This is a genomic window from Streptomyces sp. ISL-12, from assembly GCF_018614415.1.
In the GTDB taxonomy this organism is placed as follows: Bacteria; Actinomycetota; Actinomycetes; order Streptomycetales; family Streptomycetaceae; genus Streptomyces.
In genome coordinates this window covers 1-56,952 of sequence record NZ_JAGGOO010000144.1, presented here as the reverse complement: position 1 = coordinate 56,952, position 56,952 = coordinate 1, and the positions used below count along the sequence as shown (strand labels likewise).

Genomic DNA, 56,952 nt, shown 5'->3' with positions numbered 1-56,952 from the left:
CTCGAAGCCGGCCGCCGACAAAGGCGGCCAGAGGGCGCAGTGAGGCCCATCGGCCTTGCTGGGGGTGCTGATGTGCATAGCGTGGAGGGCGGTCCGTTCGGTTGACCCACCAGGGGGAACCATGCGGCCTGTGGGCGTGAGCGGTGGCTGGAAAACAGCGATGGTGAGCAGACTGGGAGCGACGTCTGCGCTCGTCGCCCGAGAACGGGGTACCCCGGCGGCGCGCAAGCCCGCCCTCGGCCTCAGGAGGCACCGCCCATGACGTTCAATCCGCTGGAGCAGCGGGGTATCCCGTTGGACCGTCAGTTGCGCAGCTGGCGTGAGCTGAACGTGGATCCGATCGATCCGGACCACTGCGACCCGTACACCCGCTGCCGGATCATCACGATGAACGGGATCGAGGTGGAGGCGATCCTGTTCAGCCACCAGCTTGCCCGGAACACGGTCGATCCGGAGATCAAGCGGCAGCTGGCGCGGGTGCGCTACATCGAGGCGCAGCAGCAGAAGGTCGTGAACTGGTTGCTCCCGGGTGTGTCGTCGGTGCTGGAGACGACGATCGCGTACGAGCAGGTCGCGGTGGACCTGACGGCGTGGGTGGCGCGGATGGAGCCGGACCCGTACCTGAAGCAGGCGTACCAGTTCGGTGTGCTGGAGGACTTCGACCACCTGTACCGGTACGCGAACCTGTACGAGATGATCGAGCACCGCAAGGCGGAGTCGATCGTCGACGGCCTGACCGAGGTCATGCCCGGACGGCCCACCCGGTTCCACCACCGCGATCCGGTCGACAACGTCCGCGACCCGTACGCCAAGGACCAGACCGACCCGCTGTCGAAGCTGCACGCGCTGACGATCATGTCGGCGGAGCAGCAGACCATGAACTTCTACATGAACACCGGCCCCACCTACATGGAGCCGATCGCCCGCCAGCTGTACCAGGAGATCGGACTGATCGAGGAGGAGCACGTCACCCACTACGAGTCCCTCGTGGACCCGGGTGAGACGTGGTGGGAGCAGCTGGTCAACCACGAGTACAACGAGTGCTACCTGTACCACTCCTTCATGGAGCAGGAGAGCGACCCCAAGGTCAAGGCGATCTGGGAGCTGCACCTGAACATGGAGCTGGAGCACCTGCACGCCGCCTGCGACCTGATGCGCCGGCACGACGGCCGCGACCCCGCCTCGGTGCTGGCCCCCGAGCTGCCCAACGTGCTCACGTTCGAGCCGAACAAGGGGTACCTGCGCGAATTGCTCGACACCCAGATGGACCTGACCACGCTCGGAGCCGGCTACGTGCGTGAGGCGCACGAGCGGTTCGAGCGGATGCAGGAGCAGATCCACGGCGGCGAGGCACCGCCGAGTGACCGGGTCATGACCGAGCACGATGGGATGTTCGGCCGTGAGTACCGCGTCCAGTCCGAGGGTGAACACCCTGACCCGACGCAGCGCGAGAAGTAGGGAAGGGCCGACATGTCCGAGCTGCAGACCCCGCACGCGGGGGACGACAAGGCCAAGGACGACGACGTCGTTGCGTTGCTGATGCGTCAGCACGGTGACATCCGCAACCTCTTCGACGAGGTCGAAGCCGCCACGGGCGAGGAACGCCGTGACGCCTTCCGCCGTCTGGTGCGCCTGCTGGCCGTGCACGAGACCGCCGAGGAGGAGGTCGTCCACCCCTTCGCCCGCAAGGGTTTCCCCGGTGGCGAGCAGGTGGTGAAGGACCGTCTCGCCGAGGAGAAGGTGGCCAAGGAGACCCTGGCCGCCCTGGACGAGCTGGACACCGACGACCCGAAATTCATGCCCCAGCTGCTGAAGCTGCGCAGGGACGTCCAGGCGCACGCGCGGGCCGAGGAACGCTACGAGTTCACCCACATCCGCCGCAGCACCGACGCCACCAACCTCGCGGCGATGGCCAAAGCCATCAAGGCAGCCGAGGCGATGGCACCCACCCGACCCCACCCGGGCGTCGAGTCCGGAGCGAAGAACATGGCCCTCGGCCCGGTCGCCGCCCTCATGGACCGCACCAAGGACACCGTCCGCAAAGCCATGGGCAAGTAGGTCCGGAACAGCGGCGTCCCGGGCCGGGCCCATGGGCCCGGGGGCCAGCGGTCCGCAGACGGCACCGTGTAGGAGAGAGCGTATGAAGATCGACGAGTCACTGATCCGGGAGCTCCTTGGTGCCCCGTCGGACGACTCCGTCCTGGTGCTCCTGGAGGGCCGGGCTCAGGTAGTCGAGCAGGCTGCCCTCAACAGTGGGCAATACCACGGAGCAGCCGTACTGATTTCCCGCGCAGAGCTTGTGGAGCGGCTTGGCACACCGTCGCCCGCCGAGGAGGACGTGACGCGCCTGTCGGCGTCTTTGCAGGACGCCGTTGACAAACTCGGCGCCTGAGACCATCCCGCGCCACCGCGGCATACGGGCACCAGCCTCCAGCTGAACGTGATGCTCCCGCAGCCCGACGACGTCAGTCGCTGAGCGCCTGGCGGAGTGTTTCGCGGCAATCGATCACGGCGTCGACACCGACGAGGCTCAGCGTGCGCATCACCGCCTTGCCGGGTGCGGCCAGACGCAGCCAACCGCCGGCCTCACTGACCGTACGGTGAGCGGCAATGAAGACGTTGATGCCGCTGGAATCCATGAAGGTGACCTGTCGCAGATCGACCACGATCCGGGGGCGGCGCGTATCGCGGGTGTCCAGCGCCCGGCGGAGTGTGTCGCCGGAGTCGTGATCGATCTCCCCTGCCAGTGACACCACGCGGATGCCGCCGGTGGCCGTAGCCACGACCGACAACCGGCCAGTCTGCTCGGCACGTTCGACGCCCGTCTTCTTCCCCTCCGCCATGCCGGCGATCCTGGCACACCCAGACCCCGCCGGGGTCACCCGGCGCGATAGAAGCCGCTTCGCGGCGTGGCGAAGATGACCGGACTCGTGTGGCATGGCATGCGGCAACCCGGGTATGCGGGGAGCACTGTGAACGGGGGAGCAAATGGGGGCAGCCGTAGCAGGACCACGTTCGGCGGAGGAAGACGAGACGGCGCTGGACGGCCGACCGGCACATGTCACCGTGACGCTGGCCGGCGACGGACCGTGCATCGCCCAAGCCCGTCACAAGGCTGCGGCCTTCCTTGCCCAGGCGCAGGCCGAGCACGGTCTGCCGGTGTCGCAGCGGGCCACGGACCTCACGCAGTTGGTGGTCAGCGAGCTGGTCACCAACGCCCGTAAGTACGCACCGGGCCCGATACTGATGTCCCTGCGCATCACGGGGGAGACGGTGGAGGTCTCGGTGTGGGACTCCGATCCGGTGCTGCCGGTGGCCCGCGCCGCGGATGCCGGCCGGGTGGGACAACACGGTCTGGAGATCGTCATGGCCGTCGCCCAGAGTTTCGAGGTGCGGCGCGAGCCGGTCGGCAAACGCATCAGCTTCGGGGTAGCGCTGCTGGACGCACCCGGCCTCGGAAGCGCTGCCGCCTGACACTGCCCTCGTACGGGAAGCAGTCGGCCACCTGCACCTGCACTCAGGGGTCGGCGCGTGGGCCGGCGTGGCGGGCCAGGGCCGCGTGCAGCTCTCCGAGCAGAACGCCCGGCAAAGCCGCACCCTGCGCGTGTTTGAGGAGGTACTCAGCCACGACGGAGAGTCTGACGTTGGTGTGCTGGGAGATTTCCCGCAGGACCGTGAACCCGTCACTGGGGCTGATCTGGCCCAGGACGGTCAGGACACCGATGGCCCGGTCGACCAAGGCGTGGGAGGCGAGAGCCTGCTTGAGCTGTCTGTTCTCCGCCCTCACCCGCTGCAGTTCCTTCACCAGCTCATCGGTCGTTGTCGGCAGCGACTGAGGGCTGGGATGCGTGAAAGACGTCATGGCGCTCACCAGTGTGTGCAGCGGGCAGAGGCATCCTTACGCCTGCCCCCGTTCCGTACCAGCATCCAGCCGACCGGAGTACGTCACAAGCTGTGACCACGCATCCCCGTGTCCCAGGGAGGCGGATCACCGCTCCGTCGGGCCGGCGTGCCGCTGTCAGCACGGTGAGGTCAGGGCCGAGGCAAGCGTTACGGCGGGGGGCTTCAGGGAACCCACGCCCACAGCCACCGAATGCGACCGTCCGCTGACACGGTGGTTAGGGACGGCCGACGACCACAGGGAGTGGATCTGATGACGAAGGCACGGGACATCATGACGGGCGGGGCCGAGTGCATCGGTGCTGAGGAGACGGTGCTGGACGCGGCCCGCAAGATGAAGGATCTCGGCGTCGGTGCCCTGCCGATCTGCGGCAGGGACAACAAGCTCAAGGGCGTGCTGACCGACCGAGACGTCGTCGTGAAGGTTTTGGGGGCGGGCAAGGACCCCGCGGCCTGCCCCGCCGGCGACCTGGCCCAGGGCGAGGCCGTGACCATCGGCGCCGACGACGACGTTGAGGAGATCCTGCGCACCATGACGGAACACAAGGTGCGCCGCCTGCCGGTGATCGACGGGCACGACCTGGTCGGCATGGTCGCCCAGGCCGACGTCGCCCGCTCCCTGCCCGACCCCAAGGTCGGCGACCTGCTCCAGGCCCTGTCCACCGACTGAGCTCAACACTGGCCCCCGGATCTTCTGGCCGCCGAGTGCGGGAACACACCGGATTGGCGGCCTGGGCCCGGGGCACACGGGTCGGTGTATGACCCACGTGAGCGATGGTGACGAGGGAGGCTCCCGATGCTCTTGGCACACCCCGTCGTGCTGAAGAACCTCATCGAGCAGTACGAGACGCTGCGCGCCCTGCACGCCGAAGACGGCACCGAGCAGGCGCGTCGGCGTATGGAAGATGTCGCTTACACGCTGTGCGTGTCGACCGGGACCCGCGACGTTGACGCCGCCCTCGTCGCCGCCCGCCACCGGCTGCCCGGAGCGCGTACCGAAGACGACTCCCTTCTGACCACCTGACTGACGTTCTCGGTATCGCCCCACCACACCATGACCAAGACCATCGACCTGCCGACGTTCAGCAGCCTCGATGAGCTCATCCGGCTCATCACCCGCCGCCACGGTCTCTACGTGCGCTGGTCCCGCGGGCCGCAACGCGACCTGCCGAAGACGAGCAGTACGGACGATCTGACCGGGATCAAGCTGCCGGGCCTGTCGGCCAGCCCGCTGGATCTCGAGGACTGGTGGGGTGAGCGGCTCGTGCGGGTCTGGGTCGCCCGGCGGCTGTACGACTACTGCCACCTGCCGCACGTCAAGGACGCCCGCACCCGCCCCTGGGTCCTGCACGGCTCCGAGACGGCCCGCGGCCCGGACAACGAACCACTCGTGACGGAGATCGAACCCCTCGGCTGGATCGCCGACCAGGTGATCACGGACGCCTGCCGCATCGTCACCGAACAGCCCGGGCGCTGGGGACCGCTCGACCGGGATGAACCTTCTGAAGAACTCCCCTCCTCCCTCGGGCCGTCGCCGAGGCGGCACGACCGCCAGTAGCCTCGGGTGCGGCCATCGCCTGCGGGGCTTGCCGCAAGGCGCGGGCCGCAACCTTCCTCCAAGCTCATGACGGCGTGAACAAGGGGGCCACGAGACAGAAGGCGAGCGATGTGGGCCTTGAGGCGTCGGTCGTGCGGGAGGCTGATGCAGGTCGGTAGAACCCTTGGCGGCGTGCGTCAGGCTCGTGCGCGCAACGCCCACAGCGCACACAATGCACGGGACCGATTTGCCCTAATTCTGTCGCGCAGGTTGCTGACCAGTGGATTTCTTCACCTGTTTTTGTTCCACATGTTTCGCGATGACGCATCATGTGGAATGCGTGGCGATTCTGGAGCCTGCCGCGAAGGGCCTCTGACCTGCCGTTTTGCATTTCAGGTGGTCAGCTCGACCTGTTTCGCTCGCGGAATGCGTCGACTGAGGTTCGCTTGTGCAGAACGCTCTGAGCTGCAGGTTCAAGGGCCGGCGTGGGTCTCGCGGTGACGTGGCGATGCGCAATGCAGAATTTTTGACGCTCGGATGACGCTCGAATATCGGAAGCCTCGACCTCGGACCTCTCCGGCCCTGGGCCTCGCCAGTGGCGGCGCGTGCTGCTACCTCGTCGCACGCACCTCGGAACCGAGACCGCGGCCCGACCGGGCCACGAAGGACGGCGTCGTGGTCCGAGGCCTTGAGCCGGCTGGTATCACCTAGCACCCAGATACCAGTCCGGTATCATTCCTGTATGGCGATGACACTCCGACTCCCCGAAGACCTCGACGCGAAGCTCACCGAGCGGGCTCGTCGGGAGGGTCGCAGCAAGCAGGAACTTGCCATCGAGGCCATCCGGGACGCCCAGAACCGGGCCGAGCTGAAGGTCGATGACGTCCTGGCCGAGCTGATGGACAGCGATGCGGAGATCCTGGACTACCTGAAGTGACCCAAGTGCGCTACATCCGTATCGACGAGATCCTGACCATCGCGCGCACGGTCAACGATACCGAGCACAGCGTGCGTGACATGGGACTTTTGGTGTCAGCGATCGAACGGCCCCGGACGAACGTGTTCGGGGCCGAGCTGTATCCCACGCTGCACGACAAGGCGGCGGCACTGCTGCACTCCGTCGCTCGCAATCACGCGCTGATCGACGGCAACAAGCGCACCGCCTGGCTTGCCATGCGTGTCTTCCTGCGGTTCAACGGCGTCAGCGCCAGTACCGCCCCGCCACCCGTGTCCGTGGCTGGCCCGTTCGTCGAGGAAGTCGCGCAGGACAACATCGATGTACCGGCTATTGCCAAGCGCCTGTCGGCCTGGTTCCCCGTTTCCTGACATTCGACGTCGTGGGTACGGGACGGAATCAGGTTCTGGGAGCGGTGCTGGCTTCTGGCAGTCCGCCGGGGGACTGACCCGTTCGTTCAGCGGGTGGATTCGTCTGCTTTCGCGAGATGGGGCAGCGGGTCCGCTCGGCGCGAGAATGGCGTCCCACGCGCCTTCCCGTTCGGGCGGCAGGCAAGGTCCGCATTGGCTACGGCGGTCTCTTCCCAACCAACACCCGCCCCTGCTTTCCCAGCGGTCACGGAACGCGCTGTCCGTGCCCCTCGCGCGCCCTCCGTGCGCACTGAGCCGGTCCTCTCGCCTCCAACAAGCTGTGTCTGCGGTACCCACCGCCCACGTCCACAGCTTGGAGGGGGACAAGGTGCCGGAGGAATGGATACGGGCTCTCGTGGCGGACTCTGGATCCGAGTGCAGGGAGCGTCTGCGGGGCAGCGACACGGAGGCGTCCATCAGCCTGCCGGTGGCGAAGCTGGTGGAGACATTCGGGGCGCGCTGGAAGCTGAGTCCTCGCCTTCATCCTGAGCATCCCTTGCCCGAGGCCCGGGTGCGTCCGGACTACGCGGTGGAGACATCGGGGCGCATCACCGGCTTCCTGGAACTGAAGGCGCCAGGGCACGACGTCACGCCTGACGGCTTCACGAAGCGGGACCGGGAGCAGTGGGAGCTGATGCGCGGACCGCGGTGGCCCGGTAGCAGTCCGGTTCCTGCGGGCACAACTCGGGCGCGCAGGTGCGCCCGGACGAGGGCTCGTGCGGCGGTGACGCGGTCGGGGTTCTCGTCGGTGGCCTCGGCAGCGTCGAAGGCCGGGATGCCGCCCAGCCCGTGCTCCGCGTCGTCGAAGTTGTCCAACCTGGTCTTCGGTGCGGGAGACGCCGTGTAGGCGTCGCTTCCCCAGTCCTGCCGGTCGGAGAAGATTGGGTGGGTGCCAGCCCTTCGTGCCCACGACGACGAGGACCTTCGGGGGCATCCCCTCGAAGGCGGTCGTGGCGAGCGGTGTGTAGGGCTGGGCCGCCGGGCCGTTCAGATCCGCGCCCCGGCCGGGCGCGGCGATCATGACGCGGGCGCCGAAGCGTGCGTCGACGGCTCACCGGCAGGCTCGGGGTTGACGGGCGTGCTCGCCGTAGCTCGGGTCGGTGATCGCCGGCGGGGTCACGAACTGGCCGACGCGCGCGGGCTGTCGGCCACCGAACCGCTCGGCGAAGAAGGAGGGCATCCCTTCGCCCTCCGATTGCCGAGCAGCCGTGGAGAACCGTGCGGCGCACGTCGGCGGCGAACGGCCCGTCGTAGGAGGCAGGGCCGTGCGGCTCCGTGGCCGATGCCACGGAGCCGCACGGTGGTTACCGTCAGAAGCCGACGCTCGGATCGTCCGTGTCCTCTTCCGGGTCCACGCTGTACAGCGGGCGGTCCTCGATCCCCAGGGTGCGCATCAGCTCGTTGGTCGGAATCCTGTACCTACGTCCGATGCGGAGGACGGGGCAGGGGAACTCGTGCTCGCGAATCAGCCGGTACGCGGTCGTCGAGCCGATTCCGAGTGCTCGGGCCGCCGTGCGCAGGTCCACTGCGACGGGCAGGTCGAACATCTCCGTGAAACTGAGGCGGCCCTCTGCCGGGTCCTTCACCCTCGCCTCCCCGCAGGGCGGACCGGCCGGGTGTCCGCGCGGCGCCCGGGCCGTCGCCTCTTGCCGGGGCTGTGACCCGCCGAACGGTCCTGCGACCCGTCGTCGGTGTCGATGAAGATTCCCTGTCGGCGCAGATGCTCCGGGCGCACCTGGAAACGCAGCGGTGCGCACAGCCCGTCCGGACCGTCCGGACGGTCGACCCGTACGTCCAGGCTCTCCGCCGCCGGAGCGTTCGCCTCCTCGCCGGACGCAGTGAGAGCGTGCTCCTCGGTGATGCGTTCGATCTGGGTGGAGGGAAGCTCCCGCAGCCCTTCCCGGGCGAGATGCCACGCCCTGGCGCGCGCCGCGTGCAGCAGGGAGGAGTCGGTGAGACAGCTCGCGCCGTCCCGATCCGCCAGCTTCTCCAGGAGAGCCAGGACCATCTCGGCCTCCACGTCCGACCGGTCGGCCCGCAGGCGCGTGCAGACCCGGTGGACCGTCCCGGTCAACCGGGGCAGGGCCAGCCAGATTGCCAGGAGTTTCCCCGTGCTGTCTGGAGTCAGGTCGCTCTGCGCCGTGCGGATGACCTCCTTCCAGACCGCGGTGGCGAACTGCGGGTCGGAGCCGGGGCCGTACAAGGCCTCGTGCGTCTCGGCGGCGGTCAGCCGGACCGGATCAGCCTCGTCGGCGTCCGTGGGGACGAGCACGAAGACCGCGTCACTGGTCCGGGGATCGTCGAAGTGCCGCCTCACCGAGGCGAACGCACTGCTGTGCGATGGATACATCAGGAAATGTCCTCTCTTCGGACTGCGGAAACCTGAGTCCGGAGGTGCTGGAGATACCGAGATGCTGGACGAGGTGGGTCCTGTGGTGGGGACGTACCGGCTCATATCCGCGTCAAGCGGAGATGAGCCCCACCAGCCTCACTTTGATGCGTGAGCATGCGGTAGTGGTCTTCTCGACCAGGTAACGCCGCCTTTGGCCACGAGCGTGTAACAAGCGCGGCAGCCAGGCCGCGAGCTCGCCGGTGACGAAGTTCGCGAGGCTGGTGGGTGCCCGTACAGAACGGGCACCCACGAACTGTTGCGCTCAGGCGGTCTCGGAGGACGAGGTGTCCGGCGCCTCGGTGGGCGGGGTCGCCGGGGTGGTGTCCTCGGTCCGGACGGCCGCCCGCCGGCGGCGGCTCGGCGGCCAGTCGGGGGACTGGCGCAGACGGGCTGCCCGGCGGTTGCGCTGACGGCTGTTCATCGGGTTCGCGGTTCCTCTCTGATGAGTCGATGGATGACTAAGCCGCCGTTTCGTGCTTCTGCGAGCGGCTGGTGCCATCGTGCCCGGGGGTGAAGCGGGGCCGCAGAGCGAAAACTGAGGGATAACTGAGTCCCCGGGGGGCGTGAAGAAGCAAGCGCGTGTGAAGCGGCACAGCGCGGCGCACAGATGAAGGAGCGCCGGCGAGGGGGCCGGATCACTGACTGCGGCGCGGTGAGGGGGAGGGCGATGGAGGGGTACGTGCTGGGCCCGGTGCGAGCCGAAGGGGACGGTGGCAGGAGGGTGGTCGAAGGGTCGAAGGTGGCGGCCCTGTTCGCGCTCCTGGTGACCTCGCCAGACTGCCGATGTAAGAGGAAGGACATAGCCGAAGTCCTCTGGGAGGGCGTCGAGGACGTCGGCGATCTGGTTAACCGCGTCGTCGCCGACCTGCGGAAGCGGTTGGGCCAGGAGTCCGTGCCCCATAGCGGCAAGTCGGGTTACTGCACGCTCCGCGTGCCGGTGGGAGACGTCGACCTGCTCCGTTTTCGCGAAAAGGTGAAGCAGGCTGAGGGACTGACCTGCAAAGCGCAGTTCGAGCTGCTCGGCGCGGCCTTGGAGGAGTGGGACGGCGAGGACGAACCGCTGCACGGACTGTCCGAGACCGGCTTCCACTTGCGTCGGGAGGAGCTACGGGCCGAGTTGATGGCCGCCGTGTACGCGCGGCTGGACGCAGCCTACAAGTCCAGGGAGGCCAAATGGCTGCGCGAGGAGACGGAGAAATGGTTCGAGCGCGCGCCGGAATTGCCCCAGATCTTCCGGTTTTACCTGCTCGCCCACGCAGACCTGCCGGAGTCCCAACGTGAGCGGCTCATCAAGAAGTGGGAGAAGCGTAACGGAAAAGCGGATGTCGATGTACAGAGCGCCATTGACCAGGTCCGGGGAGAGAGCCGCCGTCCGGGCGGGGTGCTCCTGCCCCCCGTTCCCGACCAGTTGCCCGGCGGCAGGCGCAAGCCGATCGGGCAGGACGAGCTGATCGGCGACCTCTTCGAGGCCGTGTGCGAGGAACAGGATGCCGGCAAGCTGGCGCTGGTCCTGATCAGCGGCATGGCGGGTGTCGGGAAGACCACGGTGGCCGAGAACCTAGCCGGTCGGCTGCGGGAGCGGTTTCCCGACGGGGTGCTGCGCGGCGAACTGAACGGATTCGCCGACGGAGACGTGCGGCCCGCCGAACCGGACGAGGTCCTGGACGGCTTTCTGGCCGCGCTGCCGCCCTACGCCACGGTGACCGGAACGGAGAGCAAGAGCAACGCGCTGCGGTCGGCGCTGGCCCACCGGTCGGTGCTCATCGTCCTCGACGACGCGCTCAGCGCCCAGCAGGTGCTGCCGCTGCTTCCCGGAGACGGTACCTGCGCCGTGATCGTCACCAGTCGTAACGACCTCTTGCGGCTACAGTCCGAGAGAAAGGTGTTGTTCCGCAAGATGGAGCCGCTGCACGAGGCGGACGCCCTGGAGGTACTCCACGAGAAAGTGTCGGCCGAGGACCGGGCCAAGCACGCCGTGCCCTTCAGCAAGCTGGTCCACCTCTGCGGTCGGCTGCCGTTGGCCCTCGTGGTGGTGGCCCGGCTCTTGGAGGTCGGTGCGCGTCCGCTGCACACCCTCCCTGCCCTGGTGCGGGAGATGGAGAAGGAGCTGGAGCGGGCGAAGCTGGACACCCTGGACCTGCCCGAGCACGAACTGTCGGTCCGCGCAGCACTCAACTGCTCCGTGCGCGTGCTGAATGAGGAAGCCCGGCTGCTGCTGTGGCAGCTCGCCGTCCACCCCGGGCCCAGCGCTTCCTGGGAGGCGGTGATGGATCTGGGACGGGCAGTGGACGAAGGGACGCGTACCGACCGGGCCCTGGTGGACCTCGTGGTGGCGAACCTGGTGGAACATCACGGCGACCGCTATGGGCTGCACGACCTCGTGCGGGCCTTCGCCCTTCGGCACGTGCGGCCGGTGCCGGACGGAGAGAACGCGGAGATCGAGCGGGCGACCGTACGGCAGGTGCTGGAACACCAGCTGCACAACGTCCGCGCCTGCGACCGGGTGCTCGACCGCGAACGCACCCTGCCCACCGGCGAGCCCGGAGCGGTCAGGGTCACCGACCCCGCGGACCTCGCGGAGGCGATGGCGTTCCTGGACGAGGAGTACCCCGCCGTCCAGCGAGGCATTCGCTTAGCGATCAATCGGCGTATCGACCGGTACGTGTGGCTGCTTCCGATGGCCCTGGTCATCTACCAGTGGCGCCGTCGCCTGCTCGATGATGCGCGGCAGAACCTCCGGTACGCCGCCGAGGCGGCGGAAACCGTCGCCGGCCCGGTCGATTGCGCCATGGTCTACCGGTCGCTGGCAGGGACCCACTGGCGGCTCGGTGAGTACGACTTGGCTGTGGGCAACCTGCGCAGGGCCGTCCGGCTCAGCGAGGAGGACCGCAGCACGGAAGGCCGGCTGAGTCTGGCCCGTACGCTGCACCGGCTCGGACTCACCCTGCGCAAGCAGGGCGACCGGACGGGAGCGGAGGAAGCGCTCGGCCGCGCACTGGCGTTGTGCCGGGAGGTGTCCGACCGGGTCGGGGAAGCGGCTGTGCTGAACGTCCTCGGCGCGATCCACCTCGACCGGGGCGAGCACGAGCGGGCGCTCCGTCGGTGCGTCGACGCCCTGGGCGTGGTGGAGCGCACGACGGAGCGCAGCGGCCTGGCCGATGTGCTGTTCACCCTGGCCAAGGTGCACCTGGCCCGTTCCGAACGGGACGAGGCCATCACCCTGTACCGGCAGGCCTCCGACATCTACCGCGAACAGGAGAACTGGCCCAACGAGGAGAAGGTACGGATGCTCTTCGCTGATGTCCTGGTGTCCGCCGGCGACACCGACGCGGCGGTGCGGGAGCTGGAGAGAGTCATCGTGCTGCGCGAGCTGATGGACGGTGAGGGGGTGCGGGAGGTCCGAGAGCGGCTGGAAGGGCTGAGGTGACCCGACCGGTCGGTGGCCGTCGGCTCACCGTCATAGCCGGGGCAGATGCGTGCGGTAGTACTCGGTCGGGTCCGGGCGTAGGCGTTTCGGCGGCCGTCGCGAGCCAAGCTGGGGCAGATACGGTCGGAGCCGGTCGAACACCTCACGGACGTCCGCCGGGCGCTCCGCCGCCTCCCACCGGACCATCCACAGCGCCAGGGAGGCGAACTCCGGGGGTAGCTCGGCGAGTTTGTCGGCCGGCAGTACCGGGGTGCCCTCTTCCGCCCGCTCGTCCTGTCCGCCGTAGGGCAGCCGCATCACGGTCATCTCCAGCAGGATGCAGCCGAGTGCGAAGATGTCCGCTTGCCGCGTCAGACCTGACGGGCACGCGTCGGACTGCTCAGGGGAGGCCCAGCCGCGCGTGCCGCGTGCGTATTCCGTCTTTCGATTCGCTACGACCGCGTGGCCCATGTCAATGAGCCGGAGGCTGCCGTCCGGTTGCACGATGACGTTCTCGGGCTTGAGGTCGCAGTGCACCAGATTCCGGTCGTGGACTTCCGCCAGAATTTCGCACAGTTGGCCGATGACGGCCGCAACGGTTACAGGATCCTTGACGGGCAGGGCCGCCGACAGGACCTTCCGCAGGTGGTGCCCTTCGACGAACTCCATGACTAGGCACCGGCGTCGCCGGTGTGTCCCCGTGGCGATGACTTCGGGAATTTCCTGGATTCCCGTCAGCATCATCATGCGTGACCCTTCTTCGAGGAGTTCATCACCGGCCCAGTGGAAATCGCTTTCGGGGCCGAGGTCCCGGGCCTTCTGCAGCTTCAACGCCACCTTCTGCCCGTTGCTGCGGTCACGCCCGAGGAAAAGGTCGCCCTGGCCGCCGTCGCCGACCATGTCCAGCACTTCGTAGCGCTTCTCCACATCGCCGATCTCCTCGATCTCCCTCATGGCCATCCACCTTTCTTCCGTACGGAAATGGAGCATGAAATGTCACAGCCATGGCTGCCCCCCGACGGGGTGACCCGCACCTCCGAAGTCATCACGGTATCCGCCGGAATGTTCAGGGGGGGAGAGTTCCGGTGCCCCGCCGCTGACGCTCTCAAGACCCGCGGTTACCACACCGCCGACCCCGTACCGCGCCGCCGTGAGCGGCTGGAGCACTTCACCCTGGGTCCCTTCATGGCTGCCTGCGACATCCGTTCGGGGCCTGCCGGCCGCCCGCCCCGGACACGTACCGGGCCTCTGCACGACGGTCTGCGGACCTGGTCGGAGCACGGCGTGAAGATGTACGAGGCGGTCTTCCCCCTCGACCCGGAACGCCCCCTGCACGAGGTGCCCGAGCCGTGGACGTACCGCTACCGGCCGTCCGGTCCCGACTCGCGCGACGCCCAGGAGTACCGCCTCACCGTGTGGGGCCGCTGCGTGGCCTCCCCGGACGGTGCCTACCGCGAACTTCGTCTGCCCGTGCACCGCCTGCGGGACCTGCCGCCCGAGGGGTTCACCGCGGCCGTCGCCCTGGTGCTGGCCGAGGGCGCCCCCGGACCACCGCCGGAGCACGTACGGATCGTGGAGTTCGCGCTCTTCGACGGCCGTACGCGGGAACTCTTCGCGGGAAGCCGGGAAGAGGCGCGCGTCCGGTACCGCGAACACGGCCCCGCTGCCCTGGCCGGCGTACTGGACGGACGGGAATACCGCCCGGGATCCGCCTGTGGCGGATGCCCCTACCTGTCGGTGTGCCCGGCCCTGCGCACAGCGCCCGGACTGCTGGGCATCGAGGCGCACGACCGGCCCCGCCGCACCTGGTCGGTCACCAACGGGCGGGCCTACCGAGCCTGCCCGGCGCGTGACCATATGCGCCGGCTGCACCTGCCCACGGCGGATTCCGTCGAACGCGAGGTGACGGCCGAGCGCGGCCGGGCGCTGCACGCCTACCTCGCCGAACGGCACGCCCACGGATCGCCTCGGCCCTGCACGGTCGAGGTCCCCGAGGAGTGGGTACCGGAGGGATTCGACCTGCCCGCACACGAACGCGCACTCGGCGCCCTGCTGTTGCGGCGGCACGCCGCGGTCTGTCCGCTGCGGTACGTCGGGGACGGTACGGATGTGCGGACCGAGCCCCGGGTGGTGCGGCACGACACAGCCGCCGACGTGGTGGTCCTGGCCGCGCCCGACCTGCTCTACCGGGATGCCGGGTCATGGGTGTGGCGCGAGACCAAGACCTCCGTCACCGATCGGCGGTCCGACCGCCCCCTGCTGGAGTGTTATCCGCAGTTGGCCCTGGCCGTCGTGCTGATCGCCCGCGGTGACCTGGGCGGTGATCCGTTCCGCGCGCGGGTCGAGCTGGAGGTGCTGCGCCCCGGCGGCGCCGACCTGGAGATCATCGATCCCTTCGCCCCGGCCAATCGGGTCACCGCCGAGAAGGTACTGCGGGCGATGGTGGCCGACTGGCACGGGGACGACCAGTACGCGGCCCGGCCCGGACGCTCCTGCGAGCGGTGCGAAGTGGCCCGCTGGTGCACGGCGTCGTCCGTCAGCGCGGCCGCGGCATGAGGGCGGGGTCGGCCGGCCGGGCCAATCGGCCGGACGCCGGCGAGGCGCCCGAGGGCGTGGGCAGCGACCTCTTCGGCGAACTCGCCCGCATGGTGGCGGCTCTCTCCGAGGTCCAAGGGCTCCGCTCCTTCACCCTGCCCTATCCCGGCCTCGCCCAGCGGGCGCTGGATCACACGGTGATGCGCTGCCTCGATACGGGGGAGGCGCCGCCGAGAAGTCTTCCGGAGCTGTGGGAGTGGTGCCGGACCAGGCCGTCCGACGACCCACTCTTCGCGGTCCCCTCCTCCCTGGTCTCGCCGGGCACCACGCTGGTGCACCGGGTCGGCCGGATGCCGACCCGGTCGTGTCTCGAGGTGGCCTCGCACGGACCGGACGGAGGCGTGGCGGGCCACGCCCGCGCGCTCCTCGGGGACCTGCACGCGCAGAGTGGAACGGAGGAGCGCTACCGGCAGTGCAGGGCGTTCCTGGCGCGTCACCCGGTCGTCCACCAGCAGGACCGCTTCGCGCCGGGTTGGAACAGGGCCGTCTGGAGCCGGGTCAAGAGCCTCTACGGTCCGTTGCCCGAGTTCCTGCTCGTCGACGGAGACTTCCTGTACTGCCCCTCGTGCAGGCTCCCCGCGCTGCCCCGGGACAGTGCCGTGCCCGTACCCGGACCGTCCGGCACCGGCGCGGAAGTCTGGTGCGAGGGGGAGGACTGCCCGCGCGATGCCCCTCCGCGGCTTATCCGTGAGCCGGACCAGGCGTGGATCCTGCAGCGCTCGCTGCGGTGGTACCTCGTACTGCCGCACCGCACCGACGAAGCCGCCCGGGAGGCACTGGAGCGCGCCGGAGTCGCGTACGAGACCCTGGCCGGTCTTCTGCCCGCCTACCGGCTCAGGGACACCGGCCCCCGCATCGTGGACATCCAGGTGTACGACCGCTTGCAGCCGGCGCTCCTCGCAGCCCATCTCACCGACAACACACCCCTCGCGGACCGCACCCTCGTCGTGGTCCCTGACGCGCTCGCCGGACGGGACGGCTACCGGCAGGCCTGCACCTACGCCCTTCCCGCGCTCCTGAGGGACCGGCTGGTGCTCACCACCCCCATGGATCTCGTGCCCGACCTGGGACGGGCCCGGCGAGAGGAGAAGGACGATGCGTAGCCTCACCCCGCCGTTGACCGACGTGTTCAACGCGCTCAAAGCATTTCTGGGGTCCTCCGTGCCCCAGCCCGCGCTGGAAGCCCTCTGCCAGGTCGAACTCGGCCTGTACCTCCAGCAGAAGATGATGCCGGGCAGCCCCGCGGGCAGCGCCTGGGTGCTGTTCAGCGGGTACGGGTTCGCCGAGGCGCACCGGGCACCGCTGCCATCCGATGCGGCGAAGACCCTGCGTATCGCCAGGTACTCGCTGTGGACGCTGCGCCGGAGCCGTACCTGGCTCGAGGCGCTGGACACCTACCAGAGGTTCGACCCCAGGGTGCGCGCCTACGACGTACCGGACGCCGAGACACCCGCTGCCCGCCACGACCTCTCCGTCGCCGGCGACCGTTTCTCCGTCTACGAGCAACTGCTGCGTGCCGCACCGCCGCTGGCGGGCAGGCGCCTGCCGGTCGCAGGTCAGGGCCCGCACGCCTTCCCCGTCAGTCGCACCATGGCCGTCGTCGACCTGCCGCCGGTCCCCCGCATCCCCCTCGTCGCCCACGACATGGACCTGGAACCGGCCGGCGGCGGCGAGCCCTTGGTCTTCACCAGGGAGGACCTGGAGCGCACAGCGGCGGAGATGGACGCCCAGCACGCTCGCTCCGGCAAGGACCGGGCACCACGGTGGCTGGAGCGGCTACGGTCGTTCGACCTGTCCACCAAGGAGAACGGAACCTTCCACAAGGCGAAGAAGGACGAGGACTTCGCCTTCACGGTCGATGGCATCCAGCACCTGCTCGGCATCGTCGGCGCCGGCAAGAGCACACTGCGCGACATCATCGCCGTCCATCTCGCCAAGCTGGGCAAGCGCACCACCATCGTCGTCACCGATGTCGCGGAGGTGCTGAAGCTCGTCCGGCTCTACGACCTCTACACCGACGGCGCCGCCGCACCCGTGCTCGGCTCCTCGGGCCGTGAGCGGCACGCCCAGCGGTTGCACCGTCGGCTGGCGGGCCGGGGCGAGCACCGACTGCTCGCCCACGACGACCCCGCCTTCGCCTACCTCGGCACGTCCTGCCTGCTCAACGTCAGACGGCAGGGCGCCACGTCGACGACCGAACCACTCGCCTACGGTGAGGCACCCTGCTCCCGGCTCCGACCCCCCTCGGCCCTGCGGCGTGACCCGAGCGACGGACGGCACTCCGCGTGGCAGAAGAGGGTGACGAGCTGCCCGTACTGGTCCGCCTGTCCCCGTCATCACGGAGCTCGCACCTTGGTCGGCGCCCTGATCTGGGTGGCCACGCCGGCCGGGCTGATCGACGCCGAGCCGCCCCGCGCCCAGAACGGCGAGCGCATCCGCTTCCTCGAACTCGCCTGCCGCCGTAGTGACCTCGTGATCATCGACGAGGCCGACCGTGTCCAGATGCAGCTCGACCGGACTTTCGCACCCGCCGTGGTCCTCGCCAGCGACGAGGACAAGGGCCTCATCGACCAGCTGAGCCGGCACAAGATCCGCGAACTCGCGGCCGGCGGACGCACCCAGCTCTCCGAACGGGACGTCGAGACCTTCGCCGCCGCCCTCAACACCGCGGGCGCGGCCACCGACCGGCTGTACGCGATGCTCGTCGCCGGGTACGAGCTGCGCAAGTGGGTGCGGACGGGCTACTTCAGCGCCTGGACGCTCCAGCTGGGGCTCCTCGACGAACGCTACGAACTCCCCGACGACAGCGGTCGGAACCACCCTCATCACGCCCCCCGCGAGGCTCTCGGGAAACTGCTCGACGCGTTCCGGGACAACCCCTTCGGTGACCGTCACCGTAGGACGGAGGAGGACTTCAGCCGGCTGACCGCACTCCTCAACGAACTGCTCCACACCGGCAACCCGGAGAACACCCGGCGCCGCCTCACCGAGGTCATGGACGAGGTCTTCGCCATCGACCCGAAGTACATGGCTGCCCGGCAGCGGAAGTACCAAGAGGCGTACGACGAGTGGCGGCGCGAGGAGGAGGAACAGGAGAAGAAGCGCGGACGCCGCAGGAAGCCCAAGCCTCCGCCCCAGACTCCCGAGGAATGGCGGAAGCAACTCGCGGAGCGCTTCGAGTTCACACTGTTGCTCAGCGCCCTGGAACCACGGCTCGCCATGATCAACGCCATGTGGCCCCGCGTCGAGGCCGCCCTCAGCCTGGGCTTCAACACGATGTACCGCCGACCGCTCGACTACGGCCCGATGGTGCCCGAGGCCCCGATGGGCAATGTGCTCGGCTTCCAGTTCCGGGTCCCGGGTGAGGACAAGGGCGGAGTCCGCAGTGGCGAACTGACCTTCTTCCGGTGCAGCGGCGTCGGACGTGAGCTGCTGCGCGCCATCCCCGGTCTCACCTCCGTCGACGGCAGGCCCGGTGCCCACTTGCTGCTCATGTCGGGCAGCAGCTGGGCGGGCGCGTCCAGCCGCTACCACGTCTGCGTCCCGGTCGGTGTGGTCATCGAACCGCCGGCCGAGGTGACCGAACGCATCGCCAACGAGAGCTCCATGCGCTTCGAGTTCATCGACGACGGCGACGAGAAACTGCGCATGTCGGGAACCCATCCGGACGACCGCCCGGAGAAGTTGCGCCGCATCGCGTGCCATCTAGGTGAGGGCGGAGACGAGTACGAGGTCACTGAAGGCGGTCCGCTCCAACAGGAGTTGCTCTCTCTTCCTCCAGGGCGCGACCAGATCCTTCTGCTGGTCGGCAGCTATGCCGAGGCACGTGTGGTGGCCGACACACTGCACAACCTCAACGTCCGCTGGCGCAACAAGGTGCTGTGCCTGGTGTCGGACGACGAGGAGATCACCGCGGAGGACGAGGCGCCGTCCGCCTACCACGCCCGATCACTGCGCCGGGGCGACGTCGAGCACCTGAAGGACCTCGAGGCGGACATCCTGGTGGCGCCCCTGCTCGCGCTGGAACGCGGCCACAACATCCTCAACGAGGACGACGAGGCGGCCATCGGCACGGTCTACTTCCTGGCACGGCCCCATCCGCACCCAGAGGACCTCCACCTGGCCGTCAATGCCGTCAACGACTGGGTCGTCCGCGCCGTCACCGGCGGTGACTTCGCCACCCTGGTACAGGGAAAACCCACCGTCGAGGAAGGAGCGGAGGAGTTCCGCCGCCTCGCCCGTTCGTACTGGTACCAGGTACTTGCCCGTTCGATGGCGTGGAGCCGTCTCGACGACGATGTACGGGAACAGGTCACCTGGGACATGCTGGTCCTGTTGTGGCAGGTGATCGGGCGACTGGTGCGCGGTGGCGTACCGGCCCGGGTGGTCTTCGTCGACGCCGCCTTCGCCCCCAACCGCGGCGCCGTACCGGCGCGGCCCGACACCCCCGAATCCAGTCTGCTGCACAGCGTCCTCGCCGTCCTGGACCCGTATTTCGACGGCGGCACGACGACCGCGGAGGAGCAGTTCATCGTCCGCGCCCTGTACGCGCCACTGCGCAGCATGCTCACCCGCCTGCTCGCCGCCGTACCCGCCCACCCGTAAGCGCCGAACCCCTGTCGCAGGAGGTAATTCCGTGTACCACCACATTCGCGTCGCGGCCTACGAACCCGACCCGCTCCACGGACCCTGGCGGGAGGAGATGAAAGTGCTGCGGCTCGGCGAGGACCTGCACGCCGAGCTCACCGGGATGCATGCCGAGGCGGACAAGAACTCCGTCCACCCCCACCGGCTCCCCGTGCGCAGGCTCAACTCCCTGCTCCAGGCGATGGCGCCAGGCGTCATCGCGACCGGCCGCAACGCCGGGACGGATGGCCGTCTGCCGTGGCTCTACGCGCGGGAAGCCGTCCCGCCGGACGTGCTGGCCCCGGTGGTAGGAGCTTGGGCGGCGGGCATGCACCGGGAGGACGACGACTCGGAGGGCGCCGATCTCGAGGAGAGGCTCCGCTCCGGTGACCCGGCCGAGACGGTACGTCTTCCCCACTGGGAGACGGAACCGGTCGACCTCGCCGAGAGCGTGCTCTCGGCGGGCGGAACCGCCGAACCCGCCGCGCGGCTCTACAGCCTGCTGCCCGAGTGGATCGCCTTCCGGCTGGCCGCCCGGACGTTCCGCACGGGCGGCACCACACTCCACTTCCGCGTCGAGAGCTCGGGTGACGGCGCGCGACTTGTCTCCTGGCCGCCTCAGCGATACGAGCGCCGACGGCAGACCTGGTACTACTCGGCCTGCCTCACCATCACCGTCCACACCGTGCCGTTCGCCCCGCGGTTCCGCGTCCATGTGTCCACCCAGGTACGCCGGTGGGCCACCCGACTGGACGTCCGCCCCCACCAGCTCGGCGGTACGACCGTCCTGCTCGACGCTCCACTGCCGTGGCCGGAAGGGCCGGACCGGGGCCACCGGCTGATGGTGAACACGCTGGGCTACGACCGGCGGTCGAAGGAACTGGCCTGGCGCCGGCACAGCCCCGCACCGCTCGTGCCCGAGCTGGACATCGTGCGCAACTATCCCCGGCCCGAAGCGCTTCTCTCCGACCCCGAACGCTGGATCAACGGTTTCGGGGACGTGGCCGCCGGCATCGTCTACCACCCGTCGATCGGCCCGCACGAGGTCGGACCCGGGCTGATGCCACGGGAGCGGGCGGATCTGGACGCCTGGGTCGAGGAAGGGCTGCGCCCCCTGCTGACCCGGGTTCCCGACCTCACGCGCGTCTCCCGGAGCAACACACCCTCCCTGCTGCCCCGTTCCGGCGCCGGACGCGTCCCGGGCGTCCGCGACGCCCAGCTGGCTCTGCAACGGCGGGCGGCGCTGACCCGCGCACTGAACGGTCGCCCTCTGGAGATCGACGTCTTCTGGCAGTCCCCGGAAACCCGTGCGGCGCTGCTCGCCGAGCTGCCCAAGCTCATTGGTCTTCCCGCCGGGCAGCAAGTGCCGTCGGCCGACGGGGAGACCTGGCAGTGGCAGTGCGAGGGGGTCGACATCCGCGTCCGGGCCCGGCCCGCGGGACCCTTGGCCGAGGCCCTGCCGACCCCCCGAGCCCGCGGGCGCCTCAGGGCCGTCCGGCTGGCCGAGGCCATCGAAGGGCGCTGCGGGCTCGTGGCGGACCGGGCGGACCCGCTCCTCGGCGGGGCCGGAGTCGTGATCACGGAGATCGCCGGCAAGGAGCGCTTCGCCGCCGTCCCGGACTCCGACCCCAAGCACGCGCTGCGCATCGCCTGGGCACGGCAGGGACGGCTGACCCAGTTCGTGAACTCGCCCGACGACACCGTCAGCGCTCTGGAACACCGGGCCAGGTGGACCTGGCTGGACGCCTTCCGGCAGCTGGGCGCGATCAGCCCGCCCGCCCATCGGGTGGGAGCCGGCATTCCGGGCGACCTTCAGTACGCGGCGCTCTGGCTCGTACGCCACACCAGGAAGGGGCCCACGCGATGCCCCGTCCACCGGCTGGTGGCGGTGCGGGTGCGCCCCGGGGATGGACCGGGCATCATCGAGGGGTGGGACGCAGAACGAGCCGAATGGGTGCCGTATCCGAAGCTGTTGCTGCTGCTCTCCCAGGCACGGGAACCGGCGGCGAGCGGCGGGAAGGAGACCGGCACGGGGAAGCTCGTCGATGACTCGGCAGCCCCGGGAGGATCCCGGCCCGCTGCCCGCCCGGGCGTGGAGCAGGACAGGCAGCGGGAGACCGAGCGGCAGATCCGGGCACTGCTCTTCCAGCTCCGCGACCGCCCGACGCTGCTGCTGGCGGACGCCGGCAATCTGCGCCAGTGCTGGCCTGGCCTGCGCAACGGCGCACTGGACCGCGACACGCTCGGCTTCGGGGCCGAACCCGCCCAGCGGCACACGCTCTACGGCCACGACCTGCGGGTGGTGCTCGTACGGGACGCCAACGCCCGGGGTGAAGTGGCGGAGTGGTACGCCCACGACACCGAGGACGGGGTCGGCTTCGCCGAGGGTGTGTGGGGGACGGCGGATACGGAGGGCCGTGTCTTCGCGAGTACGACCTCGAAGCCGCACACGGTGGCGAAACTGCCGAAGGGGCTCATGAAGCTGGTGCCCACGGCACAGGGCCGGACAGCGCCCGGGAAGACCGCGTGGAACCCCGGGCAACTGGAGATCACCGTGCTCGGCTGTCTGTCGGAGAAGGCGCTGACGGACTCGGGGCGTGCGGGTGACCCGCCCGACCGGCCGGCGGAGTGGGCGACGCTCACGCACCAGCTGCGTTACCACGACGACTACCCGCCGCTTGCCCGGCCTCTCCCGCTGCACTGGGCGCGTCTCGCCGGTGAGTACGTGCTTCCGGTGGCCGGAACGAAGTCAGCGGGGAGTACGTCCTCCGCTTCCTGAGCGAGGTGCCGCCCGCATGGGGCGTCCCAAACGATCGACGCTGATAAGGATCAATGCTTCCCTCGTGTGAGCGCCGAAGCCTGAACCTGACCACGGGGACGGCGTCTGGTGCACTCCTTGCTGGGATCACTGGGCGTCCGCCGTGACGGTCGCTTGACGCTCTTCGCACCTGGTGGCCCCAAGACGGAGACGAGGGACGGACCTGACCTGCGGTTTTCTCTGAGTTCACCCGGGTGACATGCTTCCGATGACGCATCATGTGGAGTGCGTCGCGATCCTTGAACCGGTCGCGAAGGGGTCCTGACCTGCGGCTTCACCCGTGCGCATTATGTGCGGTGCGGGCCTTGCCGGTGATGTCGTGGCGCTGAAATGCCGCTCGTGAAGCTCATTCCGTTGGAGTGTCGGATGAGTGGAGAGCCGGACGTTCGCGGTCCGCCCGCCGCACTCTGCGATGACGCCTTCGTTCCGTCGGCTGGGTGGTGAGGTGGTCCCCCTCAGACGCCGAGGACGCGGGCGTACTGGGAGAAGCCATGGGAAGTGGACGGTGAGGTGGCGGGGTCCGGGGGAAGGCCCAGGAGACGGGCAGCGGCCGACGTGGCGTCCCGGGTGAACAGAGCGCAGGCCAGTGGGAGGGTCAGGTCCGGGGACGGGGACGGGGACGATGTGGCAGGCGTGAGTCGTTCGGGTTCACCATGCATGAGGGAAGCGTCTCCGGTGTCGGTGGAGAGGTGGCGGAGCGCGGCTCCAAGTCCTGGCACCGCTTGTACGGCAGTACGCTTCCTGCTCGTACACACGCCACTCCCGCCTGCGGCCCTGTTCGGCGATGGCGCTCGTGAACGGCCCGTACCGCTCACTGCGCCCACTCGTTGGCGCAGGGAGGTTCGGACCGTGAGCGGACTTCCTGTCCCCTCGCGACGACGAGACGCAAGGCCCGCAGGGCCGAGACGTCATGCAGCGGGTTGCCCCCGACCGCGATGAAGTCGGCGCGCAGGCCGGCTGCGATCCGACCGGTCAGCGTCTCGACGCGCAGGGCCCGGGCCGCGCGGGACGTCGCAGCCTCCAGGATCTCCGCGGGCGGCAGACCGAGCCAGGCCATGCCGATCAGGCCCTCGACGTACGCGTGGTGCGGCGCGCCGTCAGTACCCGCGTCGGTGCCGACGACGACGGGGACGCCCTGCCGGTACAGGGCCGGCAGAGCAGGCAGTCTGCGTGGGTCGCTTCGGTCCCAGCGCTCGGTGAAGCGGACGCTGATCGTCGGACAGACGTGGACGCCGTTCGCGGCGAGCTGGAGTATGAGGCCGTGATCCGGGATGATCGCGCCGGACGCGTCGAGGAAGCTGCAGTGCTCGATGGTGTGCACGCCGGTCCGTAGGCAGGCCGCTATTCCTTCCGTGCCGTGCGCATGCGCGGCGACGGGCAGGCCCGCGCGGGTCGCCTCGTCGACGATCGCCGCGAGCTCGCGCTCTGTGAACTGCGCCTGCCACGAGGCCGAACCCCGCGTCAGCGCACCCCCGGTCGCCATGACCTTGATGACGTCGACACCGGCGCGGGCCTGCTCCCGTACGGCCTGCCGCAGCGCCTGTTCGCCGTCACGGGCGCCGCCCATGAACCAGCAGTGGCCGTCGGGCTTGGTCAGCGGCGCCCCCGACACGACCAGTTCGGGCCCCGGAGCCAGGCCCGAGCGGATCGCGTCGCGGACGCGCACCCCGAGACCGCCGGGCGCGCCGAGGTCGCGGGCGGTGGTCACGCCGGCGGACAGCAGCTCGGCTGCGTTGCGCAGCATCAGCGCGTACAACTCGTCGTCGGAGGCGGCCCGCATCCGGTCCATTGCGCCGGGCGCGCCGTCCAGTGCCAGATGGACATGGCTGTCGACGAGTCCGGGCAGCAGCGTCAGTGGGCCGAGCTCCACATGCTCGCTCTTTCGCCGCAGCCGCCGCGGCACCTCCCGGTCGGGCCCCGCCCACCGGACGAGCGCTCCGTCCACCAGTACCCCGCCGTACCGGATGCATCTGCCGCGGTCGCCGGTGATCAGCCGGTCCGCCGTGTAGTACCTCACCAGGGTTTCTCGTTTCTGCCGGGGGCGCGCCCCCGGCAGTCGGCGGGCGCGCCCGGGATTCCGGAGCCGGGCGCTCACGGGTCGGGGGCGGGGGGCCGTAGTGACCGCCCTGCCCCCGAGCCGCCGCCGTCAGTAGTTGCCCAGACCGCCGCACACGTTGAGGGCCTGGGCCGTGACGGACGCGGCCAGGTCGCCGGCGAGGTACCCGACGAGACCTGCGACCTCCTCGGCCGTCGAGTAGCGGCCGAGGGGGATCTTCGCCTGGAACTTCGTCAGCACCTCCTCCTCCGTGGTGCCCCAGTGCGCCGCGTAGCCTTGGCGCACCCGAGCCGCCATGGGCGTCTCCACATAACCGGGGCAGACCGCGTTCACGGTGATGCCGGACCGGGCGAGCTCCTTTCCGAGCGCTTTCGTGAAGCCGATGACGCCGTGCTTCGACGCGGAGTAGGGGGCGGCCAGTTCGACGCCCTGCTTGCCACCCGTGGAGGCGATGTTGATGATGCGGCCGTGGCCGCGTTCCAGCATGCCGCCGCGGGACAGCACCTCGCGGGTGATGCGGAAGACGCTGTTGAGGTTGGTCTCGATGACCGCCTCCCACAGCTCGTCCGGGAGTTCGGCGGTCACGCCGCCACCGCCCCGCCCGGCGTTGTTGACGAGGACGTGGATCGGTCCGTAGCGGTCCACGGCGGAGCGGACCAGGTGCTGGATGTCCGACTTCGACGTGACGTCGGCGGCGATGCCGTCGGCCTCGAAGCCGCGACCGCGAAGCTTGTCCACGACGGCGGTGACCGTGTCGCCGTCCCGCCCGCACAGGAACACCGCGTGCCCCTGTTCCGCGAGCAGTTCGGCGACGGCGAAGCCGATACCGCTGGTGCCACCGGTGACCAGCGCGACCCTCCGGTCCTCCGCCTTCGCGTTCTCGTTCTGAGCGGCTGCTGCCACTGCCATGCTGGGTCCTTTCGCCACGACTTTCACGGACGTTCGGTGCGGTATGCGGGCGGTTCAGGGCGCGGGCCGGTGCAGTACGTGCCGCAGCGCCCGCTCGATCTCGGCCGCCGGGTCCGGGCGCGCCCCGGCGGAGCGCCACGCCACGAACCGGTCGGGCCGCACCAGGACGGCCCCGTCGGCGCCGATGCCGTACGCGGCGGCGAACGCCCCGTCGGCGTCGAGCAGTCCCGTGCCGGGACCGACGCGATGCACCTGGACGGCGACGCCGAGCGCGTCCGCCGCGGTGGCGGCGCCCTCCGCCCACGCCGCCCCGTCCGGCCCGGTGAGCAGCACGAACGCGGGGCCGAACAGAGCGGTCGTCGAGGTCGCCGAGCCGTCCGCGCGGGTGAGTGGGACGTACGGGGCGTGGGATCCCGGCCGGCCGGTGGGCCGGGCCGGATCCTCGAACAGCTCGCCGCTGTCGTCGGGTTCGGTGAGCACGGCGCCCTTCGGGAACCGGTAGCCGAAGGCGATCACGGGCGGCGGCAGCGGCCTGGCCAGCGACTCGTCCGCGAGCTCGGGCGAGATCCGGTCCACGAGGTTCGCGAACTGCTGCTCCACCAGCTCCTCGGCGTACGGCCGGCGTTCGGCGTCGTGGCTGTCGAGCAGGGCCTCGCCCGCCGTGCCGTTCAGCACGGCCGCGAGCTTCCAGCCCAAGTACAGCCCGTCCAGATAGGCGGTGTTGCCGCCCATGCCGCCGGTCGGCGGCATCACGTGCGCGGCGTCGCCGACGAGCAGCACCCGGCCCTCGCGGAAGCGCTCGGCGACCCCGCAGGAGATCTCCGTCTCGCTGATCTCGTCGATCTTCAGCGGGGTGTCCGGGATGCCGAGGTCGGAGCGGATCTGCGCGGCGACGGTGTCCTCGCTCGTCCACCAGCCGTCCGGCAGTTCGGGCGTGAGGTTGCGGAAGTACCCGTACAGGCCGGGGACCTCGGTGTTGAACAGGACCGCGCGGCCCACGTGCAGCGCGGTGAAGCGGCGGCCGTCGGCGGCGCCGTCCGTGTGCGACAGCGGCTCGCCCAGATCGGCCTCGAACAGGACACGCAGCACCTTGCCCACCGTGCCCCGGCCGCGAACCGGGATGCCGAGGGACTGCCGGACGCCGCTGCGCCAGCCGTCCGCCGCCACCAGGTACTGAGCCCGGATCACGCGCCGCTCACCGGTCTCCGTGTGCTCGGTGACGGCGGTGACCCCGTCCGCGTCCTGAGCGAGCGACGTCAGCCGGGTCGAGAAGCACAGGCGAGCGCCGAGCTCCGCCGCCCGGTCGGCGAGCACGGCCTCCACGGTGGACTGGCTCGCGGTGCCCCAGTCCTCCGGGGACACGTGCCGCATGCTCAGCTGGTCGCCGCTCATCAGTGTGCGCAGCACGGGGCCCGCGAGAGTCTTCGCGACGACCATGTGGAAGTCGCTGCGGTACGCGCGCCCGCGCTCCCGTACGGTCCCGGCGACGCCCGCCATGGCCAGCGCCTCCATCGTGTGTGGGTACTGGCCGGTGGCCTTCACCGCGGTCGACGTGCTCGGGTGGCGCTCGACCACCAGCGCCGGTACGCCGTGCAGGCCGAGGAAGACGGCTGTGCTGAGGCCCCCCGGGCCGGCCCCGGCGACCAGGACGGGCACGGTCTCGTCGGGTGTGGGGCCGGGCCGGGGCACGGGCGACGGTGTACCGGCCGGATCGGACTGTTCCGCTCTCTGTGTCATGGCTTGGGCTCCCTCGGGGCTCCGGAATCAGGGGACGAGGACGACACGGCCCAGCTGCGAACGGCTCTCGATGACCCGGTGGGCCTCGGCCGCCTCGGTCAGCGGCAGAGTGGTGTGCACGGCGACGCGCAGATCGCCCGACGCGACCAGCCGGACGAGTTCCGCGCGCGCCTCCGCCACCCGTGCCGGGTCGGCCTTCGCCCATGCGTCGAGCGAGGTGCCCACCACGTAGGTGAGACCGAGGAGCTCGGTCATCGCGACCTTGGCGACCTCGCCGTCGGCGCCCGCGAAGCCGTAGTAGACGAGTCGGCCGTACGGCTTCAGCAGCTTCAGGCCGTCCTTGAACACGGCACCCTCGACGCTGTCGAGCACGACGTCGACGCCCTGGCCACGGGTGAGTTCGCGGACCTTGTCCGCCCAGTCCGGCTGTCGGTAGTCGACGACGTCGTCGGCGCCGTGCGCGCGGACGAAGTCGCCCTTGGCGGGCGAGCCGACCGTGCCGATGACCCGGCCCGCGCCGCGCAGCTTCGCGAGCTGGGTGACGAGGTGGCCGATCGCGCCGGCCGCCGCGTGCACGAGGACCGTGTCGCCCTTGGCGACCCGGGCCGCATCGAGGACGCTCCACGCGGTCTGCGCCGTGGAGCCGAGCGCGGTTGCGGTGGCCGCGTCGATGTCCTCGGGCACCACGAGGGCGCGTTCGGCGTCGACGACGACCTGGTCCGCGTACGCGGCGGGCACGCCGAACGCCGCGACACGGGTGCCGGGCGCGGGCCCGTCGATGTCCGGGCCGAGCGCCTCGACCCGGCCCACCACGTCACCGCCTGGACGGCCGGGCAGCGGGGACGGGAACGGGGCGGTGTTGCCGCGCAGCTGCGTCTCGATGAAGTTGACGCCGACGGCCTCGGTGCGCAGGAGGAGCCGGCCCGGGCCCGGCGTGGGCACCGGAACGTCTTCGACGCACAGGACGTCGGGGGAGCCGTGCTCGTGGTAGCTGATCAGTCGCATGGGAACCTCACGGTGCGGTGACGGAAGTGCGCTCGCGGTGCAGCGGCGCGCGGACCGGTGGCGCGTACGGGAATCCGCGGTCACATGGACAGGACGACCTTGCCGTTGACCTCGCGGGAGTACAGGGCGGCGATGGCGCGCTGCGGGTCGGTCCAGGGCGTGAGCAGGCCCGGTTCGGCCACGAGCTTTCCGGAGGCGACCAGGTCGAGCAGCAGGGCGAGGTCGGCCGGTACGTCGCGCCGGGTGACCTCGTCGAGCAGGAACAGGTACTCGATGCGGACGCCGGGGCGGGCATGGCCCCAGTCGGCGGGCAGCCGCAGTTCGGCGCGGACCGTGTTGCCGAACACGGCCGCCACGCCGCCGCGGCTCAGCAGCTTGTAGCCGGTGCTGAACACCTCGCCGCCGACGCTGTCGACGAGGATGTCGATGGGGGAGGCGGGCGGCTCGTCGTAGCCGGCGACGACCTTCGCTCCGAAGCCGGCGAGCCCCGCGCCGCGGGCCTCGGAGCCGACCCAGGCGGTCACCTCGCTGCCTCCCGCGCGGGCCAGTTGCACGGCCACACGGCCGACGCCGCCGCTCGCGCCGGTGACCAGGGTGTGCTTGCCGAGGAGCCAGCCGGCCTTCTGGAGCGCGTACAGGGCCGTGAGCCCGGCGACGGGGAGGGTGGCGGCGTCGGTGTCGGTGACGCCGTCCGGGATGACCGCCAGGCGGTCGGCGCGGACCGCGGCGAGCTCCGCCCACGCGTTGTTCGCGGCGAGGCCGGTGACACGGGCGCCCGCGGGTGGGCCGCTGCCGTCCGCAGCGGGGCGCAGGACCGTGCCGACGATGTCCAGGCCGAGGGGGGAGCCGGCCGGGCGGCGCACCGCGAGGAGGAGGTCGGCCCTGTTCAGGGCCGTCGCGTGGACCTCGACGAGGGCCTCGTCCGGGCGGGGACGGGGGTCGGATACGGAGCGCAGCTCAAGGGCGAGCGGGTCCAGGGTGGTGGTGACCAGTGCCTTCACATTTTCCTCGCGGCAGGGGATGTGGTGGTTTCTCCTCAGGTGTAGGCGGGGGCGCTGGATTCCTGGTCGAGTGGCCATGGGGCGGTGTGGTGAACAGAACCGGCCCGCCCAGGAGGGGCTGGGCGGGCCGGGGTCGAGGGAGGGGCCGGTTCAAGCCCGGGTGGATTCCGGGAAGGGGTCCTTTTCCCCGGTGGGCCGCTCCGTGGGTGCCTCCGCGCGGAAGGAGCCGGGGAGGACCAGGGCCGAAAGGGCCGCGATCACACTGAAGGCGATGATGACCCAGTACGAGCCGCCGTACGCGGCGGCGGGGTGGTCGTCCGCGCTGCCGAGCCGCTCCTGCAGGGTGATGGCGATGGCCGCGATGCCGAGCGCGCCGCCGATCTGGTTGAAGATGAACAGCGCGCTGGTGGCCCGCGGCGCGCTGGCCTCGCCGACGGCCTTGTACATGAACGCCATCGTGCCGGGCGCGGTCAGACCGATGCCGTAGCCGGTGAGACCGAGCGCGACGGACAGCAACGCGGTGTTCGTGTCGGAGCCGATCTGCGAGAAGGCGAGCGCACCGAGCGCGGTGACCAGCATGCCGACCGTGGAGGTGAGCCGAGCGGTGACCTTGTTCCCTGTCTTGCCGGAGGTGATCGCGCCGGCGGCGCCGAGGAACCCGGAGGGGATCAGCAGCAGACCGGCGTGCAGGGCGCTGAAGTCACGGGACTGCTGGTAGTACAGCGGGGTCAGGAACAGCAGGGTGTTGGCGACGGCGCCGACGAAGAACATCGTGATGACGGCCATCGTGAAGCCGCGCTTGCTGAACATCCGCAGGTCGATGAGCGGCGTGACCGAGGTGCGCAGCGCGTGCACCACGTATCCGACGAGCAGCAGCGCACCGCCGACGAAGGCGACGAGCACCTTCGGGGACGAGGCGTCACCGGAGTGCGCGGCCGTCGTGAAGCCGTAGACCAGCGCGGCGAAGCCGGGCGAGAGCAGCACCAGGCCGAGGACGTCCAGGCGCTCCTCGGGGCGGCCGGCGTGTTGGTCGGCGGGCAGGGTGCGGAGTGCGAGCAGCAGGGCGATCAGACCGATGGGCAGGTTGATCAGGAACATCCAGCGCCAGCTCACCGCGTCCACGAGGACACCGCCGAGGATGGGGCCGAGGATCGGGCCGAGGGTCAGCGGCAGCGAGATCAGAGCCATGGCCTTGGCGACCCGCGCGGGGCCCGCGGTCGTCGCGAGGACGCTCTGCACGACAGGCACGATCATGCCGCCGCCGAGGCCCTGGATCACCCGGAACACGATCAGTGACTCGATCGACCAGGCGAAGCCGGACAGCAGCGAGCCGAACACGAACAGGGAGACGGCTGCGATCCACATCGTGCGGCCGCCGAAGCGGTCGACAGCCCAGCCCGCGAACGGCGTGGCGACGGCGACGGCGAGCAGATAGCCGGCGGTGACCCACTGGACCGTCGCGAGCGGCGAGCCGAACTCGCCACTGAGCGTCTTGACGCCGACGTTGACGATCGTCTCGTCGAGCAGCGCCATCAGCAGGGCGAGCAGCAGGACACCGGCCATGCGCAGGAATGCCGGGTCGAGTTTGTCGCTCGTCGCGGCGGCCGTCTCCGCTGCCGTTGGAGCGGTCTGCGAGGGCTCCGTTGTCGTATCGGGTGCCGTGGAGGATTCGGGAGTTCCGCGTGTCATGCGTACCGCCTGGGGTCGATGCAGTCGGGGACGGGCGCGGATGCGCGCCGCACCGGTCGGCGCAGCCCGGCGGGTGCCGGGCATGCCGAGGACCGGAGCGGAACAACGCCGCGCTCTCTGTGCCTCCCACAGTAGAGCTAGATGCAGGCGCCTGCATCGATTTTTCAGACAGATCTGTGCTTGTCTTGCTGGAAGTCAGGTTATTGAGGCAGGCTGTGGAATGGATGCGCACGAAAAATGCCTGCGTAGACATGGATCGTGCATACAGGCGGCTATAGTGGAGGGGGAGCGAACGAAGGGGAGGCGAACATGTCGGCCGATGACCGCGCCGGGCGTCCCGGTGAGTTCGACCTGTGGCGTCGGCTGACGCTGATGGTCGGCCAGCTCAACCAGTCGCTGGAGAGGGTGCTCGCGAGCGAGTACCAGATCTCGCTGCCTGAGCTGATGGTGTTGATCGAACTGCGGCACGGCCATGAGCGCGGCACCCGCGTCCAGGAGTTGTCCGCCGCGGTGGGGCTCGATCAGTCGTCCATGAGTCGGCTCGTGACCCGGCTGGAGAACAAGGGCCTCACGGCCCGGGTCTCCTGCGAACACGACCGCCGCGGTGTGTACTGCACGCTGACGCCCGCGGGGGTCGAGCGCGGTGAGCGGGCCGAGGCCCGCTGCCGTGAGGAGCTGACGGGACTGCTCGACGTCGCCTCGTTCGACGACCGCTGGGCATCGCTCGTCGCCCGCTTCCGGCACACCGCGGCCGGAGCCGTCACCCCTTGATCGCGTCACCTCTCCTTTCGGCCCCGACCGTGAAGGAGACCAGCGTGAAACTGTCCGTCCTGGACCAGTCCGTCGTGCCGGAGGGATCCACCCCGGCCACCGCCCTGCACAACTCCCTGGACCTGGCGCGTCTCGCGGACCGCCTCGGCTACCACCGCTACTGGCTGGCCGAGCACCACGCCACGCCCTCCTTCGCGGGCCCCGCCCCGGAGATCATGGTCGCCAGGGTCGCGGCCGAGACCCACCGCATCCGCGTCGGCTCCGGCGGGGTGCTGCTGCCGCACTACAGCCCGCTGAAGGTCGCCGAGGTGTTCCGGGTGCTCGGCGCGCTCTCGCCCGACCGGATCGATCTCGGTATCGGCCGCGGGATCGGCGCCGGGAGCATCGAGGCGCACGCCCTGGCCCCCGGCTCCTCCGGCGGCAAGGACGACGGGGACTTCCCTGGCAAGCTCGCCGAACTCCTTGCCTTTCTGCATGGCGGCTTCCCCGACGGGCACCCCTACGAGCGCATCCAACTGATGCCCACCGCCGGGGCGCCCGAGGTGTGGCTGCTGGTCGCGAGCCCGCAGAGCGCCGAACTCGCCGCCCGGCTCGGGCTTCCGGTGTCCATAGCCCACTTCGGCCGGCCGCAGGTCACCCGCTCCGTCGTCGAGGCCTATCGCACCGCCTTCGACAGCCGCGACGGGTCCCGGCCGCGCGTCCAGATCGGCATCGGCGTGTACTGCGGGCCCACGGACGAGGAGGCCCAGCGGGTCTTCGCCAGTCAGCGGCTGTTCCGGCTGCGCATGGGCCGCGGGCTGCTGCTGCCGCTGCCGTCCCCGGAGGCCGCGATCGACGGGCTGCGCGGCGAGGTGGAACCGCTCGCGGACGAAGTGGCCGAGTGGCCGAGGTGCGTGGTCGGCGACCCCGACCAGGTGCACAAGGTGCTCACGTCCATGGCCGAGGCGCTGGAGGTGGACGAGTTCATGGTGCTCTCCACGATCCACGCGCCCCACGACCGTATGCGGTCCTATGAACTGCTCGCGCAGCGCTTCGGGCTGACTGCGGAGGCCGGCAGGGCAGGATCGCAGCAAACAATGTGACGGCCGGTCAGACAAAAATGTCCTGAACCACGAGGGAGCCCACTCGGTCGGATGTGACCTGGATCACATACCAGCGTTCTCGTCCGCAACTGCGTTCTACTGTGTCGCAGGGCACGGCTGACCGTGCACAGGGGGACCGACCAGGCAGGTGTGCGTTTGAATGGGGAACACGCTTCGACCTACGACTTTCGAATATTGGGGCCCTTGGCGGTCCGCGCGGGGGGAAGGGAACTGACGGTTTCGTCCCCCAAGCAGCGGGTGCTCCTCGCATCGCTGCTGCTGCGGGCTGACCAGGTGGTCACTTCCGACGACCTCATCCGAAGACTCTGGGACGACCAGCCGCCGCGCGACACCCGCGCCGCGCTGCACGTCCACACCACCCGGCTGCGGGCGCTGCTGCGCGAGTCACTCGACCTCGGCGACCGCCCGGTCATCGAGACCCATCCGGGCGGCTACCGGCTCGCGATCGATCCGGCCGCCCTCGACCTGACCCGCTACCGGCGCGCGGTCGGCGATGCCCGCGCCGCCCGCAGCAAGGGAGACACCGCCCGTGAACTGGCCGCCCTGGACCGGGCGCTCGGCGAATGGCGCGGCGATCCCTTCGAGACCGTGCCCTCCGCCTCGCTCCAGACGGAGGTCGTACCGCAGCTCGCCGAGGAACGTCTCGCCCTCGTCGAACGGCGTTTCGCGCTCCTCCTCGACCTCGGCGGCAGTGCCGACATCCTTCCGCAGCTGCGCGCCCTCGTCGCGGAACACCCCGTACGGGAACGGCTGCGCGAGTACCTCATGCGGGCGCTGCACCGTACCGGACAGGTCGCCGCGGCCCTGGAGGAGTACCGCGACTACTACCGGATGCTCGACCGGGAGCTCGGACTGGTGCCCGGGCAGGAACTCCAGGAGCTGCACCGGCAGTTGCTGGCCGAGACCGGTGAACTCCACACCCCCCAGGCCGGACCCTCGGGCGCTCGCGGTGCAGACGCGGCGCACGAGGTCCACTGGCCCGCCGGGGTCCAGCCCACCAATCCCAGCGCACCCTGGGTGGTGCAGCGCCAACTCCCGCCCGAGGCCACCCACTTCGTCGGCCGGGAGGAGCTGCTGGAGGAGCTCGTCGCCGGGCTCACCCCACGCCAGCGCGCGGCCGTACCGCTCGTCAGCCTCGTCGGCCCGCCCGGCATCGGCAAAACCGCGCTCGCGCTGCGCGCCGCGCACCGGCTCAGCTCCGCCTACCCCGACGGGCAGTGGTACGTACGCCTCCAGGACGCCCGCGGCCGGGCCCGGCCCTTGCACGACGTGATCGCCGAACTGCTGCGCTCCTCCGGCGCCGACGTCTCCGGACTGCCCACCGAACGGCATCAGCTCACCGGCGTGCTCCGCAGCCGGCTCGCCGGCCGACGCGTGCTCATCGTCATCGACGACGTCAACGACAGCGAGCAGGTACCCGACCTGCTGCCCGGCTCGCCGAGCTGTGCCGTGCTGGCCCTGCACCGCGAGTACCGGCCCGACCTCGTCGCCGTCTACGGCGCCCGCAGCTTCCTCCTCAACCTGCTGTCGCAGAAGGAGAGCGAGGAGGTCATCACCGCCGTCCTCGGCCGGTCCCCGGAGACCCTGTGCAGCACGGCCGTCGCCGAACTCGCGGAACTGTGCGGCCGACTCCCGCTCGCCCTGCGCATCGCCGCCGGACACCTGGCCGGACGGCCCTGGCGGTCTGTCGAGTCCTTCGTCGAGGCGTTGCGAGAGGGCGATCCACTGGAACTCCTGGCCCTCGGCGACAGCCCGTCGACCGCCGTGCGGGCCGCGTTCAGCGTCGCCTACAAGGCGCTGCCGGCGCTGTCCCGCCGGTTCTTCCGGCACCTCGGCGTCGTCGGCGACATGGCCTTCACCGCCCGTACCGCCGCACAGCTCGCCGGCTGTGAACCCCAGGTGGCCGACCAGCTCCTCGACAAGCTCGCCGCAGCCCAGCTCATCGAGGTCCAGTCCCAGGACACGTACCGCTTCCACAGCCTCATCGCCCGGTACGCGGCTGAGCGTGGCGTCGAGGAGGACGGGCCCGCGGACCGGCGCCAGGCCCTGAACCGGCTGTGCCACTGGTACCTGCGCCGTACCGACGAGGCCGTGCAGTCCTGCTACCCGGGCTTCCTGCGGGTGTTCCAGCCCGACCCCCACATGCCGGGACCCGGGATCGACCCCCGGGCCGCCCAGGCGTGGCTGCGCGCCGAGCAGTCCAACCTCGTCGCCCTCGTCGTCCGCGCCGCCGACGAGAAACTGGACGAGATGTGCGTCCGCCTCGTCGACATGCTGCGCGGCTACTTCACCCTCGGCCGGCTCCAGACCGACTGGCTCACCGTCGCCCAGGCAGGGTTGCGTGCCGCGACCTCGCTGGGCGACCAGCGTGTCACCGCCGTGATGCGGCTCAGCGTCGGACTCGCCCTCCAGGGGCTCCACCGGCTCCCGGAGGCGGCCCAGGAACTGGGCACCGCGCACCACGAGTTCACTCGGCTCGGTGTACGCGACTTCGAGGCCGTCACCGTCAACGCCATCGCGATGAACCAGCTCCAGCGGCCCACCAAGCACATCGACAGCGCCATCACCCTGCTGGAACGCGGCCTGGAGATCAGTCGGCAACTGGAGCTGCGGCACGTCGAGGCCCGCGGGCTGATCTACCTCGGCATGGCCCGGCACAGCCAGGGCCGGCTGCACGCGGCCGAGGCCCACTTCAGCCGTGCCGCCGCCATCCTCGACGAGGACGGTGTCCAGCGCTCCCGTCCAGAGGTGCTGGCCCGGCTCGGTTCCGTCCACGCCGACCTGCGCGAATGGGACGCGGCCATGGCCGGCCTCAGCCTGGCGCTGTCACTGAGCAAGGAGTTCAACACCCCGCACTCCACGGTCCTCGCCTCCTACGGGATCGCCCAGGTCTACGCCTGCAACAGGCAAGTCGACCTCGCCTACCAGCACGCCGAGACCGCCGTCGTCATCGCCCGCGACCACGGCTACGTCGCCCTGGAGGCCAACGCCCGCAACATACTCGGCGGACTGCACCTCATCCGGGGCCGGTCCGCCGATGCCCGCGAGGAGTTCCTGTGCACCCTCGGCATCGCGGAAAGCATCGGCCACCCCCAGTCCGAGACCCTCGCGCTCATCGGCCTCGGCCGGCTCGAACTCGCGGGCGGGCGGCCTGCCGAGGCGTACGAGCTCGGCAGGCGCGCGGCCGCCGTGGCCGACAAGTCCGGGCTGCTGCTCCTGCGGGCCCAGGCCGAGGAACTGTGCCGGCGCACCGGCCAGGTTCCCGCCCGGGAACGCCCGGCGCCTGCCGGTGAAAGGCCCGCCGACGGCGGCGGCACGGACGTGCCGGAGGTCTCCGACGACCTCCGCGCGCTGTTCCCGGAGTGCAATGCCTGAACTGTGCCCGGAGCCCGGTGCGTGGGTGCTCCCGAGCGCGGTGCACGAGTCCGTTCCGGTGCGCAGCCGGTGAAAGGAGTGACGGGGGCGCTCTCCACGGAGGGCGCCCCTGGTCCTTGTGGGCGGCGTTCGGCAATGGCGTGTCACGGCCTCATGACGGCCGTGGCCTGCGACGACGTACGAAAGGGAACGCCCGCCGGGATGAAAGGCCGCCGAAGGTGAGGCGCAAGGTGCGGGGAACACGATGGTGCCCGTACCCCACACGGCCAATCCTGGAGGCGAGATGTACGCACGGATTCTCGGCCCGCTCACCCTCACCGACGGTCTGCGGACCGTCACCCCGCGGGCCCCGAAGCAGCGTCAGTTGCTGTCCCTGCTGCTGCTCCACGCCGGGCAGGTCGTGACCGTCGACGAATGCGTGGACGAGCTGTGGGCGGACTCACCCCCGCACAGCGCCCACTCCACGCTTCAGACGTATGTGATGCAGATACGCAAGACGCTCAGAACCGCCGCGTCCGCCACCGGTGCCCCCGCGGAGATGCACCTGGAGACCCGCGACCGCGGCTACCTCCTCGCCGTCGGCCCCGGCCGGCTGGACCTGCACCAGTTCGAGAAGCTCGTCGAGCAGGCGTCCCTCGCCCGGACCGCCGACGACCACGCCCACGAGTCCGAACTGCTGCACCGCGCCCTCGGCCTGTGGACCGGCAAGGCGCTCGCCGACGTCACCTGTGGACCGTTGCTGCGCACCCGGCTCAGCGGACTGCGCGAGAACTGGCTCGGCGCCCTCGAACAGCGCATCGACGCCGACCTGCGGATCGGCCGCCACCACCAGCTCATCGGCGAACTGAGCGTGCTCACCCGCCAGTACCCCACGTACGAGAACCTGCACGCGCAGCTGATGATCGCCCTGTACCGGTCCGGGCGCACCGCCGACGCCCTGGAGGTGTTCGCCCGGCTCCGCCGCACCTTCAGCACCGAGCTCGGACTGGAGCCCTCGGCCCGGATGCGGGACCTGCACGCCGATCTGCTCAACTCCGCGCCCGTCACCGAGTCCGTGTACCTGCCGGGGCCGGACAGCGCGCCCGTACCGCTGCGTCCCGCCGGCTGATCCCGCAGCGCGGCGCCGCCCGCGTGGAGCAGGACTCCACGCCCGCTCCACCGGAACCGGAGAACCTGGCCCGGACCCCAGCGCCCGACCGGCGCCCACGAAGCACAGGAGGAAGACCGTGACGCGGACCGCACCGCCGGACACCGAGACCGTGTCCGCCCTGGACTACGCGGCCATCATCCAGTTCTACGCCGGGCACGCGCAGCTGCTGGACGCCGGCCGGGCCGAGGAGTGGGCCGAGCAGTTCACCGAGGAGGGCACGTTCGCCCAGAACGTCAAGCCCGGCGTCAAGCGCGGCCGGGCCGACATCGCCGCGGGCATGCGCAAGGGCATCGACGCGCTCGCCGCGCGCGGTCTGACCCGCCGTCACTGGTTCGGCATGGTCGCCGCGGCGCCCGTCGAGCCCGACGTCGTGCGCACCCGCTACTACGCCGTCGTGTTCGAGACCCCGAAGGGCGGCGAGCCCCGGCTGTACCTGAGCACGACCGCCGAGGACGTCCTGGAGCGCCGGGACGGGACCTGGTCGGTGCGCAGCCGCTACATCAGCCACGACGGCGCCGAGACGATCACCGGCATGGAAGCCGTCGCCGGAGCCGGGGCATGAGCGGCCTGTTCGACCCGGTCCCGTTCGGCGGTATCAGCCTGCCGAACCGGCTCGTGATGTCCCCGATGGGCCGCGGCCGCACCACGCCCGACGGCACACCGCTGCCGGTCATGGCCGAGTACTACGCGCAGCGCGCCGCTGCCGGACTCGTCATCAGCGAGGCCACTCACCCGAGCCCGGTCGCCGTCGGCCACGCCCACAGCGTCCGGCTGCACACCGCCGAACAAACCCGTGCCTGGGCCGAGATCGTCGACGCCGTGCACGGAGCGGGCGGGCGGATGTATCTCCAGATCATGCACGCGGGCCGGATCAGCCACCCCGACCTGCACGGTGAGACCCCCGTCGCGCCGTCCGCCGTCCAGGCCGACGGCGTCGCCCGGGTCTTCCGCGGCAAGCCCGCCTACCCGGTGCCGCGGCCCCTGACCGCCGAAGACATCGCCGCCACGATCGAGGACTTCGCGCGCTGCGCCCGTACCGCCACCGACATCGGCTTCGACGGCGTCGAGATCCACGGTGCCAACGGCTATCTGCTGCACCAGTTCCTTTCGCCGGTGACCAACGTGCGCGCGGACGAGTACGGAGGCGGCGCCGAGGACCGCATCCGGTTCCCCGTCGAGGTCGCCCGGGCCGTTGCCGCGGCGGCCGGGCCGGAACGCACCGGCATCCGGCTCTCCCCGGGCTTCCCGCTCAACGACATGTCCGAGCCGGACCGGGCCGAGGTGTACCCGGCGCTGCTCGACGCGCTCGACGCGCTCGGCCTTGGCCACGTCCACTTCGTCGCGGGCAGCGACCTGGACCTCGTCCACGAGTTGAGCCGGCGGTGGCGGCGCACCGTCGTCGTCAACGCGGGCACCGGGCCGCTCGACACCGACACCACGCTCGCCGCAGCCGACAAGGCCCTCGCCGACGGGGCCGATCTGCTGTCCTTCGGCCGGCAGTTCCTCGCCAACCCCGACCTGCCCGAGCGGCTGCGCACGCGCGCCCCACTCAACGCCTGGAACCCGCGGTTCTTCTACGAGGGCGGCAGCCAGGGCTACACCGACTACCCGGTCCTCGCCGCGAGCCCGGCGGGCACCGCAGGCTGACCCGGCGCCCGCCGCACGGTTCCGTCCGTACGGCACCGCGTCGGCCGGGCGCCTCACGATCACCCGCCCACGACCATCCACCCGAGGAGACCACCATGGCCGTCGTGTTCGTCAACAAGCTCACCCTGATCGGCGACGCCGAGGAGTTCGAGAACCGCTACGAGGCCGTCGGCGCCTTCATGGAGACCCAGCCGGGCCTCATCCGCTACTCCCTCGTGCGGTCCTCCAAGGACGACTCCGTCTACTTCAACATCGCCGAGTGGGAGGACGAGGCCACCTTCCGCGAGGCCCTCGCGGAGCCGGAGTTCCGCCGCCGTCTCGACGCGCTCACCGGGCTCATCAAGGGCGAGCCGCACCTGAGCGTGCCGGTGCGGCAGGGCCAGGCCGCGCAGGTCTGAGCCGCACGGGACCGCGGGCCGGCGCGTACGCCACGCGCCGGCCCGCGGTGCGGAAAGGGGCGGGGCCCGGAGCGCACCGCAGGCTCCGTGGCCCCGCCCCGGCGGGAAGCGCTCAGCGCACCCCGCCGTCCACGCGCAACACCTGACCGTTGACGTAACTGCTCTCCGGCGAGGCCAGGAACAGCACCGCCTGGGCCACCTCGTTTCCCGTACCGGGGCGCCCGGCCGCCAGGGACGGGGCGAGCTTCGGCCACAACGCCTCGTTGCCGATGAGCGCCTTGCCCATGCCGGAGTCGATGTAGCCCGGCGCCACACAGTTCACGGTCACCCCGTCCGCGGCCGTCTCCAGGGCGGCGACGGCGGTGAACGCCTCGACGGCCGCCTTCGTCGCGCAGTACGCCGCGGCGCCCGGCATGGCCCGCGAACCCAGGAGGGAGGACATCGTGATGACCCGGCCGCCCGGTGTCTCACGCACGTACGGCAGGGCCGCCCGCACGGTGTGGAACACGCCGTGCAGGTTGGTGTCGACGACCTCGCTCCAGTGCTCCACGGACAGCGCGGCGACCGGGCCCGGGCGGCTCACGCCCGCGTTCGCGACCACGATGTGCGGACCCCCGTACCGCTCGTGGACCGTGTCCATCAGCGACGCCACCGAATCCGGTGCCGTCACGTCCGCCTTCAGCGCGATCAGTCCGTCGCCCGGGTCGTCCGCGACCTCGCGGGCGGCCACGACGACGGTGGCGCCCGCACCGGCGAGCGCGAGCGCCACGTCCCGGCCGAGCCCCCGGGTTCCCCCGGTGACGACCGCAGTCCTGCCACGCAGTTTCATCTCTCCTCCACAGCTTCGGCTTCGGGACTCCGCCGAGCCTGGGCGGCGCGGCTCGCGCCTCGGCGGAGGGGAGCTGGAGACGCCGACGTGCGGGGAGCCGCCCGGGGGCACTGTCCAGCGCGCCTGGAGTCCTGCTCCAGCGGGCGCGGAAACGCTGCTGGGCATGTGCACCTCCGTACCGCGGCGCCCGGGGGCATACCGGCCGTCAGGCCAGGCAACGCAGAGGGCGGCCGCCGTTGAAGGCGACCATCTCGCGCATCGCCGGCGCCGACTCGACACGGGTGCCGGGCGCGCCGCCGGCCGCCTCGTGGTAGGCGCGGTGGAGGTTGCCGACCAGCCGCTCGCGGTCCAGCAGCGTCGCGAACGCGCCCTCGTCGGCGCGCCTCGCCGTCTCCAACGGAGTCAGCCCGTCCGCCAGGCCCTTCTCGGCGAGCGTCGCGACCCAGCGCAGGTACTCCTCGGTGAACGCGAGCAGTTCGGGTCCGCCGACCGGGCCGTGCCCACCGACGACGACCAGCGGATCGAGCTCCCGCAGCCGTGCGAGCGCCGCGAGGGACCCGGCGAGCGAACCCATCAACACGAACGGGGCGGCCCCGGAGAACACCAGATCGCCCGCGAACAGCACCCGTTGTTCGGGCAGCCACACCACCAGGTCGTCCGGCGTGTGCGCGACACCAGGGTGGATCAGCTCCGCGGTGATGCCGCCGAGACGCAGTGTGGCTCCCTCGCGCACGGTCAGCGTCGGCAGCACGGTCGGGGTGTGGCCCCACTCGACGTGCGGCCACATCGACTGCAGCGCCGTGCCTTTGCGCACCAGTTCGGCGGGACCGGCTTCATGGCTGACCAGCAGCGTGTGCGGGCCGGAGAACACATGGTTGCCGAAGGTGTGGTCGCCGTGGTGGTGGGTGCTCACCACGATCCGGCGCGGACCCGACGCGAGTGCGTCCACGGCGCCCCGCAGCGCGAGCGCCCGCCTCTCGGTGGCCGCCGTGTCGACGACGAGGACGGTGTCCCCGCCCACGACGACTCCCGCGTTGTTCACGCACCAGCCGCCCGGTGCCTGCACATACGCGTGGACCCCGTCGGCCACCGTCACCACTGTCCCCGGCATGACTCCTCCAGCTGTCCCGGACGCATTGGGCTCCCTGCGCGTCCATTGGGCCGCCAACCGGTGGAGCACCGCTGGAGGAGCCGCGGAAACCGCCCCTGACCCACCGCACAGGGCTACGAGACGAGAGGAACCACGATGGAATTCGGCGTGCTCGGGGGACTGTCCGTCGAGGACAGCGATGGTCGCCATATGCCCACCGCGCCCAAACAGCGCCAGCTGCTCGGACTGCTGTTGCTCCACGCGGGCGAGGTCATGCCCGTCCGTACCTGTGTGACCGAGATATGGGGCGGGCATCCGCCGCCCAGCGCGGCCACCACCCTGCAGACGTACGTGATGCATCTGCGCCGGCTGCTCGCCCGGATGCCGTCCGTCGGCTCCCGCGAGGCCGCCCACGACCGGCTCAGGACGACCGGGCAGGGCTATCTCATCGCCGTGCGGCCCGAGGAGCTGGACCTGCTCAGGTTCGAGCAGCTCGTCGAGCAGGCGGACCGGGCCGCCGGCGACGACGCCACCGTGGCGCGGCTGCTGCGCGGGGCGCTCGCCCTGTGGGACCGCCCCGTCCTCGCCGATGTGCGTACGGGACCGGTGCTCCAGTCCGCCGTCACTCATTGGGAGCGGCGCCGCCTGGTGGTCCACGAGACGTACCTCGACGCGCGGCTCCGGCTCGGACGGTACCGCGACATGCTCGCCGAACTCGCCGTCCTCACCCGACGCCACCCCACCCACGAAGCCCTGCACGTCCGCTACATGACCGCGCTGTACCAGACGGGACGGACCGGTGACGCGCTCGACGTCGCCTCCCGGCTCACCCGCCGGCTCGCCCGCGACCTGGGCGTCGCCCCGGGTCCCGCGATCGGGCGGCTGCAGTCCGCGATCCGACGCGGCGACAGCGTCGTCTTCCCCTTCCCGCCCGCCCTTCCGTCCGTACCCGGCCAGCGCCGGGTGTGAGGAGACCCCCGTGCCCGTACCCCTGCAACGCGACCCCGACCTGACCCGCGCCGTGCTCACCCACTGGTTCGGCACCCGCTCCGACGAGATCGGCGCGGTCGAGCTCGGACCCGTGACCGTGCCGAAGGAGGCCGGCTTTTCCGGCGAGATCCTGCTGTTCGACGCCGAGTGGACCGAGACCGGCACCCGCCGGCGGCAGGCGCTCGCCATCCGGGTTGCCCCGACCGGGCACCGCGTCTTCCCCGAGGACTTCTGGGACGGCCAGGTACGGCTGCTGAAGCTGCTCGGCGACACCGGCCTGCCCGTGCCGAAGGTGCTGTGGGACGAGCCGTCCGCGGAGTATCTGGGCGCGCCGTTCCTCGTCATGGAACGCGTCGACGGCCAGGTTCCCGCCGATCTGCCCTCCTACCACCGGCAGGGCTGGCTCGCCCAGCTGCCGCCCGCGGACCGGGCCGCGGTGTGGAACGGGGGCGTGGACGCGCTCGCCGCCGTCCACCGCCTCGATCCGAAGGAGATCGGCGTCGACTTCCTGGACCGGCCCGCGTTCGGCCCCACCGGCTCGGGGCAACTGCTACGGCACTTCACTCACCACCTCGACTTCTACGGGGTCGCCGACGACAACACGACCGCGGCCGCCGCGCTCGACTGGCTGTGCGCCCACGTGCCCGACGACGAGGGCCCGGCGTCACTGCTCTGGGGCGACGCCCGGATCGGCAACATCGTCTACACGGGGACGCGGCCTGCCGCGCTGCTCGACTGGGAGATGGCCGCACTGGGGCCCGCCGAGGCCGATCTCGCCTGGTACCTGCACATGGACCGGCATCTCAGCGAGGGTATCGGCGCGCCCCGGCTCGCCGGGCTGCCCGGCCGGGCCGAGACCGTGGCCCGCTGGGAGAAGCGCACCGGGCGCACGGTGCGGAACCTTCCGTACCACGAGGTGTTCGCCGCGTACCGGTTCTGCGTCGTCACCGCGCGGGTCGCCCGGCTGCTCGACGAGAGCGGCATCCTGCCCCCCGGCACGGACTTCCCGCTGCACCGCAACGCGACGGCGCTGCTGGTGAAAGTGCTGGAGGAGAACGGCTCGCGAGCGTCTTCCAGAGGGCATGGACCCGCCCTCCAGCGCCCGCGGACAGCCTGATCGGGCACAAGGGAGGAGCTACGGACCATGGCGATCGATGACGAACTGTTCCGCGCGGTGTTCAGCGCGCACCCGGCCGCGGTCTGCGTCGTCACCGCCGCGGGCCCCGAAGACCGGCCGAGTGGTCTGACGACCAGCGCCGTCGCCTCCGTGTCGATGGAACCGCCGCTGCTGCTCGTGTGCGTGGGCACCGAATCGCGGACTCTCGCGGCGATCCGGCACTCGGGCGGCTTCGCGATCAACTTCCTCGCCGTGCACAACGAGCGGCTCTCGGAGCGCTTTGCCGGCAAGAGCACGCAGAAGTTCGCCGGGCTCGGCTGGCGCCCCTCCGAACGTGCAGCCGGCGCCCCCCTGCTGCCGGCGCACCACCTCAGCGCCGTCGCCGAGTGTCTCGTGCACCAGGAGATCCCGGCCGGCGACCACAGCGTGTTCCTGGGCCGGATCGAGGGCGCCGCCGTACACGGCCGCGCGCCGATGCTCTACCACGAACGCGCCTACATCAACCTGCCCGTACCCGCCCTGTCCGGGCCCGCGACGGCCCCTTAGCCGCCACGGTTCGCCAACCGCGACGGGTCGACGGACCGTGACGAACGCGGCCGACCGTCATCCGTGGCCCGTACCGGGCCTCGCGGCCCCGGAGGCCCGGTGCGCCGCCGCCGGCCGTCACCCGAACCGCGCGCATCGTCCGTCCAGCCATCACATCGAGGGGACTCCATGAAGTTCGGCATCAACCTCTTCCCCACCGTGGGACCCGCGGAGAAGTCCGCCGGACAGCACTTCGAGGAGTCGCTGCGGCTGGCCGAGCTCGCCGACGAACTCGGCTTCCACCACGTCAAGACCGTCGAACACTACTTCCACGAGTACGGCGGCTACAGCCCCGACCCGGTGACCTTCCTCGCCGCCGCCGCGGCCCGCACCCGCCGCGTCCGTCTCGTCACCGGCGCGGTACTGCCCGCCTTCACGCACCCGCTGAAGCTCGCCGGCAAGCTGGCCATGCTCGACAACATCTCCCAGGGCCGCCTGGACGTGGGCTTCGGACGGGCGTTCCTGCCGGACGAGTTCACCGCGTTCGAGGTCTCGATGGACGAGAGCCGGGCCCGCTTCGACGAGGGCGTCGAGGCCGTCCGCCGGCTGTGGGCGGAGGAGGACGTCGTCTGGGAGGGCACCTTCCACCGCTTCGGCCCGGTCACCATGCTTCCGCGCACCTGGCAGCGCCCGCACCCGCGCATCCTCGTCGCCACCGCGAAGACGCCCGCGTCCGCGGAGGCCGCGGGCCGCGCCGGGCACGGAGTGATGCTCGTCCCGTCCATCAACCCCCGCGAACAAGTGCAGAAGACGCTCGCGCTGTACCGCGACGCCGCCTCCGCCGCGGGCTTCAAGCCCACCGAGGAGGACGTCCACATGAGCTACAGCTGCTACATCGCCGAGGACGGACAGGAGGCCCGCGAGAAGGGCAAGCAGGCATCCGAGCGGGCCAACCAGGCCCTCGCGTCCGCGGTGTCCGCTTGGCGCGAGACCCGCAGCGCGGACTACCCCGGCTACGAGAAGATCGTCGAGAAGGCGGGCCGCGGAGATTTCGGCCGTGCCGTCGCCGAACGCAAGGCGCTCGTCGGCACCCCCGACGAGGTACGGGCCGCGATCGACGACATCCGTGGCTGGTTCGGCGACTTCACGATCAGCCTGCAGGTCATCTCCGGCGCCATGCCGTTCGAGGAGTCGGCCCGCACCATGCGCCTGTTCGCCGAGCACGTCCTGCCGCACTACGCGGCGAACGACTGAGGACGGACCGCCGATGGTTTCCCTGCGCACCGAGCACGGCGGCACCGGCCCGGGCAGCGGCACCGGCGGCGAGGGCCGTACGCCCCGTGCCCGCAAGGCCGCCCGCACCGGCGGGCCGGGCCGGAAGACGGCGGACGAGGCCGACGCGGCGTTCGCGCGGCCCCGCCCGCGCCCGCTTCGCTGGGTGGCGGCCGCGGCGGGCCTCGTCCTGCTGGCGATGGCCCTCAACGCCCTGGTCACGAACGACGCGTTCCGCTGGGACGTCGTCACCAAGTACGTCACCGCGGACACTGTGCTCGCCGGACTCGTCACCACTTTGTGGCTGACCGCGGTCGCCTTCGCCGGCGGCTTCGTCCTCGGCACCGCGCTCGCCGTGATGCGGCTGTCCCGCAACCCGGTCCTTGTGACGCTGAGCTTCGGCTACACCTGGCTGTTCCGTTCCGTTCCGATGCTCGTGCAACTGCTGTTCTGGTACAACATCTCGCTGCTGTACCCCGAGCTGTCGCTCGGCATTCCGTTCGGGCCCGCGTTCGCCGAGTTCTCCACCGAGCGGATGATCAGCAGTCTCACGGCCGCCGTCATCGGGCTCGTCCTGCACGAGGCCGGGCAGCTCGCCGAGATCGTCCGGGCAGGCATTCTGTCCGTCAGCCGCGACCAGACCGAGGCCGCGGAGGCCCTCGGCCTCGGCGGCTGGCGGACCTTCCGCCGGATCGTGCTGCCGCAGGCCATGCCTGCGATCCTGCCGCCCGCCGGCAGCCAGGTCATCGGCCTGCTGAAAGGCACGTCCATCGTCAGCGTCATCGCCGTGCAGGACCTGCTGTACGCGACCCAGCTGATCTACAACCGCAACTACCTGGTCATCCCGCTGCTGCTGGTGGCCACGCTCTGGTACCTGCTGCTGACCACGCTGCTCAGCGTCGTCCAGCACTTCGTCGAACGCCGCTACGCCACGGAGGACCGAGGATGATCGAGGCAGTCGGTGTCCGCAAGTCCTTCGGCGCGCTGACCGTGCTGGACGACGTCTCGCTCACCGTTCCCGAGTCCACCGTCACCTGTGTCATCGGCCCGTCCGGCTCCGGCAAGAGCACCCTCCTGCGGTGCGTCAACCGACTGGAACGCATCGACGCGGGGCGCATCGTCGTCGACGGCGAACTCGTCGGCTACGAGTGGCGCGGCGACCGGCTCCGGGAGCGGCCGCGCCGCGCCGTCGCCCGTCAGCGCACGCGTACCGGCATGGTCTTCCAGAACTTCCGGCTCTTCCCGCACATGACGGTCCTCGACAACGTCACCGAGGCCCCGCGTGCCCTGCTCAGGCTGAGGCGGGCCGCAGCCGAGGAGCGGGCCCGCCACCTGCTCGCCCGGGTCGGCCTCGCCGGGAAGGAGACCTCGCGCCCCTACCAGCTCTCCGGCGGCGAGCAGCAGCGGGCCGCGATCGCGCGAGCCCTCGCCATGGAACCGGGGGCGATGCTGTTCGACGAGCCGACCAGCGCGCTCGACCCCGAACTCACCCGGGAGGTGCTGACGGTGATTCGGGAACTCGCCGACGGCGGGATGACGATGATCGTTGTCACGCACGAGATGCGGTTCGCCCGGGAGATCGCCGACCAGGTCGTCTTCATGGACAAGGGCCGGATCGTCGAGACGGGCCCGCCGGAATCGGTCTTCGACGCCCCGCGAAACGACCGCACGGTCCGCTTCCTGGCCCGTGACTGACGCGGGCGCCGTGCGTGCGGGCCCCGCTTCCAGTCCCACCCAGCACCGTTCCCCGCCCGTCCCAGAACAGAGCCCAGCCCTGTAGAGGAGGCACCATGTCCCCGATCCCGGCCGCGCGCCCCAGGCGCGTGCGCGGACGCCGCCCCCGCCGCCCGCGCACCACTCAGTTCTTCGCCGCGGCGGCCCTGATCACCCTGCTCCTCGCGGCCTGTGGCTCGGGTACGGGTGAGATCCCCGAGGACACCCGGGCCGCCGACCTCGGCCGCCAGGACGTGGTCTCCGCAGTCCACGAGGACCCCGCCATCTCCGCGGCGCTGCCCGCGAAGCTGCGCGAGTCCGGGAAGCTGCGCATCGGGTCCGGCATCGGCGTGCCCCCCGTCGCGTTCAGCCCCGAGGACGGCGGCCCGCCGCGCGGCGTCGACATCGACGTCTCCGAGGCAGCGGCCCGCGTCCTCGGACTGAAGGTGGAGCGCAAGCACGTCAGCGGCGCGTCCCTCATCACCGGCCTGAACGCCGGCCGCTACGACCTCGGCACCGCGAACCTCTCCGTGACCGAGGAGCGCAAGCAGGCCCTCGACTTCGTCCTCTACATCACCGACGGCACCGGGTTCGCCGTACGGGACGACAGCGAGCTGAAGGAGGTCGACGATCTCAAGCGGCTCTGCGGGCTGCGCGTAGGCACCGGTACGGGCACGACCTTCGAGGCGGACCTCGAAGCGGCGAGCAAGGAGTGCGTGGCCGACGACAGGAAGCCGATCACGATCAGTACCTACCCGGACGCCGCCGCGCACTTCCTCGCACTGCGCCAGGGCCGTGTGGACGTGCTGATGACGACGTCCAGCGTGCTGCGTTACGCGGCCACCCAGCAGCCGGACCTCCGCTACCTCAACGAGATCGAGCGCAAGAACATCGGTCTCGCCGTCATGAAGGGCTCCCCGCTCGCCGAACCCCTCAAGGACGCGGTGAACCAGCTCATCAAGGACGGCACGTACGCCAGGATCCTCAAGAAGTGGCAGCTGGAGCCGGCGGCCGTCGAGAAGTCCGTCGTGAACCCGCCGACGAGGCCCTGACACCGGGCGACGAGGGAAACCGGGCAGCGAGGACGAGGTGCGGGCCGCTCCGGATGAGCGGCCCGCCCAGGCTTCGTGGTCGCCTCAGGCGATCGGGGCGACACCCGGTACCGCAAGGTCCGCATGGACGCCGGCTGGAGCCGGGAAGGTGCCGACGCGTCCGCCGGTGGTGCGCGCCCTTGCGGGTCCAGCAGCGGAACAGCGGGTGCGGGTCCCCGGGACCCGCCCGAAAACCTGGCGCCACCGTCGCCGGTCAGTGCGGCCCCGAACGGGGACCGGCGTTCGCGCAGGCGGGGGAGTCCGGCAGGGCGGGCGGTGGTCCCGGGTGCCGCGATGCGGGCCCGGCACCCGGCCGGTGCGCAGGCGTTCGGGAGCCGCCCCGACCCGCTCGGCGAGGACGCGCCGCGGCGCCCGTACGCGCGGCGGCTCAGCGGCGCGCGGCGAGCGGCCACCGGCTACGGCGCGTCCGGAGCAGTTCGGCCGGGGAGAGCAGCGAGGGACCGGGCCGTCCGTCGTCCGCGACCCGGTCCCGCCCGTACCGTCATCCGTACCCCGGGGCTCACACGCCCGCCGCCCCCGGGTCCGCACCCGTGAATTCGACGACCGCGCAGCTCCAGGTGAACCCGGCGCCGACCCCGAACAGCAGGCCCAGCTCACCGGAGCGCGCCCGGCCCGACTCGGCGAGGAGGGCGAGGCCCGCAAATTGGTCGCCGGCCCCGAGGTGACCCATCGAACGGCCCCACTGCCAGGTGGTCCGCTCCTCCGGAACGCTCCAGCGGCGCAGGAACGTCGAGTTCAGCCGGCCACGCCCGAAATTCGGCAGCACGAACCATGAGATGTCGGCGAGCGTGCAGTCCGCCTCGGCCAGCGCCCGCTTCAGCGTCTCGTCCTGGCCCGCCGTGATCCGGGCGACGCTGTACGACCGCCCGGTCTCCTCGATGAACGCCCTTTGGAGCAGCCCCAGATCGATCGGCTGCCGTACCGCGAACGGCACCCGGGAGAACGGGTCCCGCCCCCGGTGCATCTGCTCCAGATCGGCGTCCGACACGGTCACGAGACTGCGCAGCCGCACGAAGCCCGTACGCCCCCGGCGGAGGACGAGCCCGGTGCCCGCGTCGCCGTACACAGTGCCGGGGTCGCTGCGCCAGCGGTCGAAGCCGGGCTCGCCGAACACGTCGCCCGTGGTCAGCAACGCGGCCGTACGGCCGGGCGCGCCGGCGAGATAGCCGGAGGCGAGTTCCAGCGCGGCCATGCCCCCGTTGGAGAGCTGCTTGATCTCGATCGCGGGGCACCGGTTGCCGACCGCGTACCGCTGGATGTACGAGGCAGGGGCCCACAGGTCGTGCCCCTGGTGCTGCACGGTCGCGTGCAGCAGCAGATCGATGTCGGTGGGATGCGTAGCCGTACGCTTCAACACCTGCCGTGCCGCGGCCACCGCGAGCTCGGGCGCGGAGGCGCCCGTCGACACCGCGACGGAGGCGATCCCGCTGCGGATCGCGGTGCGCTCGTCGCACCGCCCGTCCCGTAGCGCCTCCTCCACGGTGCTCCTGCCCTCCAGGTGCACGGCCGCCCCGGCGATGTACAGGTCGTCGAACCTCATGTCCCGATGCCCTTTCACAGGCTGTCCAGAAGGGAACCTCGCAGACGCCGACGGCCGCCGGTCCAGGTGGTGCCCGGCCCGGCGGCCCTCGTACCGACCGCGGCGCACCGGGGCAACGGGTCGCGTGCCTCCGGCTGGGGACAACACTCCGGGCGACCGGTGGACGAGCGGTCCAGAACGACTGGAGCGGCCCTGTTCGGGGCGGCTACGAGACGGCGCGCGGGTCGGCCGGGAGCCACGCCGTGCCGCCCGGCCGTGCGTACGGCGCGGCCGTTGTGCCCGGTGTCGACCGAGGCTCCAGACGGCGTCCCCACCATGCCGGGACACCGAGGAGAGGAGATCCGCCGTGACCGAACCGCCGCCGGCCGTGCTGCTGTTTCCCGGACAGGGCGCGCAGCAGCCTGGTATGGGCGTCGGCCTGTACCACGCCCACCTGGGCTTCCGGACCTGTATGGACGAGGTCCTTGGGCTGTGGAGCGCACACGGGTTCGACCTGCGTGCCGACTGGCTCGCCGCCCGCCGCGGCCCGGAGGCCGACAGTCTGCGCACCGCGCAGCCGCTGCTGTTCTCGCTGAACTGGGCCGTCGGACGGACGGTCCTCGACGCCGGGGTGCGGCCTGCGGCCCTGCTCGGGCACAGTGTCGGCGAGGTCGCCGCGGCCACGCTCGCCGGCGTCTTCGACCCGGCGGACGCCGTGTCCGTCATGGCGGACCGGATCGCCCAGCTCCAGGGCACCCCGCCGGGCGGCATGCTCGCCGTGCAGGCGGGCCCCGACGAGGTCGCCCCGTACACGACGGAAGAGGTCGTCGTCGGCGCCGTCAACGCGCCCCGCCAGGTGCTGCTCGCCGGCCCCGAGGCCGGCCTGCGCACCGCCGAGGAGAAACTGCGCGCCGACGGCTTCACATGCCGCAGGGCCCGTGCGCTCAACCCGTTCCACAGCCCCGTGCTCACAGCGGCGGCCCTGCGCGCGCTGCCGCTGCTCGCCGCTGTGCGTGTCCGTCCTCCCCGGCTGCCGCTGCACTCCGCGTACGAGCCCGGGCCGTTGACGTACGAACTGGCCCGGGACCCGCGGTTCTGGGCGCTGCAGCCCGCGCGTCCGGTGCTGTTCGGGCCGGCGCTCGACATCGTGCTCGCCGACCAGGACGTGGTACTCGCGGAGGCGGGTCCCGGGCAGGGGCTCACCGCGCTCGCGCGCCGCCATCCGCGGGTCGCGAAGGGGGGCTCCCGGGCGATCGGTCTCCTTCCCGCGCGGCCCGGCGAACCGAGCGCCGAGAGGGCGGCTTTCGAGCAGGCCCTCGCCGAACTCGCGGGCGCGCCCGCCGCCTCCGGCAAGCCGGCCGGCTCCCCAAGGCCCGCGCCCGCCGGCCCGGCTGGCGCATCGCCCGCCGGAAGCGCCGCCGCACCGGCAACCGGTTCGACCGCGCAGACGTCCAGGCCGGTTCGAGCGGGTCTCCAGACCGACTTGACACGGTCACGCCCAGGGGCCGGAGCGCCGGTTCCCGCCGACAGCGAGTGAGGATGCCCATGGAACGACGCGTCGTCATAACCGGAATCGGTGCGGTGGCGCCCGGGGGAACAGGGATCAAGCGGTACTGGGATCTGCTGTCGACCGGGCGGACGGCCACCCGCACGATCTCCCTCTTCGATGCCTCCCCGTACCGCTCCCAGGTCGCGGCCGAGGTCGACTTCCAGTCCGCGGCGGCCGGACTGTCGCCGCAGGAGGAGCGCAGGCTCGACCGCGCGGGTCAGTTCGCGCTGGTCGCCGCCCGGGAGGCGGTCGCCGACTCCGGCCTGGACCTCGCCACCTCCCAGGCCGTGGGCACGGGCGTGTCGCTCGGCTGCGCGGTGGGCTGCACCACGTCGATGGAGAACGAGTACGTCGTCCTGAGTGACGGCGGTGCCCACTGGCTCGTCGACCAGGAGTACGCGGTGCCCCGGCTCTACGACCACTTCGTCCCGAGCTCGCTGGCCGCCGAACTGGCCCGCGAGGTCGGCGCGATGGGCCCGGTGTCGCTCGTCTCCGACGGCTGCACCTCGGGTCTCGACGCCATCGGCCACGGCGCCGACCTGATCCGCGAGGGAAGCGCCGACGTCATCGTCGCGGGCGGCACCGACGCGCCGATCTCCCCGATCACACTGGCCTGCTTCGACGCCATCAAGGCGACCACGCCCCGCAACGACGATCCGGAGCACGCCTCCCGGCCCTTCGACAACACCCGCAACGGGCTCGTCCTCGGCGAAGGCGCGGCCGTGCTGATCCTGGAGGAGCTGGGCCACGCGCGGGCCCGCGGCGCCCGGATCTACGCCGAGGTCGCCGGGTTCGGCACGCGCAGCAACGCGTACCACATGACCGGCCTGCGCCCGGACGGTACGGAGATGGCCGAGGCGATCCGGATCGCGCTCGCGGAGGCGCGGCTCGCGCCCGAGCAGGTCGACTACGTCAACGCGCACGGATCCAGCACCAAGCAGAACGACCGGCACGAGACGGCCGCGTTCAAGACCTCGCTCGGCGAGCACGCCTACCAAGTGCCGGTCAGCTCCATCAAGTCGATGATCGGACACTCGCTCGGAGCGATCGGCGCGCTCGAACTCGTCGCGTGCGTCCTTGCGATGGAGCACGGCCTGATCCCGCCGACGGCGAACCTGCACGAGCCCGACCCGCTGTGCGATCTCGACTACGTCCCCCTGCGCGCGCGCGAGGCCCGGGTCGACTCCGTACTCAGCGTTGGCAGCGGCTTCGGCGGCTTCCAGAGCGCCGTCGTCCTCGCCCGTCCCGAAAGGAGTGCCGCGTGACGGCAACCGCCACCCGTCCCGTGATCACCGGCATCGGCGTCGCCGCCCCCACCGGGCTTGGCGCCGACGCTCACTGGGCGGCCATCGTCGAGGGTGCGAACGGCATCGCGGAGATCACCCGTTTCGACGCCTCCGGCTACCCGGTGCGGCTCGCCGGCGAGGTGCCCGGTTTCGAGGCCGCCGAGCACATCCCGAGCCGGCTGCTGCCCCAGACCGACCACATGACCCGGCTTGCCCTGTACGCGGCCGACGAGGCCCTGAAGGACAGCGGCCTCGACCTCGCCGCCCTGGCCCCGTACGAGGCGGGCGTGTCCTCGGCCTCGTCGATGGGTGGCTTCGAGTTCGGCCAGCGCGAGCTGCAGAACCTGTGGAGCAAGGGCGGCCAGTTCGTCAGCGCGTATCAGTCCTTCGCCTGGTTCTACGCCGTCAACACCGGCCAGATCTCCATCCGGCACGGGCTGAAGGGCCCGAGCAGCGCCGTCGTCACCGACCAGGCCGGAGGGCTCGACGCGATCGGGCACGCGCGGCGGCAGATCCGCAAGGGCACGAAGGTGATGCTCGCGGGCGGCGTCGACGGTGCGCTGTGCCCGCTCGGCCTCGCGGGACAGCTCGCCTCCGGGCGTCTCAGCACCGAGGCCCGCCCCGACCGCGCGTACCTGCCCTTCGACGAGGCCGCCTCGGGCCATGTCCCGGGCGAGGGCGGCGCATACGTGGTCCTGGAGGACCCGGCATCCGCCGAGGAGCGCGGCGCCCGCGTGTACGGCGAACTGGCCGGGTACGCCGCCACGTTCGACCCGGACCCGCTGGACCCGGAGGCCGACGGCCTGGAGCGTGCGATCCGCGCTGCCCTCAAGGACGCGGGCTGCGCTCCCGACGCCGTCGCCGTCGTCTTCGCGGACGCGGCCGGCGTGCCCGAGGCCGATCGAGCCGAAGCGGCCGCGCTCGCCGCCGTGTTCGGTGCCCGCCGGGTGCAGGTCGCCGTACCGAAGGCGCAGACCGGCCGCCTGTACGCGGGCGGCGCGGCCCTCGACCTGGTCTCCGCGCTGCTCGCCCTGCGCGACCGCCGTGTCCCGCCGACCGTGAACGTCACATCGGTCGCCGCGGACTGCCCCGTGGACCTGGTGACGGGTGAGGCCCGCCCGCTCACCGGCGACGCGGCGCTGGTCCTGGCTCGCGGCGAGGGCGGCTTCAACGCGGCAGCGGTCGTCACGGCCACCGACTGAACCACCGCAGCACCGGCGGCACGGGACCACTCGAACAACCGGCACGGCCGGCACATCCCATCACCGAGTACGAACCAACGGGAAGGAACCCACCATGAGCGCGAACGGGGTCACGGCACTGAGCATTGACGACTTCACCCACATCCTGCGTGAGTCGGCGGGCGAGGACGAGGCTGTCGACCTGAGCGGGGACATCGCCGACATACTGTTCACGGACCTCGGCTACGACTCCCTCGCTCTGCTGGAAGTGGCAGGCCGCATCACCCGTGACTACGGGGTCGTCATCCCCGACGAGGACCTCGACGGCGCCGAGACCCCGCGGGCCTTCGTCGACCTGGTCAACTCGGCCCTGTCAGGGAGCTGAGCGCGTACACGGAGGGCGGGGCCCCGGATCCGCGGGGCCCCGCCCTTTTCGTTCGCCCGGACGTCAGCGGGACGCGGCTCGCTCCGCGGTCTCCTTGGCCAGGGTGAGAGTGGCCGTGCTGTTCTTGCCGAGGGCCTTGCGGACGAGGTCGCGGGCCGTGTCGAGAGTGGCGTCCGGGCCCAGCAGCTCCTGCACCCGCTCGGGGCGCAGGAGGACCGTGTGGTGCGAGGTGGCGCGCACCCCGTGCTCGGTCGCCTCGATGGTCCAGCGGCCCGAGTGCGCGGCCATCAGCTGCGGCACCTGGGTCTGCTTGTACACGAGCCGGTCCGGCGCGAAACCGACCCGTACCGACTTTGTCGTGTGCACGGAACCGTCGGCGGCGCGGGTGTCCATCTCCACCGTCTGCAGGTCCTCGCCGGGCTCGGTCAGCACGAGTCGGCTCACGTGCGGAAGCCGCTCTTCCCAGAGGTCGGCCCGCCAGAGGAAGTCGTACACCTCCTGCTGCGGGCCTGAGATGTCGACGTGGTCGGCGAACGACAGCAGCGCTCTCGGCTCCGCCGCCAGGGACTCGGCCGTCGCTTTCAGCGCGGCCAGTTCGGAGCCGCTGTTGGTGTCGACGGCGCGCTCCACCCACTCGCGGGCCACCGGATCGTCGTCGACCACGGTGAAGTCGTGCAGCAGTACGACGCTGCTTCCGCCCGGTGCGGCCTCGATGATCCACTCGCCGCCCATCGACGCGACCGGCGCAGACGAGACCTCCTGGCGGAACCTCACCCGCAGCGCGCTCGGATCCAGTTCCCGTCGGGAGGTCCACGACCGCACCTCCCGGTTCGCGAACGCCCAGATCCGCAGCCGCTCCGACCGGCCGTCCCCCTCGAGCTTCTCCACGTGCACGGTGGGAGGAAAGATATGCGGCCAGTTGTCCGCCGCCACGATCAGCTCGTACACGGCCTTGGGTTCGGCCGCCACATCGATCGCGTGACGCGTCCTGACGACGCCTGAGTCCGACATGCAGTGCCCCTTTCCGAGATGCCGCCGCGAGTGTCCGGGCTGCCACTCCAGCGGCAGTGGAGACCGGCTGGACACGGGCCATGGCCTGGCTCGAGGAACCGGCCGTGCAACTCGTCCAGCGACTGGGGCAGGCGCCACCGGAACTCTCCCGGACCGGCTCCCAGTTCGACGGCGGGACGGCAGGGCAGCCGAGCCTGTCGGCGAACGCGCCGGGACCGAGCAACTCGGCGAGGCCGGCCCGATCCCTCGCGTCCGGACCGGTGGGCACGGCGGAGAAGGTCGCCACCTCGTCGAGGTAGGTGGCGGCCCGGCCGAGGCGGCGTGCGAGAGGCGCGTGCCGACCGGCGAGCGACCGGCCTACGGGTCGTCGAGTACAGGATCGTCGTCGTTCAGCAGTGTGCTGTTCCTTTCCCGCGGACGCGGGTAGGACCGGAAGCCCGGCCGACCGCGCATCCGGAGAGCGTGTACCGGCGTCCTTGGTAGCAAGTAACCGCCATGGAGGGGTAACCCGATGGATCAGCGAACGTCCGACCGCAGAGCCGACGTGACCACCGAGTTCGAGAGGGACGTCGTCAAGCTGCTGCTGGAGACGATGCGCGCGGTGGCCAAGCAGGAGCGTACGGATGTCGGTACGGAAGGCCTGCTGTACGCGCTCGTGTCGGGTGAATGGGCCGCCGGTTCGGCGATCGCCCCCGGAATGAAGGCCTCGGGCACACTCGGCGGCTCGATCGCGGCCCGGGGGACATCGGTGTGGATCAGCGGGGACGCTGGTGACGGCGAGGTGGGGAGCCCGGACGACGAGCGGGAGATCGACGCCTTCTGGCGGGAGGTCCGGCACGAGGAGGCCAAGAGGCTGCGCTGGAAGAACCGGAAGGAGGAGGAGCCGCAGAACATCGGACTCCCGCCGATGACACCCGCGTTGCGCACCTGTCTGCGCAAGGCGCTGGAGGCGGCACGGGAAGAGGGCACCGTTTCCGTACGCGTCCGCCACGTGGCGCGGGCGCTGGTCGAGCTGCCCGATACGCGTGCCCGTGAGGCCATGGTGGTGGAGAAGCTGGACGTCTCGGCCGCCTCGACCGCGCTGCACGCGCTGCGGGGGAGCGACGAAGTGCCGGAACCCGGACCGGTGGTGTTGATGCGCAAGGCGGGGACGTTCGGGAAGAGCGGTAATCCACTGACCCGGAAGTTCATCTCCTGGGTGTCCGGGGGCGGCGCCGGGTTCGGTTCCGCGGTCGTCAGCGCGGTGCGCTCGGAGGCACACCGGAGTGCGGTGCGGCGCGGGGCGCCGGAGACGGAACCGGTCGATGCGCTGCTGGGGATTCTGGCCCTGGACCGGTCGTTGACCGTCGCGGAGCGTGCGCTGCCCGAGGAGCTGGCGGGAGCCAACCAGGGGGCGGAACTCCTGCGCCGGCACGGCGCACGGCAGGGCGCGGTCGCCCGAGTGCTGCTGCCCTCCACCGGGGTCGCGCAGGAGGTGCCCCCGGAGGTCGAGGGCTCCGCCGACTTCGAGCGACGGCTCCTGCACGTCACGCAGTTCACCGCTTCCGCTCAGGGCTCGCCGACGGTCGGCACGACGCATCTGCTGGCGGCCCTGCTGGACGAGACCGGGACGGACCCGGAGTCCGCGGCGGAGGTCGCGCGTGTGCTGGCGGAGAGCGGGGTGGACGTCGACGGTCTGCGGGCGGAGCCGGAGCTCCGGGTTCCCGGAGGCGCGGCACAAGGAGCCTGAGGCCGCGGCGGTGCGGCAACGCGTATGAGCGCGTGCCGCAGGGGGTCGGACTCGTACCGGCCGTCGCCGTCCTGCTCGCCGTCCTGGCCACCGCTGACCGGGCCGGGTGGGCGGCCCGCCCGACCCGGTCCGGCCGGGTGCGCCAGGGCCTGTCGTTTGGATCA

At 71.1% G+C, this 56,952-nt stretch carries 51 protein-coding genes; 34 read left to right on the top strand and 17 right to left on the bottom strand.

The genetic code is table 11. From position 1 onward, the window contains the following. The first annotated feature begins 258 nt into the window (after positions 1-258). The 3 genes from J7I94_RS33120 to J7I94_RS33110 all read left to right on the top strand — a co-directional run bounded on the left by J7I94_RS33120 (position 259) and on the right by J7I94_RS33110 (position 2,392). Complete coding sequence (locus tag J7I94_RS33120; RefSeq protein ID WP_215173207.1) at positions 259-1,458, top strand: hypothetical protein; 1,200 nt, start codon at positions 259-261, stop codon at positions 1,456-1,458. 12 nt (positions 1,459-1,470) lie between these two features. Beyond that, on the top strand, positions 1,471-2,058 hold the full coding sequence (locus J7I94_RS33115; protein WP_215173205.1) for a hemerythrin domain-containing protein: 588 nt from the start codon (positions 1,471-1,473) through the stop codon (positions 2,056-2,058). Between the two features lie 82 nt (positions 2,059-2,140). Further along, positions 2,141-2,392: a hypothetical protein gene (locus J7I94_RS33110; protein WP_215173203.1), complete on the top strand. Its 252-nt coding sequence runs from the start codon at positions 2,141-2,143 to the stop codon at positions 2,390-2,392. A gap of 73 nt (positions 2,393-2,465) precedes the next feature. Here the strand turns inward: J7I94_RS33110 and J7I94_RS33105 are convergent, their stop codons facing one another. Then, the gene (locus tag J7I94_RS33105; RefSeq protein WP_215173201.1) at positions 2,466-2,843 is read right to left on the bottom strand and encodes an STAS domain-containing protein; all 378 of its coding nucleotides are present in this window, start codon (positions 2,841-2,843) and stop codon (positions 2,466-2,468) included. Positions 2,844-3,066: 223 nt separating this feature from the next. Here J7I94_RS33105 and J7I94_RS33100 point away from each other — a divergent pair, with 223 nt between their 5' ends. Beyond that, positions 3,067-3,474, top strand: coding sequence for an ATP-binding protein (locus J7I94_RS33100; protein WP_308114804.1), 408 nt, complete (start codon positions 3,067-3,069; stop codon positions 3,472-3,474). Between the two features lie 43 nt (positions 3,475-3,517). Here J7I94_RS33100 and J7I94_RS33095 read toward each other — a convergent pair whose 3' ends face one another. Continuing rightward, positions 3,518-3,862 (bottom strand): ANTAR domain-containing protein, encoded by a 345-nt coding sequence (locus tag J7I94_RS33095; protein ID WP_215173197.1) that lies wholly within the window; start codon positions 3,860-3,862, stop codon positions 3,518-3,520. Between the two features lie 291 nt (positions 3,863-4,153). Between J7I94_RS33095 and J7I94_RS33090 the strand changes: the two genes are divergently transcribed. The 5 genes from J7I94_RS33090 to J7I94_RS33070 all read left to right on the top strand — a co-directional run bounded on the left by J7I94_RS33090 (position 4,154) and on the right by J7I94_RS33070 (position 6,763). Further along, positions 4,154-4,570 carry a CBS domain-containing protein gene (locus J7I94_RS33090; protein WP_215173195.1) on the top strand — a complete coding sequence of 139 codons (417 nt, stop codon included), beginning with the start codon at positions 4,154-4,156 and terminating at the stop codon, positions 4,568-4,570. 126 nt (positions 4,571-4,696) lie between these two features. Further along, positions 4,697-4,924 (top strand): DUF5133 domain-containing protein, encoded by a 228-nt coding sequence (locus J7I94_RS33085; protein ID WP_215173193.1) that lies wholly within the window; start codon positions 4,697-4,699, stop codon positions 4,922-4,924. Positions 4,925-4,954: 30 nt separating this feature from the next. Then, positions 4,955-5,458 (top strand): DUF6098 family protein, encoded by a 504-nt coding sequence (locus J7I94_RS33080; protein WP_251076103.1) that lies wholly within the window; start codon positions 4,955-4,957, stop codon positions 5,456-5,458. Positions 5,459-6,179: 721 nt separating this feature from the next. Continuing rightward, positions 6,180-6,374: a ribbon-helix-helix protein, CopG family gene (locus tag J7I94_RS33075; RefSeq protein WP_180329038.1), complete on the top strand. Its 195-nt coding sequence runs from the start codon at positions 6,180-6,182 to the stop codon at positions 6,372-6,374. After that, positions 6,371-6,763: a type II toxin-antitoxin system death-on-curing family toxin gene (locus J7I94_RS33070; RefSeq protein WP_215173191.1), complete on the top strand. Its 393-nt coding sequence runs from the start codon at positions 6,371-6,373 to the stop codon at positions 6,761-6,763. The genes J7I94_RS33075 and J7I94_RS33070 overlap by 4 nt, the downstream gene beginning before the upstream one ends. A gap of 561 nt (positions 6,764-7,324) precedes the next feature. On the opposite strand, the gene J7I94_RS33065 is transcribed toward J7I94_RS33070, so the two are convergent. The 4 genes from J7I94_RS33065 to J7I94_RS33050 all read right to left on the bottom strand — a co-directional run bounded on the left by J7I94_RS33065 (position 7,325) and on the right by J7I94_RS33050 (position 9,615). After that, positions 7,325-7,618 carry a hypothetical protein gene (locus J7I94_RS33065; RefSeq protein ID WP_215173190.1) on the bottom strand — a complete coding sequence of 98 codons (294 nt, stop codon included), beginning with the start codon at positions 7,616-7,618 and terminating at the stop codon, positions 7,325-7,327. Positions 7,619-8,112: 494 nt separating this feature from the next. Next, entirely contained in the window at positions 8,113-8,388 is a 276-nt protein-coding gene (locus tag J7I94_RS33060; RefSeq protein WP_374198469.1) for a helix-turn-helix domain-containing protein, read from the bottom strand. Beyond that, positions 8,385-9,152, bottom strand: a complete 768-nt coding sequence (locus J7I94_RS33055) for a hypothetical protein (protein ID WP_215173188.1) — start codon at positions 9,150-9,152, stop codon at positions 8,385-8,387. The genes J7I94_RS33060 and J7I94_RS33055 overlap by 4 nt, the downstream gene beginning before the upstream one ends. 304 nt (positions 9,153-9,456) lie before the next feature. Then, positions 9,457-9,615 (bottom strand): hypothetical protein, encoded by a 159-nt coding sequence (locus tag J7I94_RS33050; RefSeq protein WP_157854403.1) that lies wholly within the window; start codon positions 9,613-9,615, stop codon positions 9,457-9,459. A 318-nt stretch (positions 9,616-9,933) separates the two neighbouring features. Here J7I94_RS33050 and J7I94_RS33045 point away from each other — a divergent pair, with 318 nt between their 5' ends. Further along, entirely contained in the window at positions 9,934-12,621 is a 2,688-nt protein-coding gene (locus J7I94_RS33045; protein ID WP_215173186.1) for a tetratricopeptide repeat protein, read from the top strand. A gap of 30 nt (positions 12,622-12,651) precedes the next feature. Here J7I94_RS33045 and J7I94_RS33040 read toward each other — a convergent pair whose 3' ends face one another. Next, positions 12,652-13,554 carry a serine/threonine-protein kinase gene (locus tag J7I94_RS33040; protein WP_215173184.1) on the bottom strand — a complete coding sequence of 301 codons (903 nt, stop codon included), beginning with the start codon at positions 13,552-13,554 and terminating at the stop codon, positions 12,652-12,654. Positions 13,555-13,890: 336 nt separating this feature from the next. Between J7I94_RS33040 and J7I94_RS33035 the strand changes: the two genes are divergently transcribed. The 4 genes from J7I94_RS33035 to J7I94_RS39405 are packed head-to-tail and all read left to right on the top strand — an operon-like array spanning position 13,891 to position 22,600. Further along, positions 13,891-15,156: a PD-(D/E)XK nuclease family protein gene (locus tag J7I94_RS33035; protein WP_251076111.1), complete on the top strand. Its 1,266-nt coding sequence runs from the start codon at positions 13,891-13,893 to the stop codon at positions 15,154-15,156. Then, a complete protein-coding gene (locus tag J7I94_RS33030) occupies positions 15,102-16,298 on the top strand; it encodes a hypothetical protein (protein WP_215173182.1) in 1,197 nt (398 codons plus the stop codon). The genes J7I94_RS33035 and J7I94_RS33030 overlap by 55 nt, the downstream gene beginning before the upstream one ends. After that, positions 16,291-19,800, top strand: coding sequence for a hypothetical protein (locus J7I94_RS33025; RefSeq protein ID WP_215173180.1), 3,510 nt, complete (start codon positions 16,291-16,293; stop codon positions 19,798-19,800). The genes J7I94_RS33030 and J7I94_RS33025 overlap by 8 nt, the downstream gene beginning before the upstream one ends. Before the next feature lie 31 nt (positions 19,801-19,831). After that, positions 19,832-22,600 (top strand): pPIWI_RE module domain-containing protein, encoded by a 2,769-nt coding sequence (locus J7I94_RS39405; RefSeq protein ID WP_215173178.1) that lies wholly within the window; start codon positions 19,832-19,834, stop codon positions 22,598-22,600. Positions 22,601-23,450: 850 nt separating this feature from the next. Here J7I94_RS39405 and J7I94_RS33015 read toward each other — a convergent pair. The 6 genes from J7I94_RS33015 to J7I94_RS32990 all read right to left on the bottom strand — a co-directional run bounded on the left by J7I94_RS33015 (position 23,451) and on the right by J7I94_RS32990 (position 31,036). Beyond that, complete coding sequence (locus J7I94_RS33015) at positions 23,451-24,656, bottom strand: amidohydrolase family protein (RefSeq protein ID WP_308114803.1); 1,206 nt, start codon at positions 24,654-24,656, stop codon at positions 23,451-23,453. A 129-nt stretch (positions 24,657-24,785) separates the two neighbouring features. Then, positions 24,786-25,604 carry an SDR family NAD(P)-dependent oxidoreductase gene (locus tag J7I94_RS33010; RefSeq protein WP_215173176.1) on the bottom strand — a complete coding sequence of 273 codons (819 nt, stop codon included), beginning with the start codon at positions 25,602-25,604 and terminating at the stop codon, positions 24,786-24,788. 54 nt (positions 25,605-25,658) lie between these two features. After that, on the bottom strand, positions 25,659-27,341 hold the full coding sequence (locus J7I94_RS33005; protein ID WP_251076102.1) for an FAD-dependent monooxygenase: 1,683 nt from the start codon (positions 27,339-27,341) through the stop codon (positions 25,659-25,661). A 27-nt stretch (positions 27,342-27,368) separates the two neighbouring features. Then, positions 27,369-28,346 (bottom strand): zinc-binding dehydrogenase, encoded by a 978-nt coding sequence (locus J7I94_RS33000; RefSeq protein WP_215173174.1) that lies wholly within the window; start codon positions 28,344-28,346, stop codon positions 27,369-27,371. An 80-nt stretch (positions 28,347-28,426) separates the two neighbouring features. Continuing rightward, entirely contained in the window at positions 28,427-29,347 is a 921-nt protein-coding gene (locus J7I94_RS32995; protein ID WP_215173172.1) for a zinc-binding dehydrogenase, read from the bottom strand. 150 nt (positions 29,348-29,497) lie between these two features. Further along, complete coding sequence (locus J7I94_RS32990; protein ID WP_215173170.1) at positions 29,498-31,036, bottom strand: MDR family MFS transporter; 1,539 nt, start codon at positions 31,034-31,036, stop codon at positions 29,498-29,500. Positions 31,037-31,345: 309 nt separating this feature from the next. Between J7I94_RS32990 and J7I94_RS32985 the strand changes: the two genes are divergently transcribed. The 7 genes from J7I94_RS32985 to J7I94_RS32955 all read left to right on the top strand — a co-directional run bounded on the left by J7I94_RS32985 (position 31,346) and on the right by J7I94_RS32955 (position 39,480). Then, entirely contained in the window at positions 31,346-31,807 is a 462-nt protein-coding gene (locus J7I94_RS32985) for a MarR family winged helix-turn-helix transcriptional regulator (RefSeq protein WP_215173168.1), read from the top strand. A 44-nt stretch (positions 31,808-31,851) separates the two neighbouring features. After that, entirely contained in the window at positions 31,852-32,889 is a 1,038-nt protein-coding gene (locus J7I94_RS32980) for an LLM class flavin-dependent oxidoreductase (protein WP_308114802.1), read from the top strand. A gap of 123 nt (positions 32,890-33,012) precedes the next feature. Continuing rightward, the gene (locus tag J7I94_RS32975) at positions 33,013-36,285 is read left to right on the top strand and encodes a BTAD domain-containing putative transcriptional regulator (protein ID WP_308114801.1); all 3,273 of its coding nucleotides are present in this window, start codon (positions 33,013-33,015) and stop codon (positions 36,283-36,285) included. A 283-nt stretch (positions 36,286-36,568) separates the two neighbouring features. Further along, a complete protein-coding gene (locus J7I94_RS32970) occupies positions 36,569-37,393 on the top strand; it encodes an AfsR/SARP family transcriptional regulator (RefSeq protein ID WP_215173164.1) in 825 nt (274 codons plus the stop codon). Positions 37,394-37,511: 118 nt separating this feature from the next. Further along, positions 37,512-37,997, top strand: a complete 486-nt coding sequence (locus tag J7I94_RS32965; RefSeq protein WP_215173163.1) for a nuclear transport factor 2 family protein — start codon at positions 37,512-37,514, stop codon at positions 37,995-37,997. Then, positions 37,994-39,082, top strand: a complete 1,089-nt coding sequence (locus J7I94_RS32960) for an alkene reductase (RefSeq protein ID WP_215173162.1) — start codon at positions 37,994-37,996, stop codon at positions 39,080-39,082. The genes J7I94_RS32965 and J7I94_RS32960 overlap by 4 nt, the downstream gene beginning before the upstream one ends. A gap of 95 nt (positions 39,083-39,177) precedes the next feature. Then, complete coding sequence (locus J7I94_RS32955; RefSeq protein ID WP_215173161.1) at positions 39,178-39,480, top strand: antibiotic biosynthesis monooxygenase; 303 nt, start codon at positions 39,178-39,180, stop codon at positions 39,478-39,480. Positions 39,481-39,592: 112 nt separating this feature from the next. Here J7I94_RS32955 and J7I94_RS32950 read toward each other — a convergent pair whose 3' ends face one another. After that, complete coding sequence (locus tag J7I94_RS32950; RefSeq protein ID WP_215173159.1) at positions 39,593-40,309, bottom strand: SDR family NAD(P)-dependent oxidoreductase; 717 nt, start codon at positions 40,307-40,309, stop codon at positions 39,593-39,595. Between the two features lie 205 nt (positions 40,310-40,514). Next, positions 40,515-41,420 (bottom strand): MBL fold metallo-hydrolase, encoded by a 906-nt coding sequence (locus J7I94_RS32945; protein ID WP_251076101.1) that lies wholly within the window; start codon positions 41,418-41,420, stop codon positions 40,515-40,517. A 135-nt stretch (positions 41,421-41,555) separates the two neighbouring features. On the opposite strand from J7I94_RS32945, the gene J7I94_RS32940 reads away from it, so the two are divergent. The 7 genes from J7I94_RS32940 (at position 41,556) to J7I94_RS32910 (ending at position 48,068) form a co-directional block, all read left to right on the top strand. After that, positions 41,556-42,368, top strand: a complete 813-nt coding sequence (locus J7I94_RS32940; protein ID WP_215173157.1) for an AfsR/SARP family transcriptional regulator — start codon at positions 41,556-41,558, stop codon at positions 42,366-42,368. A 10-nt stretch (positions 42,369-42,378) separates the two neighbouring features. Next, on the top strand, positions 42,379-43,506 hold the full coding sequence (locus tag J7I94_RS32935; protein WP_215173155.1) for a phosphotransferase family protein: 1,128 nt from the start codon (positions 42,379-42,381) through the stop codon (positions 43,504-43,506). A 27-nt stretch (positions 43,507-43,533) separates the two neighbouring features. After that, the gene (locus J7I94_RS32930; RefSeq protein WP_215173153.1) at positions 43,534-44,052 is read left to right on the top strand and encodes a flavin reductase family protein; all 519 of its coding nucleotides are present in this window, start codon (positions 43,534-43,536) and stop codon (positions 44,050-44,052) included. A 168-nt stretch (positions 44,053-44,220) separates the two neighbouring features. Further along, positions 44,221-45,285 (top strand): LLM class flavin-dependent oxidoreductase, encoded by a 1,065-nt coding sequence (locus tag J7I94_RS32925; protein WP_215173151.1) that lies wholly within the window; start codon positions 44,221-44,223, stop codon positions 45,283-45,285. Positions 45,286-45,298: 13 nt separating this feature from the next. After that, on the top strand, positions 45,299-46,252 hold the full coding sequence (locus J7I94_RS32920; RefSeq protein WP_215173149.1) for an amino acid ABC transporter permease: 954 nt from the start codon (positions 45,299-45,301) through the stop codon (positions 46,250-46,252). Next, the gene (locus tag J7I94_RS32915) at positions 46,249-46,998 is read left to right on the top strand and encodes an amino acid ABC transporter ATP-binding protein (RefSeq protein WP_215173147.1); all 750 of its coding nucleotides are present in this window, start codon (positions 46,249-46,251) and stop codon (positions 46,996-46,998) included. Before J7I94_RS32920 ends, J7I94_RS32915 begins: the two co-directional genes overlap by 4 nt. 95 nt (positions 46,999-47,093) lie before the next feature. Further along, positions 47,094-48,068, top strand: coding sequence for an ABC transporter substrate-binding protein (locus J7I94_RS32910; protein ID WP_215173145.1), 975 nt, complete (start codon positions 47,094-47,096; stop codon positions 48,066-48,068). A 559-nt stretch (positions 48,069-48,627) separates the two neighbouring features. Here J7I94_RS32910 and J7I94_RS32905 read toward each other — a convergent pair. After that, positions 48,628-49,668, bottom strand: a complete 1,041-nt coding sequence (locus J7I94_RS32905) for a ketoacyl-ACP synthase III family protein (RefSeq protein ID WP_215173143.1) — start codon at positions 49,666-49,668, stop codon at positions 48,628-48,630. A 346-nt stretch (positions 49,669-50,014) separates the two neighbouring features. On the opposite strand from J7I94_RS32905, the gene J7I94_RS32900 reads away from it, so the two are divergent. The 4 genes from J7I94_RS32900 (at position 50,015) to J7I94_RS32885 (ending at position 54,048) form a co-directional block, all read left to right on the top strand. After that, on the top strand, positions 50,015-51,184 hold the full coding sequence (locus J7I94_RS32900; protein ID WP_215173141.1) for an acyltransferase domain-containing protein: 1,170 nt from the start codon (positions 50,015-50,017) through the stop codon (positions 51,182-51,184). 8 nt (positions 51,185-51,192) lie between these two features. Next, on the top strand, positions 51,193-52,461 hold the full coding sequence (locus J7I94_RS32895) for a beta-ketoacyl synthase (protein WP_285442761.1): 1,269 nt from the start codon (positions 51,193-51,195) through the stop codon (positions 52,459-52,461). After that, positions 52,458-53,684: a ketosynthase chain-length factor gene (locus J7I94_RS32890; RefSeq protein ID WP_215173137.1), complete on the top strand. Its 1,227-nt coding sequence runs from the start codon at positions 52,458-52,460 to the stop codon at positions 53,682-53,684. The genes J7I94_RS32895 and J7I94_RS32890 overlap by 4 nt, the downstream gene beginning before the upstream one ends. Positions 53,685-53,778: 94 nt before the next feature. Next, on the top strand, positions 53,779-54,048 hold the full coding sequence (locus J7I94_RS32885; RefSeq protein WP_215173135.1) for an acyl carrier protein: 270 nt from the start codon (positions 53,779-53,781) through the stop codon (positions 54,046-54,048). Positions 54,049-54,111: 63 nt separating this feature from the next. On the opposite strand, the gene J7I94_RS32880 is transcribed toward J7I94_RS32885, so the two are convergent. After that, positions 54,112-55,059: an aromatase/cyclase gene (locus J7I94_RS32880; RefSeq protein ID WP_215173133.1), complete on the bottom strand. Its 948-nt coding sequence runs from the start codon at positions 55,057-55,059 to the stop codon at positions 54,112-54,114. 80 nt (positions 55,060-55,139) lie between these two features. Between J7I94_RS32880 and J7I94_RS32875 the strand changes: the two genes are divergently transcribed. Both J7I94_RS32875 and J7I94_RS32870 read left to right on the top strand, forming a co-directional pair. Further along, a complete protein-coding gene (locus J7I94_RS32875; protein ID WP_215173131.1) occupies positions 55,140-55,358 on the top strand; it encodes a hypothetical protein in 219 nt (72 codons plus the stop codon). 212 nt (positions 55,359-55,570) lie between these two features. Next, positions 55,571-56,788, top strand: coding sequence for a Clp protease N-terminal domain-containing protein (locus J7I94_RS32870; protein WP_215173129.1), 1,218 nt, complete (start codon positions 55,571-55,573; stop codon positions 56,786-56,788). The last annotated feature ends 164 nt before the right edge of the window (positions 56,789-56,952 follow it).

What these genes read in the sequence shown, in the direction of transcription:
- J7I94_RS33120 (WP_215173207.1), top strand. Translation starts at nt 259, where the DNA reads ATGACGTTCAATCCGCTGGAGCAGCGGGGTATCCCGTTGGACCGTCAG.
- J7I94_RS33115 (WP_215173205.1), top strand. Translation starts at nt 1,471, where the DNA reads ATGTCCGAGCTGCAGACCCCGCACGCGGGGGACGACAAGGCCAAGGAC.
- J7I94_RS33110 (WP_215173203.1), top strand. Translation starts at nt 2,141, where the DNA reads ATGAAGATCGACGAGTCACTGATCCGGGAGCTCCTTGGTGCCCCGTCG.
- J7I94_RS33105 (WP_215173201.1), bottom strand. Translation starts at nt 2,843, where the DNA reads ATGGCGGAGGGGAAGAAGACGGGCGTCGAACGTGCCGAGCAGACTGGC.
- J7I94_RS33095 (WP_215173197.1), bottom strand. Translation starts at nt 3,862, where the DNA reads ATGACGTCTTTCACGCATCCCAGCCCTCAGTCGCTGCCGACAACGACC.
- J7I94_RS33090 (WP_215173195.1), top strand. Translation starts at nt 4,154, where the DNA reads ATGACGAAGGCACGGGACATCATGACGGGCGGGGCCGAGTGCATCGGT.
- J7I94_RS33085 (WP_215173193.1), top strand. Translation starts at nt 4,697, where the DNA reads ATGCTCTTGGCACACCCCGTCGTGCTGAAGAACCTCATCGAGCAGTAC.
- J7I94_RS33080 (WP_251076103.1), top strand. Translation starts at nt 4,955, where the DNA reads ATGACCAAGACCATCGACCTGCCGACGTTCAGCAGCCTCGATGAGCTC.
- J7I94_RS33075 (WP_180329038.1), top strand. Translation starts at nt 6,180, where the DNA reads ATGGCGATGACACTCCGACTCCCCGAAGACCTCGACGCGAAGCTCACC.
- J7I94_RS33055 (WP_215173188.1), bottom strand. Translation starts at nt 9,152, where the DNA reads ATGTATCCATCGCACAGCAGTGCGTTCGCCTCGGTGAGGCGGCACTTC.
- J7I94_RS33050 (WP_157854403.1), bottom strand. Translation starts at nt 9,615, where the DNA reads ATGAACAGCCGTCAGCGCAACCGCCGGGCAGCCCGTCTGCGCCAGTCC.
- J7I94_RS33040 (WP_215173184.1), bottom strand. Translation starts at nt 13,554, where the DNA reads ATGAGGGAGATCGAGGAGATCGGCGATGTGGAGAAGCGCTACGAAGTG.
- J7I94_RS33035 (WP_251076111.1), top strand. Translation starts at nt 13,891, where the DNA reads ATGTACGAGGCGGTCTTCCCCCTCGACCCGGAACGCCCCCTGCACGAG.
- J7I94_RS33025 (WP_215173180.1), top strand. Translation starts at nt 16,291, where the DNA reads ATGCGTAGCCTCACCCCGCCGTTGACCGACGTGTTCAACGCGCTCAAA.
- J7I94_RS33010 (WP_215173176.1), bottom strand. Translation starts at nt 25,604, where the DNA reads ATGGCAGTGGCAGCAGCCGCTCAGAACGAGAACGCGAAGGCGGAGGAC.
- J7I94_RS33005 (WP_251076102.1), bottom strand. Translation starts at nt 27,341, where the DNA reads ATGACACAGAGAGCGGAACAGTCCGATCCGGCCGGTACACCGTCGCCC.
- J7I94_RS33000 (WP_215173174.1), bottom strand. Translation starts at nt 28,346, where the DNA reads ATGCGACTGATCAGCTACCACGAGCACGGCTCCCCCGACGTCCTGTGC.
- J7I94_RS32990 (WP_215173170.1), bottom strand. Translation starts at nt 31,036, where the DNA reads ATGACACGCGGAACTCCCGAATCCTCCACGGCACCCGATACGACAACG.
- J7I94_RS32985 (WP_215173168.1), top strand. Translation starts at nt 31,346, where the DNA reads ATGTCGGCCGATGACCGCGCCGGGCGTCCCGGTGAGTTCGACCTGTGG.
- J7I94_RS32970 (WP_215173164.1), top strand. Translation starts at nt 36,569, where the DNA reads ATGTACGCACGGATTCTCGGCCCGCTCACCCTCACCGACGGTCTGCGG.
- J7I94_RS32960 (WP_215173162.1), top strand. Translation starts at nt 37,994, where the DNA reads ATGAGCGGCCTGTTCGACCCGGTCCCGTTCGGCGGTATCAGCCTGCCG.
- J7I94_RS32955 (WP_215173161.1), top strand. Translation starts at nt 39,178, where the DNA reads ATGGCCGTCGTGTTCGTCAACAAGCTCACCCTGATCGGCGACGCCGAG.
- J7I94_RS32950 (WP_215173159.1), bottom strand. Translation starts at nt 40,309, where the DNA reads ATGAAACTGCGTGGCAGGACTGCGGTCGTCACCGGGGGAACCCGGGGG.
- J7I94_RS32945 (WP_251076101.1), bottom strand. Translation starts at nt 41,420, where the DNA reads ATGCCGGGGACAGTGGTGACGGTGGCCGACGGGGTCCACGCGTATGTG.
- J7I94_RS32940 (WP_215173157.1), top strand. Translation starts at nt 41,556, where the DNA reads ATGGAATTCGGCGTGCTCGGGGGACTGTCCGTCGAGGACAGCGATGGT.
- J7I94_RS32930 (WP_215173153.1), top strand. Translation starts at nt 43,534, where the DNA reads ATGGCGATCGATGACGAACTGTTCCGCGCGGTGTTCAGCGCGCACCCG.
- J7I94_RS32925 (WP_215173151.1), top strand. Translation starts at nt 44,221, where the DNA reads ATGAAGTTCGGCATCAACCTCTTCCCCACCGTGGGACCCGCGGAGAAG.
- J7I94_RS32920 (WP_215173149.1), top strand. Translation starts at nt 45,299, where the DNA reads ATGGTTTCCCTGCGCACCGAGCACGGCGGCACCGGCCCGGGCAGCGGC.
- J7I94_RS32915 (WP_215173147.1), top strand. Translation starts at nt 46,249, where the DNA reads ATGATCGAGGCAGTCGGTGTCCGCAAGTCCTTCGGCGCGCTGACCGTG.
- J7I94_RS32910 (WP_215173145.1), top strand. Translation starts at nt 47,094, where the DNA reads ATGTCCCCGATCCCGGCCGCGCGCCCCAGGCGCGTGCGCGGACGCCGC.
- J7I94_RS32905 (WP_215173143.1), bottom strand. Translation starts at nt 49,668, where the DNA reads ATGAGGTTCGACGACCTGTACATCGCCGGGGCGGCCGTGCACCTGGAG.
- J7I94_RS32895 (WP_285442761.1), top strand. Translation starts at nt 51,193, where the DNA reads ATGGAACGACGCGTCGTCATAACCGGAATCGGTGCGGTGGCGCCCGGG.
- J7I94_RS32885 (WP_215173135.1), top strand. Translation starts at nt 53,779, where the DNA reads ATGAGCGCGAACGGGGTCACGGCACTGAGCATTGACGACTTCACCCAC.
- J7I94_RS32880 (WP_215173133.1), bottom strand. Translation starts at nt 55,059, where the DNA reads ATGTCGGACTCAGGCGTCGTCAGGACGCGTCACGCGATCGATGTGGCG.
- J7I94_RS32875 (WP_215173131.1), top strand. Translation starts at nt 55,140, where the DNA reads ATGGCCTGGCTCGAGGAACCGGCCGTGCAACTCGTCCAGCGACTGGGG.
- J7I94_RS32870 (WP_215173129.1), top strand. Translation starts at nt 55,571, where the DNA reads ATGGATCAGCGAACGTCCGACCGCAGAGCCGACGTGACCACCGAGTTC.